This is a genomic window from uncultured Brachyspira sp. (assembly GCF_944393015.1).
Lineage (GTDB): Bacteria > Spirochaetota > Brachyspiria > Brachyspirales > Brachyspiraceae > Brachyspira.
Genome location: NZ_CALXYQ010000011.1, coordinates 1 through 57,671, shown reverse-complemented (window position 1 = coordinate 57,671; position 57,671 = coordinate 1). Strand labels below are relative to the sequence as shown.

General features: G+C 27.7%; 46 protein-coding genes (1 of these 46 running past the window's edge). 16 read left to right on the top strand and 30 right to left on the bottom strand.

Features of this window, described 5'->3' with window-relative positions; translation table 11 throughout:
- Together rpoD and dnaG are read right to left on the bottom strand one after the other, a co-directional pair.
- Positions 1-1,223, bottom strand: the 5' portion of a protein-coding gene (rpoD, locus tag Q0K19_RS05805; RefSeq protein WP_297246235.1) for an RNA polymerase sigma factor RpoD. The gene continues 541 nt to the left of window position 1, outside the view; only the first 1,223 of its 1,764 coding nucleotides appear in the window; it begins with the start codon at positions 1,221-1,223; the stop codon falls past the left edge of the window.
- Positions 1,220-3,022 carry a DNA primase gene (dnaG, locus tag Q0K19_RS05800; RefSeq protein ID WP_297246262.1) on the bottom strand — a complete coding sequence of 601 codons (1,803 nt, stop codon included), beginning with the start codon at positions 3,020-3,022 and terminating at the stop codon, positions 1,220-1,222. The genes rpoD and dnaG overlap by 4 nt, the downstream gene beginning before the upstream one ends.
- A gap of 240 nt (positions 3,023-3,262) precedes the next feature.
- On the opposite strand from dnaG, the gene Q0K19_RS05795 reads away from it, so the two are divergent.
- From Q0K19_RS05795 to lepB, 3 genes are read left to right on the top strand one after another with little or no spacing between them, the layout of a single operon-like run.
- Complete coding sequence (locus Q0K19_RS05795) at positions 3,263-4,309, top strand: hypothetical protein (protein WP_297246233.1); 1,047 nt, start codon at positions 3,263-3,265, stop codon at positions 4,307-4,309.
- Entirely contained in the window at positions 4,293-4,859 is a 567-nt protein-coding gene (locus tag Q0K19_RS05790) for an NUDIX domain-containing protein (RefSeq protein WP_297246231.1), read from the top strand. Before Q0K19_RS05795 ends, Q0K19_RS05790 begins: the two co-directional genes overlap by 17 nt.
- 36 nt (positions 4,860-4,895) lie before the next feature.
- Positions 4,896-5,426 (top strand): signal peptidase I, encoded by a 531-nt coding sequence (gene lepB, locus Q0K19_RS05785; RefSeq protein ID WP_297246229.1) that lies wholly within the window; start codon positions 4,896-4,898, stop codon positions 5,424-5,426.
- Between the two features lie 5 nt (positions 5,427-5,431).
- Here lepB and Q0K19_RS05780 read toward each other — a convergent pair whose 3' ends face one another.
- From Q0K19_RS05780 to Q0K19_RS05765, 4 genes are all read right to left on the bottom strand, one after another.
- Positions 5,432-5,761, bottom strand: a complete 330-nt coding sequence (locus tag Q0K19_RS05780; protein ID WP_297246226.1) for a branched-chain amino acid transporter permease — start codon at positions 5,759-5,761, stop codon at positions 5,432-5,434.
- Positions 5,754-6,467 carry an AzlC family ABC transporter permease gene (locus Q0K19_RS05775; RefSeq protein ID WP_297246224.1) on the bottom strand — a complete coding sequence of 238 codons (714 nt, stop codon included), beginning with the start codon at positions 6,465-6,467 and terminating at the stop codon, positions 5,754-5,756. The genes Q0K19_RS05780 and Q0K19_RS05775 overlap by 8 nt, the downstream gene beginning before the upstream one ends.
- Before the next feature lie 76 nt (positions 6,468-6,543).
- Positions 6,544-7,632 carry a patatin-like phospholipase family protein gene (locus tag Q0K19_RS05770; RefSeq protein ID WP_297246222.1) on the bottom strand — a complete coding sequence of 363 codons (1,089 nt, stop codon included), beginning with the start codon at positions 7,630-7,632 and terminating at the stop codon, positions 6,544-6,546.
- Positions 7,633-7,652: 20 nt separating this feature from the next.
- Positions 7,653-8,390, bottom strand: a complete 738-nt coding sequence (locus Q0K19_RS05765; RefSeq protein WP_297246220.1) for a copper homeostasis protein CutC — start codon at positions 8,388-8,390, stop codon at positions 7,653-7,655.
- A gap of 113 nt (positions 8,391-8,503) precedes the next feature.
- Here Q0K19_RS05765 and Q0K19_RS05760 point away from each other — a divergent pair, with 113 nt between their 5' ends.
- The 3 genes from Q0K19_RS05760 (at position 8,504) to Q0K19_RS05750 (ending at position 10,530) form a co-directional block, all read left to right on the top strand.
- On the top strand, positions 8,504-9,025 hold the full coding sequence (locus Q0K19_RS05760) for a hypothetical protein (RefSeq protein WP_297246219.1): 522 nt from the start codon (positions 8,504-8,506) through the stop codon (positions 9,023-9,025).
- Between the two features lie 62 nt (positions 9,026-9,087).
- Positions 9,088-9,594: a hypothetical protein gene (locus Q0K19_RS05755; RefSeq protein ID WP_297246218.1), complete on the top strand. Its 507-nt coding sequence runs from the start codon at positions 9,088-9,090 to the stop codon at positions 9,592-9,594.
- A gap of 69 nt (positions 9,595-9,663) precedes the next feature.
- Positions 9,664-10,530 carry an Rpn family recombination-promoting nuclease/putative transposase gene (locus Q0K19_RS05750; RefSeq protein WP_297246216.1) on the top strand — a complete coding sequence of 289 codons (867 nt, stop codon included), beginning with the start codon at positions 9,664-9,666 and terminating at the stop codon, positions 10,528-10,530.
- A gap of 232 nt (positions 10,531-10,762) precedes the next feature.
- Here Q0K19_RS05750 and Q0K19_RS05745 read toward each other — a convergent pair whose 3' ends face one another.
- The 4 genes from Q0K19_RS05745 to Q0K19_RS05730 form a co-directional block, all read right to left on the bottom strand.
- Positions 10,763-11,248, bottom strand: coding sequence for a glutathione peroxidase (locus tag Q0K19_RS05745; protein ID WP_083818252.1), 486 nt, complete (start codon positions 11,246-11,248; stop codon positions 10,763-10,765).
- Positions 11,249-11,354: 106 nt separating this feature from the next.
- Positions 11,355-11,852 (bottom strand): thiol peroxidase, encoded by a 498-nt coding sequence (gene tpx / locus Q0K19_RS05740; protein ID WP_048594926.1) that lies wholly within the window; start codon positions 11,850-11,852, stop codon positions 11,355-11,357.
- A 113-nt stretch (positions 11,853-11,965) separates the two neighbouring features.
- The gene (locus Q0K19_RS05735; RefSeq protein WP_297246213.1) at positions 11,966-12,619 is read right to left on the bottom strand and encodes an RluA family pseudouridine synthase; all 654 of its coding nucleotides are present in this window, start codon (positions 12,617-12,619) and stop codon (positions 11,966-11,968) included.
- A 29-nt stretch (positions 12,620-12,648) separates the two neighbouring features.
- Positions 12,649-14,376 (bottom strand): 6-hydroxymethylpterin diphosphokinase MptE-like protein, encoded by a 1,728-nt coding sequence (locus Q0K19_RS05730; RefSeq protein ID WP_297246211.1) that lies wholly within the window; start codon positions 14,374-14,376, stop codon positions 12,649-12,651.
- A 122-nt stretch (positions 14,377-14,498) separates the two neighbouring features.
- On the opposite strand from Q0K19_RS05730, the gene Q0K19_RS05725 reads away from it, so the two are divergent.
- The 3 genes from Q0K19_RS05725 to Q0K19_RS05715 all read left to right on the top strand — a co-directional run bounded on the left by Q0K19_RS05725 (position 14,499) and on the right by Q0K19_RS05715 (position 18,231).
- Complete coding sequence (locus tag Q0K19_RS05725) at positions 14,499-14,924, top strand: response regulator (RefSeq protein WP_297246209.1); 426 nt, start codon at positions 14,499-14,501, stop codon at positions 14,922-14,924.
- A 196-nt stretch (positions 14,925-15,120) separates the two neighbouring features.
- Entirely contained in the window at positions 15,121-17,625 is a 2,505-nt protein-coding gene (gyrA, locus tag Q0K19_RS05720) for a DNA gyrase subunit A (protein ID WP_297246207.1), read from the top strand.
- Between the two features lie 255 nt (positions 17,626-17,880).
- Positions 17,881-18,231, top strand: a complete 351-nt coding sequence (locus Q0K19_RS05715; RefSeq protein WP_297246206.1) for a PepSY-like domain-containing protein — start codon at positions 17,881-17,883, stop codon at positions 18,229-18,231.
- Between the two features lies 1 nt (position 18,232).
- Here Q0K19_RS05715 and Q0K19_RS05710 read toward each other — a convergent pair whose 3' ends face one another.
- The 3 genes from Q0K19_RS05710 to Q0K19_RS05700 all read right to left on the bottom strand — a co-directional run bounded on the left by Q0K19_RS05710 (position 18,233) and on the right by Q0K19_RS05700 (position 20,121).
- Positions 18,233-18,907 (bottom strand): ABC transporter ATP-binding protein, encoded by a 675-nt coding sequence (locus tag Q0K19_RS05710; RefSeq protein WP_014488466.1) that lies wholly within the window; start codon positions 18,905-18,907, stop codon positions 18,233-18,235.
- Positions 18,904-19,467 (bottom strand): hypothetical protein, encoded by a 564-nt coding sequence (locus Q0K19_RS05705; RefSeq protein ID WP_297246203.1) that lies wholly within the window; start codon positions 19,465-19,467, stop codon positions 18,904-18,906. The genes Q0K19_RS05710 and Q0K19_RS05705 overlap by 4 nt, the downstream gene beginning before the upstream one ends.
- Before the next feature lie 129 nt (positions 19,468-19,596).
- A complete protein-coding gene (locus tag Q0K19_RS05700; protein ID WP_297246201.1) occupies positions 19,597-20,121 on the bottom strand; it encodes a hypothetical protein in 525 nt (174 codons plus the stop codon).
- 174 nt (positions 20,122-20,295) lie between these two features.
- Here Q0K19_RS05700 and mfd point away from each other — a divergent pair, with 174 nt between their 5' ends.
- The 4 genes from mfd (at position 20,296) to Q0K19_RS05680 (ending at position 27,811) form a co-directional block, all read left to right on the top strand.
- Entirely contained in the window at positions 20,296-24,039 is a 3,744-nt protein-coding gene (gene mfd, locus Q0K19_RS05695; protein ID WP_297246199.1) for a transcription-repair coupling factor, read from the top strand.
- 179 nt (positions 24,040-24,218) lie between these two features.
- Positions 24,219-24,959 (top strand): DeoR/GlpR family DNA-binding transcription regulator, encoded by a 741-nt coding sequence (locus Q0K19_RS05690; protein ID WP_335868094.1) that lies wholly within the window; start codon positions 24,219-24,221, stop codon positions 24,957-24,959.
- 20 nt (positions 24,960-24,979) lie between these two features.
- The gene (pfkB, locus tag Q0K19_RS05685; RefSeq protein WP_297246194.1) at positions 24,980-25,897 is read left to right on the top strand and encodes a 1-phosphofructokinase; all 918 of its coding nucleotides are present in this window, start codon (positions 24,980-24,982) and stop codon (positions 25,895-25,897) included.
- A 33-nt stretch (positions 25,898-25,930) separates the two neighbouring features.
- Positions 25,931-27,811, top strand: a complete 1,881-nt coding sequence (locus Q0K19_RS05680; protein WP_297246192.1) for a fructose-specific PTS transporter subunit EIIC — start codon at positions 25,931-25,933, stop codon at positions 27,809-27,811.
- Between the two features lie 82 nt (positions 27,812-27,893).
- On the opposite strand, the gene Q0K19_RS05675 is transcribed toward Q0K19_RS05680, so the two are convergent.
- From Q0K19_RS05675 to Q0K19_RS05640, 9 genes are all read right to left on the bottom strand, one after another.
- On the bottom strand, positions 27,894-29,495 hold the full coding sequence (locus Q0K19_RS05675; RefSeq protein ID WP_297246190.1) for a peptide ABC transporter substrate-binding protein: 1,602 nt from the start codon (positions 29,493-29,495) through the stop codon (positions 27,894-27,896).
- 31 nt (positions 29,496-29,526) lie between these two features.
- Positions 29,527-31,155 (bottom strand): peptide ABC transporter substrate-binding protein, encoded by a 1,629-nt coding sequence (locus Q0K19_RS05670; RefSeq protein WP_297246188.1) that lies wholly within the window; start codon positions 31,153-31,155, stop codon positions 29,527-29,529.
- 66 nt (positions 31,156-31,221) lie between these two features.
- On the bottom strand, positions 31,222-32,484 hold the full coding sequence (locus Q0K19_RS05665; protein WP_297246186.1) for a chemotaxis protein: 1,263 nt from the start codon (positions 32,482-32,484) through the stop codon (positions 31,222-31,224).
- Between the two features lie 124 nt (positions 32,485-32,608).
- A complete protein-coding gene (locus tag Q0K19_RS05660; RefSeq protein ID WP_297246184.1) occupies positions 32,609-34,009 on the bottom strand; it encodes a methyl-accepting chemotaxis protein in 1,401 nt (466 codons plus the stop codon).
- A gap of 20 nt (positions 34,010-34,029) precedes the next feature.
- The gene (locus tag Q0K19_RS05655; protein ID WP_297246182.1) at positions 34,030-35,979 is read right to left on the bottom strand and encodes a methyl-accepting chemotaxis protein; all 1,950 of its coding nucleotides are present in this window, start codon (positions 35,977-35,979) and stop codon (positions 34,030-34,032) included.
- A 248-nt stretch (positions 35,980-36,227) separates the two neighbouring features.
- Positions 36,228-38,180 (bottom strand): methyl-accepting chemotaxis protein, encoded by a 1,953-nt coding sequence (locus Q0K19_RS05650; RefSeq protein WP_297246180.1) that lies wholly within the window; start codon positions 38,178-38,180, stop codon positions 36,228-36,230.
- 267 nt (positions 38,181-38,447) lie between these two features.
- Positions 38,448-39,926: a methyl-accepting chemotaxis protein gene (locus Q0K19_RS05645; protein WP_335845558.1), complete on the bottom strand. Its 1,479-nt coding sequence runs from the start codon at positions 39,924-39,926 to the stop codon at positions 38,448-38,450.
- Positions 39,927-39,997: 71 nt separating this feature from the next.
- Positions 39,998-40,390 (bottom strand): hypothetical protein, encoded by a 393-nt coding sequence (locus Q0K19_RS15405; RefSeq protein WP_367172139.1) that lies wholly within the window; start codon positions 40,388-40,390, stop codon positions 39,998-40,000.
- Between the two features lie 230 nt (positions 40,391-40,620).
- Positions 40,621-42,027 carry an MATE family efflux transporter gene (locus tag Q0K19_RS05640; RefSeq protein WP_297246179.1) on the bottom strand — a complete coding sequence of 469 codons (1,407 nt, stop codon included), beginning with the start codon at positions 42,025-42,027 and terminating at the stop codon, positions 40,621-40,623.
- A gap of 139 nt (positions 42,028-42,166) precedes the next feature.
- Here Q0K19_RS05640 and Q0K19_RS05635 point away from each other — a divergent pair, with 139 nt between their 5' ends.
- Positions 42,167-43,684 carry a bifunctional UDP-sugar hydrolase/5'-nucleotidase gene (locus tag Q0K19_RS05635; RefSeq protein ID WP_297246177.1) on the top strand — a complete coding sequence of 506 codons (1,518 nt, stop codon included), beginning with the start codon at positions 42,167-42,169 and terminating at the stop codon, positions 43,682-43,684.
- Between the two features lie 60 nt (positions 43,685-43,744).
- Here Q0K19_RS05635 and Q0K19_RS05630 read toward each other — a convergent pair whose 3' ends face one another.
- The 6 genes from Q0K19_RS05630 to Q0K19_RS05605 all read right to left on the bottom strand — a co-directional run bounded on the left by Q0K19_RS05630 (position 43,745) and on the right by Q0K19_RS05605 (position 52,813).
- Positions 43,745-44,176, bottom strand: coding sequence for a rhodanese-like domain-containing protein (locus Q0K19_RS05630; protein ID WP_297246175.1), 432 nt, complete (start codon positions 44,174-44,176; stop codon positions 43,745-43,747).
- Positions 44,177-44,354: 178 nt separating this feature from the next.
- Complete coding sequence (locus Q0K19_RS05625; protein WP_297246173.1) at positions 44,355-46,370, bottom strand: AAA family ATPase; 2,016 nt, start codon at positions 46,368-46,370, stop codon at positions 44,355-44,357.
- A gap of 21 nt (positions 46,371-46,391) precedes the next feature.
- Complete coding sequence (locus Q0K19_RS05620) at positions 46,392-46,895, bottom strand: hypothetical protein (RefSeq protein ID WP_297246171.1); 504 nt, start codon at positions 46,893-46,895, stop codon at positions 46,392-46,394.
- A gap of 260 nt (positions 46,896-47,155) precedes the next feature.
- Positions 47,156-51,460: an acyl-CoA dehydratase activase-related protein gene (locus Q0K19_RS05615; protein WP_297246169.1), complete on the bottom strand. Its 4,305-nt coding sequence runs from the start codon at positions 51,458-51,460 to the stop codon at positions 47,156-47,158.
- Between the two features lie 30 nt (positions 51,461-51,490).
- The gene (locus Q0K19_RS05610) at positions 51,491-51,841 is read right to left on the bottom strand and encodes an aspartate 1-decarboxylase (RefSeq protein ID WP_048594951.1); all 351 of its coding nucleotides are present in this window, start codon (positions 51,839-51,841) and stop codon (positions 51,491-51,493) included.
- Between the two features lie 147 nt (positions 51,842-51,988).
- Positions 51,989-52,813 (bottom strand): DUF2262 domain-containing protein, encoded by an 825-nt coding sequence (locus Q0K19_RS05605; protein WP_297246167.1) that lies wholly within the window; start codon positions 52,811-52,813, stop codon positions 51,989-51,991.
- Between the two features lie 139 nt (positions 52,814-52,952).
- On the opposite strand from Q0K19_RS05605, the gene yedE reads away from it, so the two are divergent.
- On the top strand, positions 52,953-54,038 hold the full coding sequence (gene yedE / locus Q0K19_RS05600; protein WP_297246165.1) for a YedE family putative selenium transporter: 1,086 nt from the start codon (positions 52,953-52,955) through the stop codon (positions 54,036-54,038).
- Between the two features lie 277 nt (positions 54,039-54,315).
- Positions 54,316-54,549: a sulfurtransferase TusA family protein gene (locus Q0K19_RS05595; protein WP_297246163.1), complete on the top strand. Its 234-nt coding sequence runs from the start codon at positions 54,316-54,318 to the stop codon at positions 54,547-54,549.
- A gap of 408 nt (positions 54,550-54,957) precedes the next feature.
- Here Q0K19_RS05595 and gatA read toward each other — a convergent pair whose 3' ends face one another.
- Together gatA and Q0K19_RS05585 are read right to left on the bottom strand one after the other, a co-directional pair.
- On the bottom strand, positions 54,958-56,406 hold the full coding sequence (gatA, locus tag Q0K19_RS05590; RefSeq protein WP_297246161.1) for an Asp-tRNA(Asn)/Glu-tRNA(Gln) amidotransferase subunit GatA: 1,449 nt from the start codon (positions 56,404-56,406) through the stop codon (positions 54,958-54,960).
- Between the two features lie 171 nt (positions 56,407-56,577).
- Complete coding sequence (locus Q0K19_RS05585; RefSeq protein WP_297246159.1) at positions 56,578-57,474, bottom strand: hypothetical protein; 897 nt, start codon at positions 57,472-57,474, stop codon at positions 56,578-56,580.
- Positions 57,475-57,671 lie beyond the last annotated feature (197 nt).

The window sequence follows — 57,671 nt, the reverse complement described above, 5'->3', positions numbered from 1 at the left end:
CACCAAGTAGCATAAGTAGAAAATTTATAACCTTTTTTGTATTCAAATTTATCTACAGCCTTGATAAGCCCTATATTTCCTTCTTGAACTAAATCGAAGAAATGAAGCCCTCTATTAACATACTTTTTAGCTATGGCAATAACAAGTCTTAAATTAGCCTTAACAATATGATCCTTGGCCTGAGCTATTTTTCTTCTTGATGAGTCTATTTTACGAACCCATTCTACTAAAGTTTCTTTATCAATGCGAACTTCATCATAAATATCAGCCATACGAACCTGTGCTTTATGGAAACTAGTTATAACAGCTTCTATAGCCTCAGGAGTGATATTAAATTCATCTACAAGTCTTATATATATATCCTTGTTTCCTGCTTCTATCTCTTTGTAATAATTCTCAAAATCTGATATTTCTTTATAGTATCTTTTTTTAAGCTTTTCAAAATACTCTTCTATCTGATTTATTCTATGCAAATAGAACTTTAACTTTTCAGCTATTCTGTCTATTTCCATTCTGTTTAATCTTACTTTTGTTAAAAGCTTTACTATATTTTCTTTAACTTCCTCTTGTTCTTTAGTAAGAGCTTTAATAGTTTTTTGTGTAGTAATCTTTTTTATTCTCTTATCTAAAGCTAAGTACTTCTCAGCTAATGCAACATACTCTTTTTCAAAGTTTTTATACTTTCTTTCTAATTTTCTTTTCTCCTGAGTAGAAACATTATATATCCTAGGAGGTTCTAATATTTCATGTATAGAAACTTTTCCTATCTGTACATTTTTGATAGTATTCAATACTTCTCCTACTACAAGATGAGTATTCAAGATTATATTTTCAATTTCAGATTCTCCAGATTCAATCTTTTTTGAATAATCAACCTCATCATCATGAGTAAGCAGACTCACCTTTCCAATTTCTTTAAGATAAAGCCTTATAGGATCATCATTGTTTCCAACCTTATCCTCAACATGTATGAATTTTGCAGCATCATCAATCTTATTTTGATTCTTAGAAAGGCTTTCAAACTCTCTTTTGTCTTCAACGATAACAATTTTTCTTGCAGCTAATAATTGAAAAAGTATATCCATCACATCGGTATCCATATTATCAATGGCACCGTTAATCTCTTTAAATGTAAGATATTTATTTGCATTCCCTTTTTCAAGTAATTTTCTAATCTTTTCATTATTTTTAATCAAAAGATCGCAATCTTCTTCTGTCATCATAAATCACTTCCTTGATGTAATTTTTCTTTTTGCTTATTAAGTAAACTTATTCTACGAGCTGCCTCATAAATATTATCTAAATTATCCAAATTTATATTATTTTGTAATTCTTTTTTTTCGGAGTCTATGCAGCCGCTTTTAATTTTAATAATAAGCTCCTCCAGTTTTTCATATATATTTTCACTATATAGTTTCTTCTTGCTTAAAATCTGATTGGCTATATGCTCATTTCCTAATATATTAAGAGCATCTTCAACACTTGCTTCTTTATTAAGAGTTAAGAGCCTTATATAAAATTCTCTTGTTATATCTTTCTTAATAAGATCAACACTAATTTCTCTTTCTGCCTCTTTAATCAAAGAAGGATTCAAAGCAAGCAAATATATTAAACTATTTTCATAGTAAAATTTGTTATCTGTATTATTTTTTACTTTTTTATCATATTTTATACCGGAAGCATACTGATTTGCATTATATGTGTTCAAATAGTCTTTGTTAAAAGCTTCTCTATCAACATTAAGTTTCGAAGCTACGTATGAAATTATCATCTGTTTCTCTGTTTCACTTTTCACAGCATCTAAATACTTATAAAAACTATTAATAACATTTAATTTTTCTGCTATAGATAAAGAAGAAATATCCTTTTTTATTTCACTATCTATAACAAAATCATACCAATTAAGTTTATTATTATACAATATATCAAACCGGTTTCTACCATAAACTGTAAAAAATTCATCTAAATCTTTAGTTTCTTGTATAGAAAGTATAGTCAACTTTAAGTCAAACTTCAAGAGTGTAATTATAGCAGATTTTGCCGCTTTTATACCAGCTTCATCGCTATCTAATGCTAATACTACATTTTTAGTGTATTTTTTTATTTCTCTTGCATGTTCTTCTGTAATTGCAGTCCCTAAAGTGCCTACAACATTCTTTATACCCATTTTATGGCATGCTATTGTATCCATATAGCCTTCAACAAGCATTATTTCATCTTGCTTCATTATATACGATTTAGCAATATTTATACCATATAATGAAGATTTCTTTTTAAATATGAGGCTTTCTTTAGAATTTAGATACTTAGGCTCCTTACCATCTATACTTCTGCCTCCAAAACCTACTATCTCTTCACGTTCATTTATTATAGGGAACATTATTCTATTAACAAATGTATCATAATAATGATTAGGATTATTCTTGCTTACGCTTACTAAACCTAATATATTCATATTATTTACTGTAATTTTATTCTCTGTTAATGCATTCATTAAAGCATTCCAACTAGGCGGAGCATAACCTATTCTAAATTCTTTTATAATTCTGAATGGTATTTTTCTTGATTTCAAGTATTTTTCAGCATCTTTATAGAAATAATCTCCATTTTTATCTTTTAAAAACAGGGTTTTTCCAAAAAAGTTGCATGCTATTCTGTTAATTCTTCTGCTTTCTAGATATATTTTATCTTTTTGAGTAGTTTTTGCAGAAAAAAATCCGCTGACATCAACCGAAAACCTATTTCCTAAATATTGTACAGCCTCTTTAAATGATTTATTCTCTTTTTCCTTAAGATATGTAATAACATTTCCTTTAGCACCGCAAGTAAAGCATTTATAAATACCCTTTGAATCATCAACAGACATAGAAGGATTTGTTTCCTGTCCGTCTTTATGAAAAGGGCATTGAACGGTGTATTGACTTCCGCCTCTATGTATTACTTTATATCTATCTCTTAATATATCAACAAGAGATACTCTAGACAATAGATTATTTAATTTTTCAATAAATAAATTATCCACAATAAATAAGCTCAAACTTTAATATCCGTATATTAATCGGATATTAAAATATTAAAAATTACAATTATCCCCATAAATAAATATCCATAAATATAAAAATATTTTAAAAAAAGTCAAGTATTTTTAATATTTTTTAATCAAAATAATATTAGTCAAAATCAATTTATTTTACATATTTATTACTTGACAAAATTCTGTTTTTTATTATTATAGTGTGAACATGTTTTGCGGAGACTTATTGTGTTTAGTTATTTTGAAAAAAGTCAGAGAAGAAGAAGGATCTTAAATAACATAAAATCAAGAAGGATTATAATAGATAAATTTAATATTCCATTAGGTATAGTACCTAGCGAATATGTATACCCAATAGAGGGTACAAAAATAGAATTAAAAAATACTGATAACGGAGATGTATATTCATATAAAATATCCGTTTCAGCAGAAAAAATATTTTCATTGTATATGAAATTATTAAAATTATTTCCATCTTATGGCACCATGATCATAGAAAGAATCAGCGAAGATGTTAACAGAGATTTCGATGTTCTTATGAGCGATCCTGATGTTTCATTAAATGAAATAAGAAAAGTATTTAGAAGATATAATGAGTTATGGGTTGAATGCGGCTTTGTAGGTTTTGGTGTTATAGATGAACTTACAGAGTTTGAAATTTTTATAAATTTAGATAAAGAAATAGAAATCAACACTTCATATAAAAATATGAAGCAAATTAATCGTATATTACGTTCATATAAACTTTTAAATGATGATGTTTCTTTTATAAGCGACTATGAACATATGCATTATTCTCTATCATCTATAGTTGCAGATGAAGGATGTTCTGAAGCTGATGAGTATGTTTTTGATTATTATGATATTATAAATAATCTTAAATCAACTTATGGATTCACCACTATCAATTTAAATGATGTTACTAACATTATAAAAGCTCCTAAATGGTGGAATGTTACAGTTAAGGGTTTGGGTAAATGTCAGAAACGAACTTTTATATCAACTTATTATATAGTGGCAAATACAATAGAAGAAATGGAAACATTAATAGATGAAAAAATGAAAGATATGAACGTTGATTATTATTATATATACGATTTTTATAATGTTGATCCTAATGACTATAATTATGAGAGCGTAAACGTTACTAATATTCAAAATGTATCTTTTGAAAAAGCACCTTTTGGTATATGGGGACAATCTGATGTATTTATATGCAAAGCTAAAAATATAGCTTCATATTATATTAATAAGAATTATGCAAGAACATACTAATGATAATTTTATAAATGCTTTAAAAATAAAAGAACATATTAAATATCAATTTAAATATTGTCCTTATTGCGGTGAAAAAGATTCTTTTATTTTTAATGATGTAAAAATCTTTAAATGCTCAAAATGTAAAAGAACATATTTTACTAATCCTGCATCCGCTGTAGGGGTTATTATAGAAACTCCAAATGGGATAGTATTCGTTGAAAGAAAATTTGAACCTAAAAAAGGTTATATAGATATGCCTGGAGGTTTTTGCGAGCCTTATGAAAGGGCTGAAGATACCGCTGTTAGGGAAATTCTTGAAGAAACAAATATAAAATTAAACAATATAAACTTTTTAATGAGCGGAGCTAATGAATATATATACGATGGCGTTATGTATATTACAACAGACATATTCTTTTATTCAAAATTGGATTATGTTCCAGATGCCGCTCCAAATGATGATGCTTCAAAAGTTATTTTCATAAAAAGAGAAGATATTGATTTTGAAAGAATAGCTTTTGAATCTGCAAAAGAGGCTTTTTCTTATTATATTAAAAATTTTTAATTTTTTATTAATTAACAATATTTAAATATTTCAATTATGGTGAATAAAAAACAAATTTTAGAAATAATATTGGCTTCTTTAAGTGCCATTTTTATAGCGGGATTTATTAGAATATTTTTCTTTGATACTTATATTGTTACTAATAAATCTATGGAGCCTACTTTTTTTGAAGGCGATCAGATACTTCTTTTAAAAAAGAATTTTGTATTTAATAGAATTAAAAACTTTGATGTTATAGTATTCAATCATAATGATACCAATCTTGTAAAAAGAGTTATAGGAACAGAGGGTGATAAAGTAGAAATAAAAGACGGCGGACTTTATCTAAACGATAAACTTATAGAACATGAATATTATATATTTTCAAATGAAGATAATGGACTTTATATTTTAGGTAATAATCAGTATTTTGTTTTGGGTGATAATATAAAGGTAAGCGAGGACAGCAGATATTTTGGGCTTATAGATGAAAAAGACATAAAAGGACAAGTTATACTAATATTCAGTCCCAAAAAAAGATTTCAGCTATTTAATAATATTTTTCATAATAATAATATTTCAGAATAGATTTATTATACAAATATCACTTGCACCAAAAACATATAAATCACAGTACCTGCACCTATACTTATAAGTACATTTCTTTTTATTATATGCAAAACCACTATAACAGCTATAGATATTAATTCAGGTATAGCATAAGGAAATTTTATAATATTAATATCTTTAAGACAATATACCACAAGAAGTGCTATCATAGAATAAGGCAATATTTTACCTAAAAACTGAACATATTTATTTTCAGATAATGATTTATTTATTATGAGAAAAGGCAGAAACCTAAGAAAAGCAGTTCCAATTACAATCATCAAAGCAGTTATTAATATTTCTGTATTATTCATATATTTTTCCGTTTTCATTATATTTATAAACTATACTTATTGATATAAAAATTAACACCATAGCAAGTATTATAAATATATTAGTTTTAAATATTAAAATAGGTATAGAACATAAAAGCCCAATCAAAGCACCTCTATGATCTTTACTTTCAAGCCATTGTTCTGTAAATATCACAACGAATAAAGCAGTTAAAACAAAATCAAGCCCTTTAGTATTGAAAGTGATAAAAGAACCTATTAAACAGCCTAATAAGGTACCTATATTCCAATACATATGATTTATAAAAGCCACAAATAAAAGAAATGCATTTTTATTAATATTTTCAGGTATATCGGCAGAGCATAGTATTGAAAAAGTTTCATCACTTAAAGTATATATTAAATAAGGCTTTATAATTCCTGTATTTTGAAATTTTGATACAAGAGATATTCCATAAAATCCTACTCTTGAATTAACTATCAATGTTAGTATGAAAGCATATAGAGGATTAAAAGGAGCTAAAAACAAATAATTAATAGCCGTATACTGCATGCTTCCGCAATAGGCAAATAAACTTAAAAAAACCGCGAGCCAAGTATCAAGCCCTTTAGCTTTCATAAGTACTCCATAAGCCATACCCAAAAATATATACCCTACAAGAACAGGTATAGTATAAGGAAATGCATATTTTAATGCTGAAATCAAATCATGTTTTTTAGTATTCATAATTATTCAAATAGTAAATATTTAATTTAAAAATCATTTATATACATCTATAACAATATACAAAAAATATTTATTTTTATATAAAATATCCATAATAATAACATTTAGCGGTTTCATATCCATGTCTTAATATCATATCAAAATCTTCTCTTTTAGGACTGAATAGAGTTGTTTTGTAATTTTTTACTTTTATGCAATTTTCTTTTGTATCACAGGAATTGATTATTTTTTCTTTTACTGCTTTATCAATTTTTGAATTCCTCAATATTTTTGAAGCATGATTGCCTATATTTAGATATAATCCATTTTTATTTCTATTAATAAAATCTATATAACTTCTCACCCTTAAAAAATGAACTTGACTCATAGCTATATCAAGCATTCTCTTCAATCCAAATTTATTTACTCTATAATTAAAATTAAAACTAAGAGCAGCATTAGCCGTTATTAAAAAATTCAAATCATCTTTACAATATCCGCCTTTATCCATTTTGTATATGGCTTCCAACCCCAAATTATCATAAATTCCTCCGTCCCATAAATGTATAGATTTTGGAATATTTTTTATTGGTCTATCCTCATGATCTACCCATTCCTTACATTTTATTTTAAAATATTGACTTCCTATTAAAATAGGAAAAGCAGCAGACATAGCAACAGCCATAGATATATCATAATTTAAATCTTTTATATAGCCTAATTTATAATCGCCTATATGTTTTTGAGAGAAAGAAAATCTTTTTCCTGTTTCTATTGTAGTTGCATTTATAGACCATCTAGGTATTTTATCCAAATCTGAAAATTTTCCTGTTATATTCCAATATTTTTTCATTATATCTGATAAAATTTTAGGCTTATTAAAAAAATTATGAATCTGGCTTGATAATGCATTGGATATAAGTTTTTTTTGTATATCATTTTTTAAAACAACTTCTTTAATTTTTTCTAACACCAAATTATATTCCTTACTGCTTGGAAATTTATTATTATTAAAAGAATATAATAAAGCAATACATATACTAGCACCTGATACAGTTGATATATGTTCTATATTTTCCAAAGCATTTTCTTCTGCAAGCCATTTTAATACACCAAAATGAAATATTGCTGCTCTTATTCCGCCTCCTGATAAGGCAATACCTATCTTTTTATCATTCAAAGACATAAAAAATTACCCTACAATTATTATATTTTAGATTTTATATTCTTAACTTTATTTTCATCGGTATATTTAACGCTGAACTCCGGAGGTCTTAAAGCTGCCCCCATAAATACATTTTCATTTCTGTATTCCATTAAACTATTAACTGTTTTGTTTGCTGTCATATGATATTCATTAGCTTTTACAGTGTCTTTTATATATTCAATATTTCTTTCATTTATTCCGCTTCCAGGCATTATTATTATTTTATCATTATATTTTTCAACCAATTCTTTTAATTTTATTATGCCGCTCATAACATTAGCCTCACCGCCTGAAGTTAGTATTCTTTCAAAACCTAATGATATTATGTCTTCACATGCTTTATTTAAATCAGAACTTACATCTATTGCCCTATGAAAAGTAGCTTTACTGCTTCCCCATAAATCTAATAATTCAGAGCATCTCTCTTTATCAACTCTGCCCTCTTTTGTAAGTATGCCGAATACTATTCCGTCAATTTTTAATTCTTTCATGAGTTTTATTTCTTTTTTCATTATTTCAAACTCAATATCATCATAGCAGAAATCTCCGCCTCTAGGACGAACCATTGCATATATTGCAGCATTTACCTTTTCTCTTGCCAATTCTAAAACACCGTAACTAGGAGTAGTGCCTCCTTCAAACATATTTCCGCAAAGCTCAAGTCTGTCAGCTCCTCCTTTTTCAGCACTTATGCAGGACTGAACAGAATCAACACATATTTCTATTTTTGTATTCATAATAATGCCTTTTATAAATTAATTAAAACACATCAATTATACTAGAAAATTGCCAATTGTCAAAATATATTATATAATCCATCTGCATCTATTTTATAATAAGGATTAGGTTTATGAAAAAATTATTTATAATGTTACTGCTCAATATAATTTACATATCTGCTTTTGCTGACAATACCAATATAACAAAGCATTTATTTTTTACTCTTGAAGGAAGAATTGATAAATACCCTATTACAATAAATATACATATTGAAAATCCTGATAGTATTACAGAAAATAAAAAGTCTAATATAGACGGATATTATAAATACAATAATGTTAATACTCCAATACCTATAAACGGAGAAATGGATAAAAATAGTATTAAATTGACTGCCTTTGATTATGATAATTCTAATAAAAAAGAAGAATTCAGCTTTAAAATAAATAATAGTCAGTTCAATAATATTATTAATTTAGTAAACGGCAAAAAGAATATTGATTTAAAAGGAAGATGGAAAAATAATAATAAAAAATTAAGCTGTAATATAGATACTGTAAAACCTTTAGGGGATAAAATACATACTGTTTATGATATATCTGTTTCTAAAGAATATAAAGATAATACTTATGGTTTATCGCACTTTATATAGAAAATTTAAAATCATCTATATATAAAGGTGAAATCATAAATAAAATAAACAATACCAATGAGATGATTAAAAAGATTAATGATGATATTGCTAAAGTAAATTTTAATGAAGAAGAAATTTTTCACGAAGTTAATTTTTATAATTTTTATAACAAATTTTTTAATGATAATATTTTATGTTTGACAAGCAGTACAGAATACTATTATGGAGGTGCATATCCTGATACTGCAATATCACATTTTACATTAGATATTAATAAATTAGAAATAAAAGTATTAACTTTATCAGATTTCGTAAATGACAGCGATAAATTTAGAAAAACTTTGCAAAGCGAAATTGATAAATATTATAAAGAAATTGGAGAAGATGATTTTACTATTGATGTAATAAATAAATCTGATAGTTATTATGCTGAAACTTTAATGTCAAGAAATGTTGCAATTAACAGATATTATGACGGAATTAGTTTGCATATAAGGTTTGAACTTCCTCATGTTGTTAGAGCACTTGATGATTTTGAAATATCTATTGAAAAATTAAAGCCTTATTTAAAAAAGAATATTTATTGATTATTTTGCCGCTTTAATAATAAATAATCAAAACTTTACTTTTATAGTTATTTTTTGTATAATGATATTATGAGTAGAGATATTAATGTTTTAAATGATTATTTTGTGAGATATTTATTCTCATCACCTGACAGTAATTTAATACTGCTTGATTTTATCAATTCAATAATGCTCGACTCTAATATGAAAACTTTTAGATCCGTAGAAATACTTACACCTTTTAACTATAAAGAAAATTATCAAGATAAAGAAACAATAGCAGATGTAAAGTGTATAACTCAAAATGGGACTGTTGTAATTATAGAAATACAGTTGCAAGGTAATTCTAGATTTCCAGAACGCATACTTTATTATTGGTCAGCTAATTATAGTAAGCTATTAAAGCATGGAGAAAAATATGATGCTTTAACTCCAGTAATTAGTATCAACTTACTTAATTTTAATTTAGATGATAATGATTCTATACATTCATGTTATATGATTTATGATACTAACAGCAAAAGACTGTTAACAGATCATTTACAAATTCATATAATTGAACTCAAAAAATTCAAATATAATTTATTACAGCCAGATTTAAACTGCTGGCTTAAATTTTTCACAATGAAAGAAAAAGATAATAAGGAGGTTGTTATGTCAGAATTAGTAAAAGAAAAACCTATAATGGAAGAAGTGCAAAAAAGATATAATAACTTTATAAAAGACAGACTAATGATGAATGAATATGATAAAAGACAAGCTTATTTGTATGGTAATCAAATAATGCTTGATGAGGAGAGAAGATTAGGTATTGAAGAAGGAATTAAGAAAGGTATAGAACAAGGTAAGAAGGAACAGCAAATATCTATAGCTAGAAGTTTAAAAAATGCAGGCATAGATATAAAAATCATAAGTGAAAACACAGGATTAAGTATAGAAGAAATAAAAAACTTGTGAGCATCTAGTAAATTTATTTACTAGATATTAATAGCGAGCAAGTTTTTTATGTATAAATAAAGAAATAAAAAAATTATGAGCATATAACAAATTTATTTGTTATATATTTTAAGCGAATAATTTTTTTATGAATAAATTAAAGAAATAAAAAAATTATAATAGATATAGATTTGAATTTATTTTTAAAATAAAAAGAGCTTCTATATAACAATATATAAAAGCTCTTAATTTTTTATTCTTTTTTTAATAATTCGGCTACTATCTCATCAAGTTCTTCAGGCTTTACTCTAGGATCATAGCGTCCAACTATATTTCCTTGCCTATCTATTAAAAACTTACCGAAATTCCATCTTATTTTATCAACGCCTTCTTCAGTAGGCTTTTCAGTTCTTAAATAAGTAAATAAAGGATCAGCATTCTTACTATTAACTTTAACTTTGTCAAATAGCTTGAAAGTAATACCGTATTTCTCCTTTCTAAACTCAGCAATTTCTTCAATAGGTTCTTTAGCCTGTCCGCCGAATTGATTACAAGGAAAGTCTAATATTTCAAAACCATCCTTTTTGTATTTTTTGTATAAATCCTGCAACGCAGAATATTGTTTCGTAAATCCTCATTTAGTGGCGGTATTAATTATAAGTAATACCTTTCCCTCATACTTTTTTAATTTTACATCTTTACCTTCAGCATCTTTAACTGTGTAGTCATATATACTCATCTTATCCTCCGCTTATATAATATTTTACTAAAATAAAAAGGCATAGTACATTAATTAAATATTAATTACCATGCCTTATATATTTCAATTATAATTCAATCAAAAATTATAAAAGAGCTTTAGCAGCATTTAAAGCAGCATCATAATCTGGTTCATTAGTGATTTCTGGAACGTACTGAACATATTTAACAACATTGTCTTTGTCTAATACAAATACAGCACGAGTAAGAAGTTGTAATTCTTTTAATAAAGTACCGAATTTTCTTCCGAAATCTTTTTGATTGTAGTCAGAAGCTACGATATGAGAAGCAGCATTAGCAGCAGCACACCATCTAGCTTGAGCAAATGGTAAGTCAACTGATACTGTTACAACTGTTACTCCTTTAAGAGAAGCAGCTTCTTTATTGAATCTTTTAGTTTGTATATCGCATACAGGTGTATCCAAAGATGGTACAGAAGAAATGATTTTTACTGTATCACCAGCATCTTTTAAAGACCATGGGCTTAAATCTGTTTTTAATACTGTGAAATCTAAAGCTTTAGCTCCAACTGTTAATTGAGCACCTTCTAAATTTTGTGTTGCACCTTGAAATGTAACTGTCATATTTTTAACTCCTTAAACAATTATTTTTATTAAAAATGAAAATAATTATTAATTTAATTATTTAAAGAAAATATATAATTATTAAAAAAAAAGTCAATAAAAAAATATTACAATTATATTCTTTTTCTAGATTCCAGCAATTTTAATCTTATTAAAAACTCCTTATTATATTTTATATCTATATCAACATCTTTTTTTGTGAAAGGATGAACAAAATGAATCTCTTTGGCAATTAAAGCAAAACCTTTCATTTTGTAAATACCAGCATTTTTTGAGTATATTTTATCGCCTATTATAGGATGTCCAATATATGAAAGATGTACCCTTATTTGATGAGTTCTTCCTGTCAAAGGTTTTAATTCAAGCAAAGTATGTTCATTCAATCTTTTTAAAACTTTGTAATGAGTTATTGCTGATTCTCCGCCTTCTTTTACTGATAATGGAATTCTTCTATTAGGATTTTTTTTGTCAATGCCTATAGATATATCTATTGTACCTTTTTCCTTTTCTACTTTTCCCTGAACTATAGCATGATACACTTTATTAATTGTTTTATCTTTAAAAGATTCTTCAAAATATTTTTTAGTTGCTTCATCTCTTGCAAGTATTACTATTCCTGAAGTAAATTTATCTATTCTATGAACTAAATATAAATTATCAATATGAGTATATTCTTTTTTTATTATATCTATTAAATTATTATCAACTTCAATTCCAGCTTCTTTATCAATAGCAATAAAATAATCATCTTCATAAATAATTTTCATTTCATATTCACTTTATAATTTTTATAATTTCATAATCTTTCTATAATCAAAGATATTCTAGTAAAAAAGTAATTCACATTCCTCAAACTTTCAGCTATAAGAAATATTAACTTTTCTCTGGTTTCTCTTTCTCCCCTTTCGCACATAAGTATAGTTGTAGAAAGAATAGTTTGAAGTATGCTTGCTTTTTTTTGATATTCTTTTACAAGATTCATAGTTTCATTATATAATTCATCTATATTATTCAAATTATTATTTATATTATTATATGTTTTTGATAAAATATTTCTAAACTCTTCTAATATATTTTTTAATTCTATATATGCTTTTTTTATATCAGCATCATTATCTTTTTTATATATACTATTAGCAATATTCAATGCCTTCTCTCTTATATTAACAACAGAAAAATTTTCAATACTTCCCTCTTCTATAGAATCTATCTTTACAGCTTCTTTAGTAATTCTCTTTATCTTCATATTTGAATATCTATCTCTGAATTGATTAAAATATTCCATCTGACTTTCAAATACAAATTCTGTAGGAGGATAATTATCTATATTAGTATTATTTTTTATAGCATTGAAATAGTATGATTCATAAGTTTTTAATTTATTAGTTTTATTCACCATATATTCATAAGAAAGTGCATGCTTAATATGTCTTTCATAAAAAGGATAGCTATTATCAAAACCTATCAATAATACTTCATCTAAACCAATATAATTAGCAAAATCTATCATAGCAGTTGCTACTGTGCTTGAAGTTGTAAGGCATGATAATTCAGTGAATTTTTGAATATATTTTATTATTCCTAAATTTTCAGAAGAAGTAAATCTTATAATATCAGCATTTATATTTCTAGGTATTATTTTATTTGCTGCTATATCCATAACTAAATACGGAAATGCTCTATTCTCATAAACAAAGTCCAAAGAATTAAAAAATCCTCCGTCTACAGTAATTATAAAATCAGGAATTATACCATGTTTACATAATACACTGTAACTAGTATCCACACATATAATAAAAAAATTCTCTCTTTCTTTTTTTATATATTCTATGCTATGCTTTAATGTAGGACCAGGGCATATAAGTAATGCCTTGAATCCTTTAAATGCATTTTTAAAATGAATTATATCTGATGATTTATTTATGTACTCACTATTAAATATTATATTTTTAGTCCATATATTTTCAAAATACATATTAGTAAATATATTAGATATTTCTTTCTCCATTATATTTAATATCTGAGTATAAAATATATTTGCATTATCCTTTTCTTCTTTGGTAAGCGATGGAAGAAGAACTAAATTAATACCGTTGATACTTTTATAATCAATGATATTGTTCACATAACTAATACTATCATCTTTATATATAAAAAATATATTATTATTATCAGTGTTATATATATTGTAATACGAATATTTAAAAACCGCAGCATCCTCTATAACAACTATTATTTTTAGAGTTTTTATGATTTCTTTATTAAAATATTCATCAATATTTTCAAGAAGATATTTTAAAGTATATCCTAATCCATATCCGTATATTATGAGAAGGTTTTTATTTTTATTTATATTTTCTAATGCTCTTTTGCATTCATTGTTTATATTATATTTACTATGTAAAGCTCTTCCATTTTTAGAGATTATTATAATATTATCTTTATTTTTTTCTATTTTGTATGAAGCGTCTAGTTCGCTCTGTTCTTCTTTTAATAAATTATGCAGTTTTACAGATATATTCATCTAATTATAATAACAAAAAAAATATAAAAATCAAATATATAGCAAAATATATAATAAAAAATAATTGACAATATTGATAATTATTATAAATTATAGTGGTATAACATTTATGAGGTATTTTTATGTCAACTTCACCATTAGGATATAATACTAAAACAGGAAAACCATATAAAGTAATGGTTATAGATGATTCTAGTACTATAAGAATAGCTGAAAGAAAGATATTGTTATCAGAAAACTTTGAGGTAATATTGGAAGCTGACGGTGCTATGGATGCTTTAACAAAACTTAGAGAAGCAGTAGATAAGCCGGATATAATAATGATGGATTTTGAAATGCCGCAGATGAACGGAATTGATTTGTTGAAAAGAATAAGAGCATTAAATATAGACGCCAAGATAATAGTTGTTACTTCTTATGCCAATAAAGGAGTATTGATGGAGTTCTTGAAATTAAAAGTAGACGGATATGTTGTAAAGCCGGTTCAGCGTCAAACTGTAATGTATAATTTAGCTAAGGTAATAGGAAGAGAAGATTATTTAAGATAGAATTATTCTATTAAATCTATAATTTATTTTTTATATAATTAAGAACTGAAAGCCAATTTTCAGAAATAAAAAGATATTGATGCAATAGTATAGTGTAAATTATATATTTTCTTCTTTATTATAGTATAATTTATATATTGATAATTTTAAGATAAAATGTTATAATTGTATGAATATTTTTTAAGGATATAGATATATGGCAGTAAAAAAGAATAAAGAAGATAATTCGGAAGAAAGACAATATTCCACACTGACAAAAGATATCTTGAAAAGAGTAGATCATATTTCAATAGAAAATGAATTAAGAGAATCTTATCTAACTTATGCTATGAGCGTTATCGTATCTAGGGCATTACCTGATGTTAGAGACGGTTTAAAACCTGTTCATAGAAGAATACTATATGCAATGTATGATGCTAATCTTACTCATGATAAGCCTTATAAGAAATCGGCGGCTACAGTAGGAGAAGTTTTAGCACGTTATCACCCACATGGAGACTCTGCTGTTTATGGTACTATGGTAAGAATGGCACAGGATTTCTCTATGCGTTATTTACTTGTAGACGGACAGGGAAACTTCGGTTCTATAGATGATGACCCGCCTGCAGCAATGCGTTATACTGAAGCTAGAATGACGCGTTTTGCTGAAGAGATGCTTAATGATATAGATAAAAAAACTGTAAAATTCGTACCGAACTTCGATGATTCCAGAACTGAACCTTCTGTGCTTCCTGCAACAGTGCCTCAGCTTTTAGTTAATGGAAGTATGGGTATTGCTATCGGTATGGCTACTAATATGCCTCCTCATAACTTGAAAGAGGTTGTAAATGCTATAGTTTATTATATAGATCATCAGGATGCTGAAATTAAGGACTTGATGCGTTATATACAAGGCCCTGACTTCCCTACTGCTGGAATTATATACGGTAAAGAAGGAATAAAAGAGGCTTATACTACAGGAAAAGGCAGAATTAAATTAAGAGCCAAACTCGAAATAGAAGAAACTAAGAGAGATAGAGAAGCTATAGTAGTAAAAGAACTTCCTTACGGTGTTGTAAAAACTACTTTGCATGAAAAAATAGCCGAATTAGTTAAACAAGGCAAAATTGAAGGCGTAGCAGATATAAGAGATGAATCAAGCAACAGAGCAGGTATTCGTCTTATAATAGAGCTTAAAAAAGGTGTTGCTACACAGATAGTTCTTAACCAATTATGGAAGCATACCGATTTAGAAACAACTTTCGGTATAATAAACCTTGCTTTGGTTAATGGAGAGCCTAAAGTATTAAATTTAAAAGAGCTTATCAAATATTTCGTTGATCATAGAGTTGAAGTAATAACAAAAAGAACAGAATATGATTTGGAGCAGGCTAAAGCTAAGGCTCATATATTAGAAGGCTTATTGATAGCACAGGCTAATATAGAAGAAGTTATAAGAATAATAAGAGAAAGCGAAAATACTGATGCTGCTAGAAATACTCTTATGAATAGATTTAAACTTTCTGAAAAACAGGCTCAGGCTATACTTGATATGCCTCTCAAACGCTTAACTGCTTTAGAAAAATTAAAAATAGAACAGGAATTACAGCAATTAAGAGAATTTATAGCTTATTGTGAAGATTTGCTTGCTCACCCAGAAAAAATACTAGCTGTTATTAAAGATGAACTTAAAAATATATCTGAAAAATACGGCGATGACAGAAGAAGTGAAATAATCGGAAAAACAAATGATACTGAAATAGATGAAGAAGATTTGATACATGATGAAGATGTGGCAGTATCTATAACTACTCAAGGATTCATTAAAAGAGTACCTGCTTCAAGCTATCGTACTCAAGGCAGAGGCGGCGTAGGTGTTCAAGGAGGAAAATCTCAAGGCGAGCATTATATAGAACATTTATTCGTTGCTTCTACTAAAGACTATTTATTCATATTTACAGACAGAGGTAAAGCTTTCTGGATGAAAGTGCATGAAATTCCTGCTTTAACTAAGATATCTCAGGGTAAAAGTATTAAATTTATACTTAACTTAGCTCCTGAAGAAAAGATTACAAGCTACTTTACAGTATCCGAATTTGATCCTAAACAATCTATAATTATGGTTACTAAAATGGGTACTATAAAGAAAATGGAATTAAAACATCTTGAAAATGCTAAAAAGAGAGGAATACTTGCTTTAACATTAGAAAATAATGATGAATTAGTTGCAGTTTCAGCTGTACAGACTGGAGATGATTTCATTATGACTACTGCTGCAGGACTTGCTTTAAGAATTACTGAAGAGAAAATCAGAAAAATGGGAAGAGCTGCTGCCGGAGTTAAAGGAATATCTTTAGATGATGATGATGTTTGTGTATCAGGAAATGCTATACATAAAGGCGAATCATTAATAGTTATTACAGAAAACGGAATAGGAAAAAGACTTTCTTCAAAACAATTCAATGTTAAAGGAAGAGGCGGCAAAGGACAGATTTATATCAAGCCGGATAATAAAACAGGAAATGTTGTCAGCGTAAAAACTGTAGGAGATAAAGATGAGATAATGGTTGTTACTACTGATGACATGACAATAAAAATCAAAGCTGATTCTATACCAGAACTTGGAAGAAATGCTAAGGGTGTAAAAATCGTTAATATTTCTGATGGTGCTAGGGTTAGTGATTTAGCTGTTGTACCTGCTGATAATGAAGAAAAGAAATAATAAATAGTTTTATTAACATATATTTTAAGCCTATATATTTTTATATAGGCTTAATTTTTTTAAAAGTTTGTAATTTTCTAAATTTTTGTTATATTAATAATATAAGGGAATACGTATTCAGAAATATTTGAAATGAAAGCTATTTTATTTCTTTAATTTTAATTAATTACAATTTTTTCTATTAAAGAAAAAAATTACTTATTAAATATATAAAAATATAGATAATATTAATATGTTGTTTTTTGGGGTTAAATTATGGATACTATATCAAAACTTCCTTATGAAGCTGAAATATTTATAAAGAGTAAATTTCTTAAAGCACAAATAGTAGAAATTGAAAAAAGCGAAAATATCTTCAAAGTAGAACTCGATAATGAAGTATTTATCACATTTGATGAAGACGGCAACTGGATTTCTATTAATAGCCAAAAAAGACTTCCGGAAGCTGTTATACCTGATGTAGTTCAAAACAAAATAAGTAAATTAAAAAGATTTGAAACAAAATATAAATACGAAAATTTAGATATTAATGAGATAAGAAGAATCATCAATTCGTATAGGGTAATATTAGATCATTATTTAGAAATGCATATATACAGCAATTAAATCATTTCAAACAGCGAACTATTTTACCGTTAGACATTTCATAAACATTATTAGCATAGGCTGCTATATTATGAGCATGTGTAACCATAATTATAGTAGTTCCTTGTTTATTTAAGGTTGTAAGTATTTCCATCAAAGTTTTTGTAGTTGCAGGATCGAGATCACTTGTAGGCTCATCAGCTATTAAGCATTTACAGCCATAAGCTAATGCTCTTAATATAGCAACCTTTTTCATTTCTCCACCTGATAGATTAGAGGCTTTAGAATATGTTTTATCTTTAAGAGCAAATAATTCTATATTTTCTTTAGTTTGATTTATTTTCTCTTCTGTAATTTTATGTTTGAAAGCTAAAGGCATTAATATATTATCTATAACGCTTATAGTAGGTATAATCACAGGATATTGAAATATATAAGAAAAATATTCTCTTCTAAAACTTGCAAGAACATCTTCATTAGCCCCATTCAATTTGAAAGAGTCATAATATATAGTACCGCCTGTAGGTTTAAGTATACCGCCTATTATACTAAGCAATGTACTTTTACCGCTTCCAGTATGTCCAACAAAACTTATAAAATCACCCTGATTAATATCTAAACTAATATCCTCACAGGCATTGAATTGATTAACTCCCAAAGGGAAAACCTTTGATACATTTATTATTTTTATATTCATAGTGTTCCCCTCAAATCATCATAAGGATCTTTGTGTAAAAGTATAGAGTTAGAAATAAAAGCTCCTATCATAAAGCCTACTATTAACACAGCATTAGCCAATAATACAACATAAGCACCATTTATTACATCAGAGAATTCTATCAAAGTTAATATATATGAACTGTATCTCAAATATAATATTAGCATTTCTATTATACAAATTACAAATGATACTAAAGGATATAAAAGACTTATTAATATCGCTAATTTTCTTATAGCTAATTTAGTAGCTCCGAATATACGCAAAGTAGAAAACATTCTGCTGTTTTTTGAAAATATGTATGAACTAGATATTGCAGAATATAATATTCCTATTATAAATATTCCTATAAATAAAGCGTATATAGAGAACTCTCTGAAGAAAGGTATATTTTCATTTAATAATATTTCATATTTCCATACCAAACTGAATATAGAAGTTACAGCCATAAGCTGTGATAATGAAATAAATATTATTATTGAAAAAACAATACTTCCTTTAATAAGTTTTGAAGCATATCCTATAGTTGAATTATACACAATAAAAACCTTTTATTTTTTTAACCTATTAGTAATATCTTTGTAAAATATAATACAGGTACTTCTAAATTCAATATCGATATTATTTATAATTACTTAAGCAAATTATTTTTACTATATAAAATGTAATTATCTTAATCTTCCGAATTCTATTGTATTAAATTTATCTACTTCTTCTATTAAAGGTATAGGATATTCAGACATATCTTTACCTTCTCTTAAGGTATTGTATATAGTTAAATTACTTTTCTTCCAATCGGATAATCTTTTTTTGTATTCTTTTGTATATCCTGAAGTCATCTCTAATTTGCCATTATTCAATATAAAACCTACAAACATATCTACTTTATCATTAGGTATAGAATCTCTTACATCATAAGCAACATAACTTAACGGCATTTTTTCATAATAATAAGCATTAGTGGCACTTTCTGCATACAAAAATATTCCTGTACCTCTTTTCATACCATTTACTTTATATTCAACATTTCCATTTTCTTTAAATGTATATAAATATCCATTAGGGGCTAGTACGCTTTTTCCTTTAACCACTTTTATCCACACACTATTGTATTTACTTTGAGAAACTTTAACATTAGATGCACAAGATGTTATAGTAAATAACAATATCACTATAGTATACAATTTCAACATAAGAATCCTTAACAAAATATTTTCTATATTCTCGGCATCAAAATTAATTATTATATAAAATTATATTTATATGTATTTTTCATAGTCTTTTCATTATAAACTATTGCTATTTAATAAAATAATATTTATTATATATGGATATTTTTAATACCTTATATAAACGGTAAAAGTAATATGCATAATAATGAATCAATATATACTGAATTAATAGAAAGATTTTCAAAAAGCAAAGAATTTTTAAATTTTGATATAAAAACTGCCAAAAGTTTAACAGGACTCAAAGGCGGAAGCGATTCTTTATTTTTTGCATCTCTTTTTAATAATAATGAAGAAAGTATTTTAATAATCAAAGAAAATGAAAGCGATGCTATGCTTTTAAGCCAATCTTTAAATTTTTATAATATACCTAATTATTATTTTCCTGATTATTATACTGTTCCTTTTACCAAAATGTCCCCTGTTACAGATATAGCACAGGATAGAATAAATATTTTATATAAATTAATAAATAAAGAAAAATGTATAATAATAACAACTGTAAATGCTGTAACTAGAAAATTACCTAATAGAAATGATTTGAAAAAACTGCCTATATATTTAAATGTAGGCGATAAATTGGATTTGGATAATTTAAGATTAACATTATATGATTTAGGATATGTTATAGAGAGAGAAGTTGCTGAAAAAGGCACTGCTTCTGTGAGAGGAAGTATAGTAGATGTATTTTCTGTAGAATATAATAATCCTATTAGAATAGAATTATTTGATGAGGAAATAGAAAGTATAAGACTATTCAATGTAGAAGATGGAAGATCTTTCAAAAGTGTAGAAAATATAATTATTTACCCTGTAAGAGAAGCTATTTACAGTGATTCGGCGGTAAGCGAATTTTTAAATAATAATGAAATTGAAGATGAACTAAAAGACAATATAACAAAAAGAAAGTATTTCGCCGGAAGTGAAAATTTACTGCCTATTTTTTATAACGAACTACAAACTATATTTGATTATTTTGATTATGGTTATATATTCATTGATGATGCTTTAAAATTAAAAAATAAGCTCATAACTATTATAGATACTATAAAAGAAAATTTTAATGATATAGATAATATGTTTACTATAATAGAAGATATTTATAAACTTTATATTGATAATAATTATTTTTCTGAAATAGTAAAAAAATCAATAAATATATCACCTTTCATAACGGACATAGATATATATAAATTTCATTTTGAAGAAGGCGTTTCTTTTAAATCGAGATTAACAGATTTTCTTGATTATGTTAAAGAATATAGAGAGAAAGATTATTTAATTATACTATCTACAGGACATCATGATCAGGCATTGAGATTCTATAAGATAATGCAGGATTTATCGCCTACTATCATAACTGAAAATGGAATAGAAAATAATAATGAAGAAAAAGATCATCAAGATAAAGAAATCACTGACAATAAAGAAATAAACAATGATAATAATTTAGAAAATTCTGAAATTAATAATGAAGACAATAAAGAAATAATTCTTGAAGATACTAATAAAAAAGAAGAAATAAAAAAAGATTATTCAAAAAATGAAAATAATTTTTATATAATAACAACACAAGCATCATCAGGATTCATAAAAGATGATATAAAAACAATATTCATAGCGGACTGGGAAGTATTCGGAAGAAAAAGAAAAAAAGTAAGAAAGATACCTAAAGTTAATAAAAACTTAATAGAAACATTTGTAGATTTGAATGTTGGAGATTATGCTGTTCATGTTAATTATGGTATAGGAAAGTATTTGGGACTAACAAGAAAAATGTCCAATGGTAAAGAAAAAGATTATATCACATTGGAATATGCTAAGGGAGATAAACTTTATATACCTGTAGAGCAGATGAACTTCGTACAGAAATATATATCCGGTCATGGAGAAGCCCCAAAATTAACACAGTTAGGCGGAAGTGCTTGGGATAAAATAAAGAGCAAGGCAAGAGAAGATGCATTAGCTACTGCAAGGGAATTAATAAAACTTTATGCTATAAGATCCAATATCAGAGGAAATGTTTATGGACCTGATACTCAATGGCAGGACGATTTTGAAGCTTCATTTCGTTATGAGGAAACAGTTGATCAGTTGAGGGCTATTAATGATATAAAAGACGATATGGAAAGCGGCAAGATGATGGATAGGCTTGTATGCGGCGATGTTGGATTTGGAAAAACAGAAGTGGCATTTAGAGCGGTATTTAAAGCTATAATGGCAGGAAAACAATGTGCTATACTCTGCCCTACTACGATATTATCTCAGCAGCATTATAATAATGCTAAAAAAAGATTTGAAGACTTCCCTATTAGAATAGAAGTTTTAAATAGATTCGTTACAAGCAAACAAGCTAAAAAGAATAAAGAATTATTAAAAGAAGGTTCATGCGATTTGATAGTCGGTACTCATATGCTCTTATCAAAAGACGTGGAGTTTAAAAATCTAGGACTTATAGTTATAGATGAAGAGCAGAGATTCGGAGTTAAACATAAAGAAGCATTAAAAAAATTAAGATTAGAAACTGATGTTCTTACACTTTCAGCTACTCCTATACCTAGAACTTTAAATATGGCTTTAACAGGAATAAGAGATATAAGCATAATAGAAACTCCTCCATTAAACAGAATACCTGTAAAAACTTTTGTTACAGAGTTCACAGAAGATGCTGTTGTAAATGCCATAGAAAGAGAATTAAAAAGAGACGGACAAGTATTCTATCTTTATAACAGAATAGATACTATAGAATCATTCGCACTTATGATAAAAAAACTTTGTCCTAAAGCAAGAATATGCGTTGCCCATGGAAGAATGACAGGACATCAGCTTGAAAAAATTATGGGCGACTTTATTAATCATAAATATGATATATTAGTTTCTACTACAATAATAGAAAACGGAATAGATATACCAAATGCCAATACTATACTAATAGATAATGCAAATAAATTAGGATTATCCGAGCTTTATCAATTAAGAGGAAGAGTTGGAAGAAGCGACAGAGAGGCTTATGCTTATATGTTCTATCCTAGCGATTTAGCATTAACAGAAGTTGCATATAAAAGACTTGAAGCTATATCCGAGCATACTGATTTAGGTGCGGGTTTTAAAATAGCTATGCGTGATTTAGAAATTAGAGGTGCAGGAAATATTTTAGGTAAAGAACAATCCGGTATGATATATCAGGTTGGTTATGAATTATATACTCAAATGCTAGAAGAAGCTGCAAATGAATATAAAGGCGAAATAAAAGAAGTAACATTCGATACTGTTATAGACTTAAAGCATAATTTATTTATTCCTGATTCTTATATAGCCGATTCAAAAGAAAAAATATCCGCTTATAAATTAATAATGCGTTCTCAAAGTGATGAAGATATTGAATATGCTAAAGAGTTTATGATAGATAAATATGGAAAACTTCCGAAAGAATTAGAAGATATTTTCGATATTGCCAAATTAAAAATTATATTAAAAAGAATGAGAATATTATCTGTTATAGAAGGACAGTATAATATATATCTTAAACTTGATAAACTCTCAAAAATAGATACTGACAAACTTATAAAATTAATCAATACAAAAAATTCAGGAGTTTATTTTGATAAAGATAATCTTAATCAATTAATAATACCAGTTATACATGAAAAAGAAAATGATATAGAATGGAAATTAGAAAAAATAAAAAATGTCATCCTAGAAATAGAAGGCGAAAATTATACAGCAGATACTAATTCAAAAAATGATAAGAATATAAATGATAATCAAGAAGAGCATTCTAAAATGAGCATTGCAGAAGCTAATATAAAAAATAACAAAAACAATAGAAAAAGAACCGTATCAAGAAAATCTCCTAAATTAATAAAAGTAAATAAAAAATAATTATAATATTTGATTCATTAAACTATATTAAGTATGATAATATGCTACAAATTATACTTAATATAGTTTTTTTATATATTTTTTGATTGAAATTGATTATTTTTGATTGATTTTGATTGATTTTTATAGTTTTTTTGATATAATTATTAATATAAAGATTAGAAAAAGGAATGATAAAGGTGCTGAAAGTAAGCAGATATGAATTGATTTTTGAAGTTATAAAAGAGAAAAAGAATATCAAAATTGAAGAATTGATTGAAAGGCTTAACGTTTCAGAGGCAACAATTAGAAGAGATTTAACTTTTCTTGAAAAAGCAGGAAAGATAAGAAGAGTTCATGGCGGTGCTATATTAGTTGATACTCAGGAAGAAAGTTTAATATACAAAAAAGAAATATACTCAGAAGAAAAAGAAAAAATAGGAAAGCTTGCTGCTTCATTAGTTGAAAGCGGTAATACAATATATTTAGATGCAGGCACTAGTATTTTTGCTATGATTAAATATTTAGCCGGAATAGAAAACATAAAAGTAGTAACTAACGGATTAAGTCATGTAGAAGAGCTTTATAACAAAAAAATAGAAACATACTTAATAGGCGGAAAGATGAAAATGCTTACAGGTGCTTTAGTTGGAGCTAGTGCCGTTTTATCAATAAAGAATTTTAATTTTGATTTGGCATTTATGGGAGCAAATGGAATAGATATTGACGGATACTCTACTCCTGACAGTGAAGAAGCTTTGATAAAAAGTGAAGCTGCTTCAAAAGCAAATAAAACTTATTTTCTATGCGATGAATCAAAATTAAAAAAGAAAAGTTTGATTAATTTTTATAACTTGGAAGATTCTTATTTGATAACAAATGCAAAAGAAATAGATGATAATATAAAAAATAAATTAAAAGATTTATACATTGTCAATTAATAAAAAGTGAGGGATTATTTATGATATATACTTTAACATTAAATCCGGCTGTAGACTATTATATAGACATGAATAACTTTGAAGAGGGAGATTTAAACAAAGTTAATAATGCCTATACATTAGCCGGAGGAAAAGGAATTAATGTTTCCAAAGTTTTAAAAAATTTCAATATTGATTCTATTGCTTTGGGATTCTCTGGAGGATTTACAGGAGATTATATAAAAAAGCATCTTAAAGGATACGGCATAAAAGAAAATTTTATTGATTTAGAAGAAGATACAAGAATCAATATAAAATTAAAAACAAATAAAACAGAAAGCGAAATAGCAGGAAAATCTCCTAATATTTCAAAAGAAAAAGTTAATGAACTATTAAACTATATAAAAAACAATATAAAAGAAAATGATATATTGGTTTTATCTGGAAGCGTTCCTAATTCTATTGAAAGTTCTATATACAAAGATATTATATCAAATGCAAATAAAAATATAAAAGTAATATTAGATGCAAGAGATGAAGCATTCAAATTCGGATTAAAAGAAAAAGTATTTCTCACAAAACCTAATAAAAAAGAATTAAGCGAATACTTTAATAAAAATATAGAATCAGCAGATGACATCATAAAATATGCAAGAGAATTAATAAAAGAAGGAAGCGAAAATGTAATAGTTTCTTTAGGAAAAGATGGTTCTATACTTGTAACAAAAGATGAGGCATATATAGGAAATGCTCCTGATGGAAAATTGATTAGTTCTGTAGGTTCTGGAGATTCAATGGTAGCTGGTATAGTTTACGGAATAAGCAATAATTTAAATATAATTGATTCTTATAAATATGCTATAGCAAGCGGAAGTTCTACAGCATGTTCTGAAGGATTAACTACATTTGAAAATATGAATAAATTTCTAGAAAAAGTAGAAATAAAAAAAATTAATTAAAGTTTATAAAGTTAATATAAATGGAGGCTAAAAATGCTAAAAGATGTTATAACTTTAGATTGTATTAATACAGATCTAAAGGGAACAACTAAATCAGAAATTATAGATGAAATGGTAGATATTCTCTATAATAACGGTAAATTAAATGACAGAGAAGAGTATAAACAAGAAATACTAAAAAGAGAAGCACAAAGCTCAACAGGTATGGAAGAAGGAATAGCAATACCTCATGGTAAAACTAAAGCCGTAAAAATTCCTACTGTTGCAATAGGTATTTCAAAGAAAGGTGTTGATTATGAATCATTAGACGGAGAGCCTTCTCATTTATTTTTTATGATAGCAGCTCCTGAAAACCCAAATGATTCTCATATAGAATTATTATCAAAAATCACTACCCTTCTTCTTGAAGATGATATAAGAGAAGCACTTTTAAATGCAAAAAGCAAAGAAGAAGTTTTAGATATATTAATAAAAAATGCTGAAAAAGATAATGAAAACTCATCATTAAATCAGGAAACTAATAACAGCAATGATTCATATCAAGTATTAGCAGTAACAGCCTGCCCTACTGGAATAGCACATACTTATATGGCTGCCGATGCCTTGCTTAAAAAAGGTAAAGAACTTGGAATCACTATCAAAGTAGAAACTAATGGTTCAAGCGGTGTAAAAAATGAACTTACAAAAGATGAAATAAAAAATGCCAAAGGTATAATAGTAGCTGCTGATAAAAATGTTGCTATGGAAAGATTTGCAGGAAAGAATGTTGATATAGTTGGAGTAAAAGAGGCAATAAAAAATCCTGAACAATTAATAAAAAATGCTATGAATCAAACAGCTCCTATATATCATAGCAATGAAGATAATACTCAAACTTCAAATAAATTTGCTAAGAAGCCAAAAACAGGCGTATATAAACATTTGATGTCAGGCGTATCAAATATGCTTCCATTCGTTGTAGGCGGAGGTATATTAATAGCATTTTCATTTATGTTCGGTATTAATGCCAGCAATCCGAATGATCCTTCATACAATTACTTTGCTAAACTTTTAAATGATATAGGAGGAGGAAATGCATTCTTCCTAATGGTTCCTGTAATGGCAGCATTCATTGGTATGAGTATCGCTGACAGATCTGGATTTGCTCCTGCTATGGTTGGAGGATTAATATCATTAAACAGCGGCGGAGGATTTTTAGGCGGTTTGATAGGAGGATTTTTAGGCGGATACATCACTCTTTTATTAAAAAAAGTATTTAATAAATTGCCTGAAAGTTTGGACGGAATTAAACCTGTTTTACTATATCCTTTATTTGGTATATTCATTACAGGTGCTATAATGTATTTATTCATTGTTAATCCAATAGCTGCAATCAATACAGGAATTTCAAATTTCTTAAAAAACTTAGGAACAGGAAACTTAATATTATTAGGTGCTTTACTCGGTGCTATGATGTCCACTGATATGGGAGGACCTATAAATAAAGCTGCTTTCACTTTCGGTATAGCTATGATAGCTTCAGGACAGTACGCTCCTCATGCCGCAGTTATGGCTGGCGGAATGGTACCTCCTTTGGGAATAGCTTTGGCTACTACAATATTCAGAAATAAATTCTCTGCTGATGAAAGAGATGCCGGAAAAACATGCTATGTTATGGGACTTTCATTCATTACTGAAGGTGCTATACCATTTGCCGCATCAGACCCTATAAGAGTAATTCCTTCCTGTATGATAGGTGCTGCAATTTCTGGTGCTTTGACTATGGCTTTTCATATAGAACTTAGAGCCCCTCATGGCGGAATATTCGTTTTGCCTATAGTTAATAATCCTATAATGTATTTACTTGCTATAGTAGTTGGTTCTGTAATAACTGCTATTATACTTGGATTTATTAAGAAACCTGCGGAAAATTAACATATATCTTCTTACAAAAAAGGCTGTATCCTAAAATAAAGATACAGCCTAACTTTTTACTTCATCATAAAACTATACAAAACTATTCTAAATAACAATGATGGAATCTATGAAATCCTAGAGGATCATAATAAACACCTTTTAATTTAGGAGATACAAGCAAAGGTTCTGTATAATAATATATAGGTATTATAGCTTCTTCTCTCATTAGCATTTCTTCTGCCTTATGCATAGTCTGCATTCTAAACTTTTGATCTCCTGAAAGCATAACTTGATTTATTATATCATCATAAGCCTTATTACTATAAACACTATAATTATTAGGAGAATAACTTAAACATAAAGTCATAAAGTTTATAGGATCATCAAAATCTCCGTTCCATGCTCCTCTTGCCATAGTAATGTTTCTGTCGTATCTTGTTTGCAAAAATACTGCCCATTCTTCCTGAGTCAAAGTTACATCAATACCAAGATTTTCTTTCCACATCTGCTGAACTGCTTCAAATATTTTTACATGCAGTCCCGGATCTGTTTTAAACTCCATAACAGGAAAACCTTCTCCATTAGGATATCCTGCCTCAGCCATTAATTTTTTAGCTTCCTCAACATTTTTAGTATATCCGTCTTTAGTTATATCTATATATTCCCCGCCGTTTTTTCTGAAATCTCCTTCATAGTCAGATATTCCAAAAGGAACTAAAGCACCTGCAGGTCTCTCGCCTCCTCTTGTAATTTGCTCTACTATATAATTTCTGTCAATGGCAAGAGATAATGCTCTTCTTACTCTTACATCTTTTAATATTTCATTAGTTAAATTCAAGCAGTAATAATATGAAGATATTCTAGGTTCTATCACTATAAGTCCTTCATCTTGAAGTGTCTTTATATCTTGTCTTGGGAAAGATCTTGCAAAATGCAAAGAACCTGCTTTAACTCCTGCAACAGAAGCAGTTTCATTTTCCATAAGAACAAATGTAATCTTATCAGGCACTATATCTTCTACATTCCAATAATTAGTATTTTTTACCATTACAAGGCTTTCATCTCTGTTTCTTTCTATAAGTTTAAAAGCTCCGTTTCCTATATAAGTATCAGCATTTAAAGTCCATTCATCTCCGTACTGTTCTATAATATCTTTTCTAAGCGGATAAAATGTAGGGAAACTTAAAAGCTCTAAAAAATATGCTGTAGGAGCTTCAAGCTGAACTTCTAAAGTATAATCATCTATTGCTTTTATACCTAAACTTTCTTTAGGCATAGTACCTGCTGTTATTGCTTTAGCATTTTTTACAGGTTCATGCTGATATCCATATTGACTTCCTGTAGCAGGATCAACAACCCTTTGCCAAGAATATACAAAATCATCAGCAACAACTGATTTTCCATCTGTCCATTTTGAATTTGTTCTAAGTTTGAATGTATAAATAAGTCCGTCCTCACTTATCTCCCAGCTTTCAGCCACACCCGGAATCAATTTTCCTTCAGAATCTTTTTCTATCAATCCTTCAAATGTATGCATCAAATAAAATACTGCATCTGAAGTTACATTTATACTAGGATCTATAGTATTTGGTTCTGGACCTGTATTAATAAATATAGATATGCCGTCTTCTGATTTATTATTATTTGAACATGATATTATGAATGATATAAAAATCATAAATAAAATAAATATTTTTTTCATTTATAATTAACTCCTAACATTATATATAAAATTAATCTTCTAAATATGCTTTCATAAAACTATGCTGTCCCATAGAATCATATAAAACACCTTTCAATTTAGGTGATACTAATATAGGCTCGCTTGAGAAATATATAGGTATCATTGCCATATCAGCTATTAATAATTCTTCAGCTTTATGCATGGTCATCATTCTATGAGATGAATCTGTAATTAATGTAGCTGTTTTTATCAAATCATCATATCTTTTATTAGTATAAAGACTATTATTATTTGGAGATGTGCTTAAAAATACTGAAAGAAAATTAATAGGGTCATTAAAATCTCCATTCCATCCGCCGCTTGCCATTTCAAAATTTTTATCAAATCTTTGAGTGAATAAATCTGATGATTCTAATTCTTCTATATTTACATCAATACCTAAATTATCTTTCCACATCTTTTGTATAGCTTCAAATATTTTTCTATGCATTCCGTAAGTAGTTTTTAAAGTCAATACAGGAAAACCATTTCCATTAGGATAGCCCGCAAGAATCATAAGTCTTTTTGCTTCTCTAATATTATTTTCATAATTTTTTTTATCTATATCTATATAATCACCGCCATTTTCTCTGAAATCTCCAAAGAAACAAGGTATGCCATAAGGTACAAAAGCTGTAGCAGGTCTTTCTCCGTTTTTTGTAACACTTTCAACTATATAGTTTCTGTCAATTGCAAGAGATAATGCCTTTCTTACATTTATATCACATAATGTTTTATTAGTAGTGTTTAAAAAATAAAAATATGTTGATATTCTAGGTACATTATGTATATATCCGCCTCTTTGCAATAAAGCTATATGCTCTAATGGAAAATGTCTTGAGAAATGAAGCTGTCCGCTTTTCAAAGCACTTAAAGAATATTGATTATCATTTTTCATTACAAACTCTAATCTGCTTGGTATAACTTCTTTATTATTCCAATAGAATTCATTTTTCTCCATAATAAGAACATCATCTATTTTTCTCTCTACAACTTTAAAAGGTCCGTTACCAATAAAAGTTTCTGCTTTTTCTGTCCAATTAGTCTCATATAGTCTTATAATATCTTCTCTCAAAGGATAAAATGTAGGATAGGATAAAATTTCAAGAAAATAAGTTAATGGTCTATCCAAAACAATTTCTAATGTATAATCATCTATAGCTTCTACACCTAAATATTTTGTTTCAATTTCTCCATCAAGAATATTTTTAGAATTATTTATAACATCATATTGATATGCAAATTTACTTTTAGTATTAGGATCAAATAATCTCCTAAAAGAATAAACAAAATCTTTAGCTAAAACAGGATTACCATCAGACCAATAAGCATCTTGTCTTAAATTAAATGTATATACAAGTCCGTCAGCACTTATAGCCCAGCTTTTAGCAGCGGCAGGTATTATTTTACCGTCTTTATCTTTACCTACTAAACCTTCAAATATATGATTTAAATATATTAAACTATCTCCTGTTACATTGATACTAGGATCCATAGTATGCGGTTCCTGACCTATATTTATGACTAATGAGAAATATTTACCTTGAGGAGGTGTATGAGTAATAGTTTCCTCTATTTTTGTGCATGATATAGTTAAAGACATTAAAATAATTATGAAAATATAAAATTTTTTAAACATTTTATTATCCAAATGATATTTAGTTAAATTAAGTATATATTTTATAACATATAATGTCAAATAATATTATTTTATTAGTTTAAAATATTCTATTATATTCTTTAATTCTTCAGATTCTTCATTAATAGATTTAGAGTTTTCAGAAGCCCCTTTCACAAATTTAGAATCATTATTTGACTTATGATCATTTGATTTTTTTGACATAGAATCATCAGATACTTTGTAAGTTTTACCTTTTAAAGCATTAATAACAGAATTCAAATATTTTATAGTATTATCCTGATTGACATCCGTATCTATAATAACATCATCTGATTTTATATTATCTATATTATCCGATTTTGTTTTAGATTTGTTTTTATTAAAGAAATTTATTACTGGTATTACCTTCTTGTTTATAATATTAGGTACTATTATAATAATTAAAATAATTATGATAGAAATCATGATACCAATCATTACGGAAATTTTATAATTATTTTTTAATACCATAATTGACGGTATAGCAACTTCAATTCCCCAATATACATCATCAAATAGATTTATAGGCTTTACAATATAAAAATACCTATTAGATTTTTTTACATTATATTTTTCTACTATTAAACTTTCATTAGAGTTTATCATATTTAGTATATTATGATTATCATAAGGATGATATAAATTAGTAAAATTTTCACCTATAATTTCACTATCTGTATTGCAGTAAATGATATTTCCATTTTCATCGAATAAAGTGGCAGATATATCCTTTCCATCATCAAAATTCATACTATCAGAACTCACATCTAAACCAATTACACCTATAATTTCATCATTATTGGAATATATAGGCATTAAACATGTTTGTACTTGCTTATACCTATTTTGCATCTGAACACTATATATAGGAGTTATGTACATATTATTTTTTTCTATTGTATCTTCAATAAATGATAACTTTAATTGCAAATTTTCAGTACCAAGTCTTGATATATTGCCGTCTTTATCTTTACCCATATATATACCAAATCGTCCGTTTATATTTTTATACCAACTATCATTCTTATATGCATTATCATTATCAATTGCATTTGGAAGAAAAAGCAAAAAAACCGCTTCAGCATTTTCACTTATTTTCTTTGAAAATTTACACATAACATTTTCATATATTTTTCTATCTCTTATATTACTGCAGTATAATTCTTCAGAAACAAATTTTATACCTTTCATGAAATTTAATTCATTATTGATTAAATCTCTCATATTTAATAATTGAACTTCAGATATTTGATCGATTGTTACTAAAGACATATCTCTGGAAATATTATAGGTATGCAAAATAGTCAAAATACCTGCTGACATTATTATAATTATTATAGGTATAATAATAAATAAACTTACTTTTATATTTAAACAATTTCTACAACTCATAATCTTATAATATTTAAGTTAAATAATAATTTTTATACTTCTATTCTTTTAGTTTAAAATATTTTATTATTTTTTGCAATTCCCTTGACTCTTCTAATAGAGATTTTAAATTTTTATTTACATTATTTACAAGATTGGAATTCTTATTTTGATCCATTTCATTATTATTGCAGCAGTCATTTATTTTATCTACAATCTCATATATATTATTTGAGTCTTCAGAAATTTTATTGGCAGTTCCTTTTACAGAATTAATTAAATCATTCAAATATACAACTGTATCATTAATTTCTCTGCTCATATCTCCAATTTCATCATTCATCTTTAAATAGTTTGCAGAAACCCTCCAAGATATATCGCCTTCCTTTATTTTTGTAATATTATCATTTAAATTATTCATTACAGATAATAGTTTTTTATTAATGATAAATGGAACAATAATAAATATAGAAATAATTATCACTGCTATAATAATCCACATCATTATCATAATTTGATAATTATTAAAAAACTCTGCTTTACTATCAACAGCTAATTCTATTCCCCAATATACATCATCAAAAACATGCAAAGGTGTAAAAAGATTATAATATTTACTCGAAGTTTTTTTATTATATGATTCTTTCCAAACAGTATTGTTAGAATATATGGTATTTTCTAAATCACTGCTTTCATATACATCTGATAAATTAGTAATATTTTCTCCTATGCTGTATATATCTGTTGTACAGTACATTATATTACCATTTTCATTAAATAAAGATATTGTAAATCCATTTGTATCTTCATAAAATATAATATTATCTAAAGATAAATTCAAAGAAGACACCCCAATCATTTCATTATCCTTAGAAAATATTGGTATTGAATATGTATACATAGGTTTATATTTTCCTTGTACAGGATAATAATTTAAAGTTGTAATATAAGGTTTTCTGCTTGTTATAGTTGTATTCAAATAAGTATATTCTAAATCAGATGCCCTTAAACTAATTCTAGATATATTACTTTCACCATCTTTAACTAAAGATATTCCTAATCGTCCATTAATATCATGATAAAGAGGATTATTAATATACATACTGTCATTATCAATAACATTAGTAAAAAATATTAAAGATACTGATGCTGCATTAGTACTCATTTCATGAGCAAACCTATTCATTAAATCTTCATACGATTCTCTTTTTCTAACATCATAGCTATATAAATTTTCTACAGAATATTTTATATTATTTAGGTAATTTAATTCAACATCAATTATATTTTCTATTTCATATATCTCTTTTTCAGCCATTTGAGATATTATAAATAGCGTCATTTCCTTTGTCATTTTATATGTATATATTGTATTGATAATCCCAAATAGTAATATTATTGCTACAATAGGCATTAAAATTAATAAACTTATTTTAATATTTATACTTACTTTATTGTTCATTATATCCGCAGTCTTTCCTCTTATTGTAATTTAAAATATCCTATAACATCTATAAGTTCATTAGCTTCATTAAGCAGAGCCTGAGAAGCAGCTGTAGCCTCTTCTACTAAAGCGGCATTTTTTTGTACTGAAGAATCCATATTTGTAATGGCAGAATCTACCTGCTCTATTCCTTTCTGCTGTTCCTGAGAAGCTACATTAATTCTATCCATTATATTAGAAGCACTATCCATCTTTACAGATATATCTTCAAATATTTCTTTAGATTCTCTTACACTCTCAGAAGCCAAATTTGTTTTTTCATTACTATCAGCTATTAAAGCAGTGATACTTTTTACAGATTCCTGAGTATTTTGAGCAAGGTTTCTTACTTCACTAGCTACTACAGCAAATCCGCGTCCTTGTTCGCCTGCTCTAGCTGCCTCTACTGAAGCATTTAAAGCCAATATATTAGTTTGAAAAGCTATTCCCTCTATAAGTTTAGTAATATCCATTATTTTGGTACTAGCTTCATATACATCATTCATCTTATTTACACTATCTTCTACTATAGCACCAGCCTTATTCAAAGATTCCTTAGCATCTGATACCATAGAAGTGCTTTGTGCAACACTTTCTGCTGATTCTTTTATAGCACTAGCCATCTCATTCATAGATGCTGCTGTTTCTTCCAAGCTAGAAGCCTGCGACTCAGTTCTTTGTGCTAAGTCATTATTACCTTCCAAAACTTGGTTTGCTTCTATAGAAACTCTTTCGGCAGCATTTTTTACTGTCTTTACAACTTTATTTAAATTATTAATTATACTATCTAAACTATTAGCTATATCTCCCCACTCATCATTCATATTAAGAAATTGTTTAGATATTTTAAAAGATATATCTCCTTTAGCAATTTTCTGCATATCTTTAGATAAAGAGATTATTACATTCACAACTTTACTTTTAATTATAATAGGAATCATTATAAATGCTATTATGATAATAATTAAAGATATAATTATCATAACAATACGTATAACATCACTCTCTTTGAAAATATCTTTATTTGAAGCCATTATCTCAAGTATCCAATATTGTCCTGCTGATACCTCTAAAGGAACAAAATAATATGTAGCATCTCCTTTATAATAAGCTGTATAATTTTCAAATGATACTGTGCCGCCGCTTGATACTTTCTCAAATACACTATAATCTTTGTAATGAGCATATAAATCATACATATTTTTACCTAAATTTTCTGTTTCTCCGGCATCATAAAGTACATTGCCGTAATGATCATATAACAATCCTTCTGAATTTGCAAAAGGCTGTATATTTTTCATAGTAGGATTTAATGTTTCTATTTTTATATCAGTAGTTATAACACCTATAGGCTTATTTTGATACATTATAGGTATTGCCCAAGTATACATTTTTACTACATCATTATTTCCAAGATCAAAGTCATATATACCAGATAAATACTCTCTAGCTTTTGATATAGGCTCTTTATAATAATCAGCATTTATATCAGCAGCAGATAAAGCCCGTTCCTCAATATTATTTCCAGATGTTCTTGATATATAATAAGTTTGCTGTCCTTTTGTTAAAGGATAAACATTACTATATGCCACATCATTACCAACTATATTAGGCTCAAAAGCCAACATAACTCCAACTACTGTATCAGGAAGAACTCTAAAAAAATTTCTAGCTACAGCTTCATAAGCATTTCTATCTGTAACTCCTGAATTATACATATTTTCTACTATATATTTCAGACCAGTTATTTGATAAAGATCTTCTTTAACTACAGCCGTTAATTTATTTCCTTCTCCTTTGGCTACTTCCTCCAATATTTGATACGACAATTTACTGCTGGCATTTTGTACATAAATAATGTTCACTATATTCGATATTGCTAGCATTATTAGTAATGGTATTAATATGATTAAACTAATTTTTACTTGAAGACTTACTCTTTTAAACATAAATAAAACCTCTATATAAAATTAATCTTTTACATTTATAATGTCTAAAACTATAATAAAAACTAGGAATTTATAAGAATTCGATTATATGATTCAACAATAATAGTATCAATGTATATTTCAATCAGATAAGCTCTCAACATAAAAAACCCTAATATTTTTATGCAAATATTATACATAATTTACATATATATTGCAATTATAAAAAACAATTTAAATAATTTTTTATAAGCAAAATATTATGCAAATTAAGACTTTAATTTAAAATATTCTATAGCCTTAATTAAATCTTTAGCCTCACTGAGAAGAGATTCGGAAGCAGAAGTAGCTTCAGATACTAAAGCAGCATTTTTTTGTACAGAAGAATCCATATTATCAATGGCTGTATTAACTTGATCAATACCTCTTTCCTGTTCTTGTGAAGCTGTATTAATCTTGTCCATTATACTAGAAACATTATCCATCTTTTCTAATATTTCATTGAATATAGTTTGTGATTCTTGTACGCTGTTTGCTGCTAATTTTATCTTATTATTACTGTCTGTTATTAAAGAAGTAATATTTTTTACTGATTCCTGAGTATTTTGAGCAAGGTTTCTTACTTCACTGGCTACCACTGCAAATCCGCGTCCCTGATCCCCTGCTCTAGCCGCCTCTACCGAAGCATTTAAAGCCAATATATTAGTTTGAAAAGCTATTCCCTCTATAAGTTTAGTAATATCCATTATTTTAGAACTAGACTCATAAACTGCATCCATTTTATTTACACTATCTTCTATTATTACTCCAGCTTTATTTACGCATTCTTTTACATCCATTACCATAGATGTACTTTGTGATACTCCTTCAGCTGATTCTTTTATAGCACTAGCCATCTCATTCATAGATGCTGCTGTCTCTTCCAAACTAGATGCCTGTGTTTCTGTTCTTTGAGATAAGTCATTATTTCCTACTAAAACCTCATTTGCTGCTGTAGAAACCTGCTCTGCTGATTTTTTTACAGTAGAAACTACATTTCCTAAATTTTTTAAAGTATTTTCTAATCCTCTTGCAATATCTCCCCATTCATCATTCAATTTTAAAAAGTCATTTGAAATATGAAAAGATATATCTCCATTAGATATTCTTGTAATATCTCTTGCTGTATATCCTATTAATTTTGTTACTTTTCTCTTTATTATTAAAGGAACTATTATAGCACTTATGACAACTATTAATGCTGATATTATAAACATTATATTTCTTATAATATTAGAATCTTTTAATATAACATCATTAGGGGCAGTAATTTTCAATCCCCAATATTTTCCTTTTGATATTTCTACAGGAGTAAATGAATATGTATAAAATTTTTTTAATGTTCCGCTAAAATTTTCAAATAATAAATTTTCTCCTCGTATTATTTTATTAAATACATCATGCTCCTTGTAATATGGATATATTTCATCAAGTGTCTTAGATATATAAATTGCCTTATCACTATCATAAGCTATAGTTCCAGCATTATCAAACAATGTGATTGTTGATCCCTCAAATGGATTTATTTTAGATAATGATTCACTAATAGAATTTACATTCACTTCCAAACATATTACGCCTATAACTCTATTTGATGTTTTTATTGGTACAGCCCAGGTATAAAATAAATCCTTATCATTGACAGGTGATTTATATACATCAGATATATATGTTTCTCCTGTGCTTAAAGTTTTTTTATATGTGTCATTTTGAAAAATTTTTGTATCAAAATATGAGGTTTGAATTTTAGAGCTATCATCTCTTGATAAATAATAATTAAAACGTCCATTTGCAGGACCATATTTTTCTGAATTTGTATAATCTGAATCATTGCCTATTGTATTAGGTTCAAATATTATAAGCAAACTATTAACTTTTTTAGGAAGTTCATCAAAAAAACTATATAAAAGTCTTTCATAAAATGCTCTGCTTAAAGTACTGTCATTGTATAATCCTCTTATAACTCTTTCTAATCCAACAAGAGAATATAAATCTTCTTCCATATATGATAATAATTTAGCGGCTTCTCCTTTTGAACTTTCCTCTAATACTCTGTAAGATAATTTTTTACTAGCTGATTTTACATAAGCGATATTTACCGCATTTGAAATAATAATCATAATCAATAATGGTATCAATATAGCTAAACTAATTTTTATTTGAAGACTAAATTTCTTAACCATAAATTACACCTATAAATTTTTTTTACAAAATATATTATACATTTTTTATTTGCAATTTCAATAATAAAAAAAATTATTTATTATTGTTCAAATTAAAAATATAGTTTAGTGTATTTTCAGTTAAAATATTAAAATATTAAAATATTTTATACTATTAATTTAATTATAAAAAATTTATTTATAAACAAAATATAGAAATATGATTTTATCTTAATTTCAGTTCATTATTTATATAAAATTAATAATGAACTGAAAATGATATTTTAATTAATCTTTTAAATTGAAATATGATATAGCTTTTAATAAATCATTGGCTTCACTTAATAAAGACTCTGATGCTGAAGTAGCTTCCGATACCAAAGCAGCATTTTTCTGTACGGAAGCATCCATATTACTGATTGCAATATTAACCTGATCTATTCCCTTCTCCTGTTCCTGAGCGGCAATATTGATTCTATCCATTATAGAAGAAGCTCTATCCATTTTTTCTAATATTTCATTAAAAATAGTTTGAGATTCCTGAACACTTGCAGCAGCTAATTTTATTTTATCATTACTATCCGTAATCAATGAAGTAATACTCTTTACAGACTCCTGAGTATTCTGAGCAAGATTTCTTACTTCACTAGCTACTACAGCAAATCCTCGTCCTTGTTCGCCTGCACGTGCCGCCTCTACTGAAGCATTTAAAGCTAATATATTAGTTTGAAAAGCTATTCCCTCTATAAGTTTAGTAATATCCATTATTTTAGAACTAGATTCATAAACATCATTCATTTTGTTTACACTATCTTCTATTATCGTTCCGGCTTTATTCAAAGATTCCTTAGCATCCGATACCATAGAAGTACTTTGGGCAACGCTCTCAGCTGATTCTTTTATAGCACTAGCCATCTCATTCATAGATGCTGCTGTCTCTTCCAAACTAGATGCTTGTGTTTCTGTTCTTTGAGATAAATCATTGTTTCCTATCAAAACTTCATTTGCCGCTGTAGAAACCTGCTCTGCTGAATGTTTTACTGTGTTTATTACATTATTAAAATTACTCATGGCTTTATCCCAGCCTCTTGCTATATCTCCCCATTCATCAGTTCTTTTCTCGAATCCTTTAGGTATTTCAACAGTTAAATCGCCTGTAGAATCTTTAGCTAAAACTATTATTATATTTGATACTTTTTTCTTAATTATGATAGGAGTAATAATTAAAGAAACAATTAATATAAATACTAATATTAATATCATTGTATTTCTAATATACATTGTTTCTGCCTGTATAACTCTGCTTGGAGTAAGAATTTCTATTCCCCAATTATGTCCTTCAAGCATAGGTATAGGAGATACAACATAAGTTCCAACTTCATTAAATACTGTTGTGAAATGCTCAAAATCTAAAGACTGTCCTGCCTGTACTTTTTCTATTATTCCTAAAGTCTTATACCATTCATAAACATCATAACCATTCTTTCCTATGCCATCTGAATTTCCTGCATTATATACTAAATTACCAGCACTATCGAAAAGTATTACTTTACTTTCAGGATAAGGTTTTATTTTTTCTATAGATTTACTTATACTTTGCGGTGTTACATCAGCAATAACTACACCTATATTTTTACCGCTATTATCAAAAACGGGTATTGACCAAGTATATATTAGAATATTATTACCAGCTACATTATATGAATATAGAGGTGTTATATATGATTTTAATGTATTTTTTGAAATAACAAAATAATCAGCATTCAAATCAGAGGCTAAAATTTTCTGCTGTATTACATTACCGTTATTTTTAGAAAGATATACTCCGAATTGTCCTTTTATATCCCTATAAAATCATTATTAGTATAATCAGCATCATTATCTATAAGATCTTTATTCAATAAAAATCCCATAGCAATTGTACTGGCCTCATCTTTTCTTACATAATTGCTTACTACATTAATATAAGTATTTCTATCCCTTATACCTATATTATATAAATCTTCCAGTGAATAAGCTAATTCATTCAAATAATTAAATTCTATTTTTAATATATTCTGACCTCTGTAAGATTCCGCCTCTACAGTTTTTTTAAGATAACTTAAAGATTTTGCTCTGTTGGCATTATTAACTAGAATTATATTTACAAGACTAGAAACTATAATCATAGCGAAAAAAATTGAAAGTATAAGTAAGCTAATTCTAAATTGCAAACCAAATTTCTTAAACATAAAAATCTCCTAACAATTATTTAATATGTTTATATCAATTGAAATAATGATTACTGCATAATTATAATACTTTAATTGTATTAAATATATTAACCCTAATTTTTTAAAAGGCTACCATGAAAACGAAAAAAGTCAATACAATTAATTTGATTTATCATAATAAAAAATAGCGTAAAATAATTATTATTTTTTAAAGTGATAAATGAAAAGCTGATAACTTTAGTTGTCATCTACTTTGCAGCGAGTTTATCATTAGCATTAATACTCATTAATTTTTTAAATGAAATAGTGAATAATGTTACTGTTGTACAAACAGCCAAAAAATCGGCTATAGGCTCTGCTAAAAGTACTGCCATTACTTTATTCTCCATAAATATAGGCAATATAAATATAAGCGGTATCAATAATATTACCTTTCTTAATATAGCAAGGAATGCAGATATTTTAGCATTTCCTAAAGCGACAAATGTTTGCTGACATGCAGTTTGTGCCCCAAATATTAATGAAGCAGCCATATATATTTTTAAAGCCCAAATAGCATAATTTATTAATTCTTCATCGCTTGTAAATATTCTAACAAAAACATAAGGAAAGAATTCTGATATAAACCACATTAAAAAAGAAAAAGAAAGACAGCTTATTAAAAGTATCTTAAAAGCAGATTTTACTCTATTTAAATTATTTGCTCCATAATTATAACTTATAATAGGCTGAGCTCCTTGTGTAAGTCCCATTATAGGAAGAAAAGAAAACTGCATAATACTGCTTAATATTGTCATAGCACCAACAGCCAAATCACCGCCGTATTTCAAAAGCGAAGTATTGAAAGATACAAATAAAATACTTTCTGTAAACTGCATTATAAATGGAGAAAATCCTAAAGCTAAACATGGAAGTATTATATTAGGAGATATTTTTAAATTTTTTAATTTTAATTTTAATACAGTCCTTTTTGACGTCATAAAAGATAGTATCCATAAGCATGATATAGCCTGAGATATGATGGTGGCAAGTGCTGCACCTCTAACATCCATATTAAATACAAATATAAATATAGGGTCTAGTATTATATTTGTAACTGCCCCTATTAAAACAGTAAACATACTTGTTTTTGCCTTTCCCTGAGCCGTAATAAAAGCATTGAGTCCTAAAGCTAATTGAACAAATATAGTACCTATAGAATATATTCTTAAATATCTTAATGCATATATGATAGTATTTTCACTTGCTCCGAAAACCATAAGAAGAGGCTTTGAAAATAATAATAATATTATAGTTAAAGTTATTGAAATAATTATTAATGTCATAGCACAGTTGCCTACTATTTCTTCTGCTTTATTATAATCCTGCTTTCCCATCATGATAGAAGCACGAGGAGAACCTCCCATACTGATAAGATATGCAAATGCAGATACAGCCATTATAACAGGCATTGTAACACCTACTCCTGTTAAAGCCTTTGCACCAATATCAGGAATATGCCCTATATACATTCTGTCTACAACATTATAGAGTACATTTATTATTTGTGCCGCTATTGCAGGAAGTGCTAATTGAAAAAGCAATTTTCCTACAGGCTTATTTCCAAGCTCATTTGATTTTAAATCATTATTATCTAATACTGCTTCATTACTCATAATTATCTCATCTATTATTTTTTAATATAGTTTACATTTTATATATCATAAACCTATTTATATTTTAGTCAAACTTTAAATTATTGACTTTAAAAGTTAATGTTATATCATTAAATTATTATATGTTAGGATGTCAAAAATGAAAAACTTATATATATTAATACTTTCTATTTTAATTTTATCATGCTCTAATAAAGCTAATGATCAAAAAGTATTTACAATAGTTCATATGAATGATACGCATTCAAAAGATAAAGAATTTATTAGTGTTTCAAAAGAAGATGGAACTACAAACAGATACGGCGGTGCTGCCAGAAGAAAAACCTTTATTGATAATGTAAGAAAAGAAAATGAAAATGTTATAGTAATGCATGCAGGAGATACTATCACAGGAAGCGTATTTTCTATTGTTTATCAAGGTATGGATGAAACAGAACTTATGAATGATATGGGTATTGATGTATCAACCCTTGGCAATCATGAATTTGATTTTGGAATAGAGCAATTAAATAATATTATAAGCAATAGAAATTTCCCTACAATAGCATGCAATGTTAAAGTAAAAGCCACAGGTGAAAATTATATTCCTCCATATATAATAACAAATATCAAAGGAGTACATGTTGCTATAATAGGAGTTTTGCAAAGTGAAAAAATGAATATAATTCAGGGTCTTGATTATATAGATATAGAAGAAGAGGTATCATCTTTAAAAAATCTTTTAAAAGAAATACCATTAAATACCACAAATGATATAACAATTTTACTAAGTCATGCCGGATTCGATACTGACAAAAGAATAGCACAGGAAATACCAAATACTTTTAATATTATAATAGGAGGACATACCCATACTTTATTAAAGAATCCTGTTATTATAGGAAAAACAACAATAGTTCAGGCAGGACAATACGGAGAGTATATAGGTACTATTGATGTAATATTCAAAAATGGTAAATATGCTTATCCTGAATATACACTCACTAGATTAGATGAAAATATAAAAGAAGATGAAACTATATTGGCAAAAATAGAAGAAATGCAGCTTGAAGTAGATAAAGAATTTAATGTTGAAATAGCAAAACTTCCTTATGAATTAACTGATGAAAATGTTAGAAGTAAATCTACTGCTTTAGGAAATTTCGTTTCTGATATAGTAGCTTCATCTCAGGACGGCATTGATATAGCATTAATAAATTCAGGTTCTTTAAGAGGCAAACTTCCGAGCGGAAAAGTAACATTAGGAAATATGTATGAGTTTTTCCCATTCGATAATTTAATAATACTTACAACTTTAAAAGGAAAAGATTTAAAAACTATATTGGAGTTATCAGCTTCAAGAAAAGGAGAAGGTGCATTTTTACAAGTTTCAAAAGACTGCATTATTAATTTCGACAGTAAAGGAAAACTTTTAGAATCATATATCAAAGGAAGAACTATAAATGACAATGACAAATATGTAGTTGCTGTTGCTGACTATATATTTAATGGAGGCGAAAAATATATTGATGAAAGCGGAAAGCCTTTATTTCAGTATGGAGAAAATATTATACATACAGGACTTGATATAAGAGATTTAATAATAACAACTTTGAAAGAATATAAAAATGTACCTGAAAATGCTATTGACAATACAGAGCGTATAATATTTAAATGATTTTTTATATAAAAAAGGGGCTGTAATAAACAGTCCCTCTTTTTTAGTTTTAATTAATAATTACTTTTTTAAAGCAGCATTTAATTCAGTATATCCTGCATCTTTAAGATAATTTACATTTTTAAATCCGTTATCAAGCAAATACTGAACTGTTTTTCCTGAACGTCCGCCGCTCTTACAATAGAAGAAATATTTTTTAGTTTTATCTAATGATAATATTTTTTTGCTGTAGCCTTTAGCTCTATAATCAATATTCATAGCACCTTTTACAGTTCCTGTTTCTTTAATTTCTTGAGGTGTTCTGACATCAACTAATATTATATTAGGATCAGCTTTCCATGATGATATAAAGTCATTAAGAGCTAGGCCGTTTTTATTAACAACTTTTACATTGTCAAGTTCGTATACAGCTTCATTAGTTTTTGCTGTTTGTGCATTACATACAATTGTTGTTAATAATAATGCGATAATAATAAAAAGATTTCTTTTCATAAGTCTTACCCCTGTATAGTATTACTATATTAGACGAATACAACATATAAAAGTTCCTTAAAATATAATTTTTTAAGGAAAAATTTAATATTTTTTGTATTTTTCATAGTTATTCAATGATTTAATAATAAAAAAGGGGCTGTAATGAACAGTTTCTTTATTATAGCATCTTTTTCTATTAATCTATTTCTCTAATAACCTTGAAGAAATTATCAATAGTAGTTTGAGATATCAGATTTTTTTCATAATAGTCTATTATATTATTTTTGAACAAAGCAGAATCTAGAGCATCTTTATTCTTTTTATCTATTTTATGAATTTGTCTATCATTATCATCGAATAAATCTTCTATTGTAACAAAATTAGAACTTATATCTTCAAGCTGAGTTATTCTTAAATTTGTTCCTTCTGCTAACTCTGTAAATTGATCTGCTGAAATATCGCTGTCAATTAATAGTATAGGCTTATCAGAAAGTTTACATAATGAATCTATTATATCATTTTTCTTTCTTTCATCATTAGGTCTTCCCACTCCATTAATAGGCATGAATGCTGTATTTATTTCTCTATTTTCTATATGCTCCATTAATAATTTAAAAGCTGTAAGATAATTATAATCTGTAATACCTTCAACATATACTATTTTGGTATCTCTCATAATATCTATATGCTTAACGCCAAATGCATTTATAATTTTTTCTAATGTATCCACTTTACCATAAGTAGCAGAGAAGTCATTTTCTATTTTTACTCCTATACCATCTTGTTTTGGCTCTACTATTTTTAATTCATCTAAATAATGAATATCTGCAAAATAAGGAATTTGAGTAGACGTGATTATAGTAACACCATTATCTTTAGCAAACTCTTTTAAAAATTTTCTTAATTCTTTTATTAAAGGAACTGATAAATGCTGTTCAGGCTCATCAATTATTATTATATCTCCTTTCTTTAATTCATTAGGATTTATTGTATTAAAGAATAAACTGAAAAACCAATTAAAGCCTTCAGATTCATTTTCTAAATTTGTAATACCATTTCTAGTTTCAAAATATATTTTTATAAAGTATTCATCTAATGCTATTTTAAATTTATATTCATTATTTGATTTATATAATTCATTGAATTTTTTTGATACAGTGTTGTCGAAAAGTTTATTTATTTCATTCTCTGTCTGTTTTGCAAAAGCAACATCGGATAATATATTAGTATAGTTTTTTATTAAATTATTATACATCTCCATATTATCTGCAGCTTTGAATAATGAACGTAGAAAATGTGATTGAGTTATAATATTTCTAGTTTTATCATGATAATGTCCATTACTAGCATAACATCCTACAGTAAGTTCGCTGTTTTTTATATTTTCTCTATGAACATATATATTTATATTTACAGATTCAATTTCTGCTAAAATTTCTAATAGGTATTTTACATCATTTTTATTAATCTGATTTTCATCAATATTGAATTCACGATATCCGGTATTTTTATTTTGTTCATAAGATTCATCATCAAGCAAACTTATTAATAATTTTAATTTATCTATATTTTCATTTTCTTTATATTTAGAAATTATTTCCATTATTTTTAATACGGTATAATTTAATATATCTTCATAAGTATATTCTGTTTTTGATTTATTATCATATTTATAATTATATTCATAAACAAAGTATATACTGCTGCCGTATTTTGAAGTAACATTATTTGTAGCATTATATATATAATCCATTATTTTCAATAAATAATTTTTACTCAAAATAATATCTGCATTGATTTTATTTTCTTCTAATTCCCATACAAGTTTATCTTTATATTCATCTTTTTCAGCATATCCATTTTTTTTTGTTCTAATAGTTTTGCATTTCCCTTTATATACGAGTCCGCTGTCTGCTTCAATAAATATTTCTAAATCTGGTTTGCATCCTATAAAACCATCTATTTTAGGATTATCTTTTCTGCCGTTTATACCGCCTTTGAATGATTTCTCTATTGCTGATAATATATTGCTTTTACCAGTGCCGTTTGCTCCTATTATGCTTATTAATGCCCCTTGCTCTATATCACCATTAAGATATAATCTGCCGTATTTTACTTCATCTTCTTTTCTTTCTGAATTATATTCTGCATCCTTGCTTACAACTACAGGATTAATATTTCTGAAGTTTTTAATTGTTAAATATCTTTTCATAAGTTTTTCCCTAAAATTTTATTACCTATCTTTATTTGATAATCTCATTCTAAAACCTTGAGATTTATATAAACTCATAAGAGGAGATATAAACTCATAATCTTCTTCAGATAATTTTTTGTCCGGATCAGTAGAAAGTTTTTTACATTTCATCAAATAATCTAATATAGGATCAAAAAAATTATCCTCTGTAAGCATATATATAAAATCCTCTTTTGTTTTATTTTCTGTTTTTAATAATGATTTTATTTTCATCCTTTTATCCTCCTCTGTATTATTTGTATTGCTATTCTCAACGATATTATTCATTATATAATAAATAACATTATTACTTCCTATGTTTTTACTATTTTGTATATAATCAAATAGATTTAATATTTTTGTATCTATTGTACTTCTGTTGCCTTCTTCGTACATATCTATATATTTATATAAAGTAGGTCTTGATATTTTAAGATATTCTGCAAGATCAGATATTCTCAAATCTAAATCTCTTATTTTTTCTCTTAATAATTTGTTTTCCATTTTTATTTTTCTCTTTTATTAAATTAAAAATTAATATTCCATAGACATAATACAATTTTTCTAATAACTAAAATATAGTGTTCTTATAAAATACCTAATACATCTATAATATAAACTATTTACATAAAATGTCAATTATTAATTTACAAATAATGTAAAATAATAATTTACAAAAAGTGTAAATAATAAAAAGGTTCGCAAGAAGCATAAAACTAATTGCAAACCTTTTATATTTATTATTTTTTATTAATCACTAAAAATTATTTAGCATATTCTCCGATAGACTCTTTAACATAATTGATATTTGCTGCAGTATTCATACTGTCTTTAGCAGAACGAACGAAGAACTCTAAACGATTTACAGTATTAACTTCGCTTGCTCCTGCATCCATATCTAAATAAAGAAGATTCAAATCAGGATATCTAGTTTTAAGTCTAGTTTCAATACCTCTAGCTATGATATGGTTAGCAATACAACCGAAAGGCTGAAGACAAAGTACATTGTTTACGCCCTCTTCAGCGAAAGTTGCTATTTCACCAGGTAAAAGCCAAGCCTCTCCAAACTGATTAGTCATAGCAGTAACTTTAGCAGCATTTTCAGCTATTTGTCTTATATGATGTGCTGGTCTGAAGCCTTTGAATTTAGACATCATCTGATTTATAGAATCTATTCTCATATCAATAACTTTTTCAGATATTTTAGAACCGTAATATCCTAAGAATGATACATCTCTAGCATTAGTTTCTTTATTAACCTGTTCGCTTATAACTTTCTGTACAAAGAAGTCAAATACAGGAGGAACTATAACCTCAACGCCTTTAGCCATAAGCCAATCGCAAACATCGCCATTAGCAAAGTTATTATATTTTACATAAATCTCACCTACTAATCCAGCTTTAGGAAGCATTAAATTATCATTAGTTTCAATGGCATTAAATTCTGCTATAGCCTGTTTTAATAATTTATCAGTAGGTTTAAGAGCGAAATCTTTAGGGTGTAATGCTATATATTTATTAGCAAGTGCCAAAGACTCACCTTTTTTAACTTCTCTAGCAGCACAGTAATAATACATTGTAGATATAGCATCAGCATAAGGCATAGCTATAATACCCTCTTTCATCAAATCCATTTTTGAAAGCTCGAATCCAGGCTGATCATTTATAACTGTTAATCCAACTGTAACAACAGGAACATCAGGATAACCTGCATTTATTAATCCTCTCTTTATAAGAGAAGCATAATTACTAGCCCTGCATTGTCCGCCTGTTTGAGTAATGCCCGCAGCTATATTTTTAGGATCATATTTTCCGCTTTGAACAGCTCTTATAATATCACCTATTACTATTGTTGCAGGATAACATATATCTTGGTTAGCATATCTTAAACCTAATTCCACAGATTCAACATCAGGTTCTGGAAGAGGTATTGTATCATATCCGCTTCTTTCTAATAAAGTTAAAATCATAGGATCATAGAAATGTCCGAATTTAGGTACAAGTATTGCACGTCTGTCATTTTTCTCATATCTTTTAATAATAGTTCTATTAGACTCTTCACTTGGTGTAAAGTCGCCTTTCATCTTCATACTTTCTATCATAGAACGTATTCTTAACCTTATACTTCCTGGACTTGATATCTCATCTACTTTTACTAAAGTAGGACTCTTACCATAAGCATTAAGTATAGATTTTATTTCATCTGAAGTAGTAGCATCAGGACCGCATCCAAAACTATTAATCTGAACTACTTCAAGCTTCATATCTTTTTGTTTGCAAGCCCATAAAGCAGCTTTAAACATTTTATTAGGGTAAGACCACTGAGTTAATACTTGAACATCAGCAAGAGATTCATCTATATCCAAACCATCTTCAGTAATAACATTAATACCAAATGAAGCAATAGTTTCAGGTATCTTATGATTGATTAATGGGTCAATATGATAAGGTCTGCTTACTATAAGTATAGTAGGAGTTTGAGTTTCTTTGGCATGTTCTATTATTTTTTTGCCTTCAGCTCTCAATTCCTCTTTAATTCTTACCTGCTCTTTTAAAGCCATTTTGAAAGCTCTGTCAAAATCTTTTTTATTTATTCCAAGAACTTTAACGAAATAAGCCTTACAGCCTTTATATAATAAATCTTCATTCAAGAAAGAAATTGTCGGAGCATCGAAAGGAATTCCGTATTTAGTTAATGGACTTATAGAACTGTCTATTACATCAGGATATCCTGTAACAACCGGACAGTTATAACTATTAACGCTTCCGTCATCTTCAGCTTTTTCTAATACTACAGATGGATAGAATATTCTGTCAACTTTAGACTCTATCAAATCATATATATGTCCGTTAGCTATTTTAGCAGGGAAACATATATTATCGCTCATAACAGTACCAGAACCTTTTTCAGCTATAGCCATGCTTGATGGTGAAGATAATTGTACTCTGTATCCGCATTCAACAAGTATAGTAGCCCAGAATGGGAAGTTTTGATACATATTAAGCACGCGAGGTATACCGATAGTACCTTTTATTTCATCTGAAGCAGGTGCTAAAGGTCTGTCGAACAATAGAGAAAGTTTTTTCTGAGTGATATCCATTCCGTAATTTCTTTCTTTATTTCCTTTATTAGTGAATATTCTTTCACATTTATTGCCTGTATAGAATGATTTATTATCTTTGAATTTTAATCTAGTAACAGTACAAAGGTTTTCGCATCCTTTACAAGTAAGCTGTTTTCTTTCATAATCATTAGCTTCCTGTAAATTATCCAAACCTATAAATGTTGTATCTTCTTCTTTAGTATTGTATGTATCTAAAGCAAGCAATGCACAACCATAAGCTCCCATAAGTTCAGATATATCAGGACGAATAACTTTTTTATCTAAAAACTTTTCTACAGAACGCAACACTGCAGCATTTTTGAAAGTACCGCCCTGAACAACTATATGATCGCCCAAAATAGAAGTATCAGTAATTTTCAATACTTTAGTGAAACAGTTTAAAGTAACACTCTTAGCAAGTCCTGCAGAAATATCAGCAACTGAAGAACCTTCTCTCAAAGACTGTTTTACTTTACTATTCATAAACACTGTACAGCGGCTTCCCAAATCGCAAGGTCTTGCAGATTCGCATGCAATATTAGCAAAGTCAGCAACTTTATAACCCATACCGCGTGCAAATGTTTCTATGAATGAACCGCATCCTGAAGAACAAGCTTCATTAATTTCAATATTTTCTATAATACCGTCTTTAATGAATATAGCTTTCATATCCTGTCCGCCTATATCAAGTATAAAGCTAACATCTTTATCGAAAGCCTTAGCACCTCTGTAATGTGCCATAGTTTCAACGATACCCTCGTCCATATTGAAAGCAGCTTTTATTAAATCCTCCCCGTAACCTGTAACGGCAGTTCTTGCTATATTAATTTTTATATTTTTCTCATCTAATTCTTTTTTAATCTCTGTAAGTCCTTCAGTAACAGCACCAACAGGATTACCATTATTGTTTCTATAATGTCTTAATACTACTTGTCCGTCCTCATCAATAATAACGATTTTTGTAGTAGTAGAACCGGAGTCTATACCTAAGAATGTATTTTTACCATTAACAGTTGATACATCAGCAGATCTTACTTTATCTTTGCTATGCTCTTCTGTCCATTCTTTATATTCTTCCTGACTTGTAAATAAAGCTTCTCTTGTTTTTGAATTAGTGATTTTTACTTCTGCTGAAATATTTTCTACTAATTTATATAATTCAGAAACTTTTATTGTAGTTTGTTCCTCTTTTTCACCGAAAGCTGCACCTATTGCTGCAGTTAATTCAGGGTGATCAACTGTATACATATCGTCTTCTGAAGCATTAAGAAGAGCCAAGAATGTTTTTCTTAATTCAGGAAGGAATGTTAAAGGTCCGCCTGTAAATAATATTTTAGGCTTAATTTCAAAACCCTTAGCCAAAGTATTAACTGTTTGAACAGCAACAGCTTGAAATATACTTTTAGCAATATCAGCTTTAGGTATATCACGGCTTATAAGAGTTTGAACATCTGTTTTAGCGAATACTCCACATCTGCTTGCCATAGGATATATAGAAGTAGATTTTTCAGCTAATACAGAAAGTTCTGAAGGCTGAACATTAAGAAGCGTAGCCATTTGATCTATAAATGCTCCTGTACCGCCTGCACAGTTACCATTCATTCTTATATCCGCTTTGAAATTATCATCAAATACTATGATTTTAGCATCTTCTCCTCCTATATCTATCAAAGTTCTTCCATAAGGATAAATCTTTCTGATAGCTGTTGAAGAAGCGATTACCTCTTGAATAAAACTAATGCCTGTTTTTTCACAGACACCCATTCCTGCTGTACCTGTCATAGCAAGAGAAAGTTTTAAATCTCCATGCATAGCTTGTAAATTATCAAGTATAGACAATAATGTATCCTTTACATCAGCATTATGTCTGACATAAGTTTTGAATATCATATTGTCATTATCATATACAACCATCTTTGCGGTAGTTGAACCAATGTCAATACCTGCTTTGAAAATTTTTTCCATAATATCTCTCCTAAAAGTAAAACTATTTATTTATTCCAGTATCATATTGTACATATTAACAAATATTATTTTAGTTTTATGATTCTTTATATTTTCCTCCGGTATATGTCCGTAGGAAAGAACTATTATAGTATCATCTTTTTTAGCGTAGTGAACATTGTCGCCATTGATGCCTATAATACCAGTACCCCTTATTCCTTTAACAACTTCAGTTTCAAAGCGAATATCATTACTCAAATTAATAACAGATACCCTCTCCCCGTCCATTATATCCGATTTATCGAGCAAGGCTTCATCTATTGTTATTGAATCTCTAAAATTTAAATCCGTCCTTGTAACTGTAAGTCTATTTATCTTGGATTTTATGACACTTCTCATCATATATTAAAATCCATATAGTCTATTTTTTTACAAATATTTTACTTATTATATTAGAAAATGTCAATATTACAAATTTAAATATTTATTAATAATGGTTATTATATACTAGGCAAATTTTAATTATAATCACACATATTATACGTATAATCAAAAAGGACTTATAAAAGCATTAAATAAATTTCCATTCAAATTTCCTTCTACAATTATATCCATTTTGAAAACATTTTTATTTCCTAATCTATAATTAACATAATCATCTTTTTCATGAACTATAATTTCTACAAAATCCATCTTACCCATAAACTGTTTAATAAATACTTCTTCATCAATAATATTTCCTCCGCTCTTAGAAGAAATATTATTACCCTCTCTTATAATTTTTCTTGCAGAATAATCTTTTACTTTTTTATCAAATTCTTCTTTGTTTAAAAATACATCTCTTAAAAATGAAACAGCCTTATTTTTATCGCTTTCATTAGAATCATCAAAAGCAGCAAGAATTTTTTTATTATTAACCCATTCAATCTCTTTATCAAAAGAACCTACCATTCTATTATATAAGAAGCTTCCAAGAACTTCATCATTATAATAAATAGGAGTTAAATATTCTTTAAGCATTTTATTTAAATCTTCATCTTTGTAATTATTATCTATAATATCTGCAAGCAAAAACTCGGCAAGCTCTTCTCCCTGCTCTTTTTCGTATCTGACTTTTAATTTGACAATAGATTCTCTTTTTATTATCTTCTTATAATAATCTAATTCCTTTTCATAGATTTTCATTCTTACAACTATTTTTTTATTCTTTTCTATGTATCCTGTTTCAATATCCTTATATGCAATGCACATAATAAGCACATTAATTTTATCATCATCTTCAGTTTTTGCCCCAAAAAAATCAGGAGAACCTATTATAAAAGCAACATCTTTATATTCTTCTGAAAACTCACTTTCTTTTTGCAAATAAAACATAATTAAAATCCATAATTGTATTATAAAATAATGATTTATTTTAAAACAAATAACAATTATTGTCAAAAAAAATATACTATATTGATAATAAATATTTTTTATTATAAAATTACGCAAAAATATATTAAAGGAGTTGAAAATGAAGAAAGACATTTTCACAAGCTCTATAGGAGTTATAATAGCCGGTGCTATTATAGGTGCTATAGCTGCTTGGCTCTCTGTAATGGGCAATCCTGCTAATATGGGTATATGTATTGCATGCTTTACCCGAGATTTAGCCGGAGCTGTCGGATTGCATAGAGCAGCTGCTGTACAATATATAAGACCTGAATTAATAGGACTTGTTATAGGTGCATCAGTTTCGGCAATACTCTCTAAAGAATTCGTTCCTAAGGGAGGAAGCTCGCCTATTATAAGATTCTGTTTAGGCTTCTTTGCTATGATCGGTGCTTTAGTTTTTCTAGGATGTCCTTGGAGAACTTTGCTTAGAGTAGCAGGAGGAGATATTAACGGAATATTTGGTTTAATAGGCATTATTATAGGCGGAGGAATAGGAGTTTTCTTCTGGAAACAAAATTTCTCTTTAGGTCAGCCAAAAGCTTATAAAAATAAGTTAGTAGGTTTATTGCCTCTAGTTGTATCAATAATACTTTTAATTTTATTATTGAAACAAACAAAATTTTCTGAAGGAGGTCCAATATTCTTTTCTGAATCCGGTCCGGGAAGTATGAGAGCCCCTATCATTATAGCTTTAATAGCTTCAATAGTTATAGGATTCATAGCTCAAAAATCAAGATTCTGTACTGTAGGCGGACTTAGAGACGGAATATTTATGAAAGATTTCCATATGACTAAAGGTGTTATAGCTTTTATTGCTGCTGCTTTTATAGTAAACATAATAACTAACAGATTTAGTTTTTCTATGGAAAATCAGCCAATAGCCCATACAAATATTTTATGGAATACTGTATCAATGATTCTTACAGGTTTAGCATTTACTTTAGGTACAGGATGCCCTGGAAGACAAGTGATACAATCTGCGGAAGGTAATATGGACAGTTTTATATTCGTTATAGGTATGTTAGTTGGTGCTGGATTTGCTCATAACTTTAATTTAGCAAGTTCAACTTCAGGCCCTACTACTTATGGAATGGGAGCTGTTATTTTAGGTTTGGTATTTTGTATAATAATTGGTTTTACAATGAAAGAAAATACCGCTAATTGATATATTTCTTGTACAGCCGTGTGCTGCCGTAATATAAAGGGAAATATACCGCAACAAATTTTTGGAAGTAATATAATGAACTTTGCCTCTGCTTTGTATTCTTAAAACTTAATAAAGTTATGATAATACAAGGCAGAGGCAGAGATCATAAAAAAAGATTTAGATAAAAAATATAATGCTTATTATAATAATAAGAATTTTTCTAAATAAAACTTCCACAATTTTCAAAAAAACACTACAAATTACTCATTTTTTAATTAATCAAAAGGAAATTGCTATGCCGGATACTATAAAAGTAGATACTAGAGGAATGTCATGTTCTCAAGCCTCTTTTCAGGCTAAATGTGCCGCTATTAATAATACAGAATTAAATACTATTATAGAAGTTTTGGTAAGCGGACATTCAAGCTGTGAAAGTGTTATAAGAGGATGCAAAAAATACGGTTATGAAGGTACTTTCAAAAATACAGAAAATGAAGATATACTTGTAACCTTAACAAAAGTAAAGTGATATTTTAATTATAAATTATATATACCTAAACAACTATATTTTATCAAAATAATTTTTTTAATTTAAAATATTTGCAGGGCTTTGCCCCGCACCCCAGTTCTTTTATTGGTATAAAAGAACCAAAAGAACTGCATTTTTAGGATAAATTTAGGTTTATTTTACATTAAATAAATATTTTTAAAATATAAAGTTATAGCAATTGTGTTTTCGCGAAGCGTACCTACGGCAGGCGTGCGGCGGGAAAAAGTTGAATAAAAAATTGACAAAGTGAAAAATTTTAGTATATACCAAAAAATAGAATTTAAATAAATAAAAATATAATTATAATACTATTTTATAATAAAATAATCGTATTAAATAAAAAAGGAGGCATAAAGCCCCCCCTTTATATTCAAAATGAAAATTCAATTATTTACTAGCTAATTCATGAGCATAAGCCATTCTAAACATATCAACTTCATTAAATTGTTTAGTAATGAATTGAATACCTATAGGCATATTGTTTTTATCTGCTCCGCAAGGTACGCTCATAGCAGGAAGTCCTACCAAGTTAATATTAGAAACATAACTATCAGCCAAGAAACTTAAAGCACTGTCAGTTTGATCTCTTGTACCTAAAAGTCCTGCAGTCACAGGAGAAGTAGGAGAAACAATAACATCAACATTTTTGAATGCATTATCAAAATCCATTTGCATTAACTTTCTTACTTTTAATGCATGCTGATAATGGCTGTAGAAGAATCTTTTACCAGTCATTAAAGTACCGAATAATATTCTAGCTCTAGTTTCAAAAGCAAGTCCTACACTTCTTGAAGTATAGTAATATTCATCTAAATTGAAATCGCCTTTAGGGTGATATCCGTATCTTATACCGTCATATCTTCCCATATTAGAAGCTACTTCAACATCCATAACTGCTGTATAAACTCTTGAGCCATATTTTGCATTAGGTAAGCTAATCTCAACAATTTCAGCACCTTGATCTTTTAATTTACCTATAGCATCCATAACATTTTCTTTAACATCATGAGATATTAAATCTGTGTCATAATACTCTTTAGCAAGTCCTATTTTCATTCCTTTAATATTACCATCTAAAGCAGCAACATAATCAGGAACCGGTATATTTAAAGTAGTGGATTCTTTAGGATCGAAACCAGCTATAATTTTAGTCATCAAAGCAGCATCTTTAACATCTTTAGTTAAAGGTCCAACTTGGTCTAAACTGCTAGCCATAGCAATACATCCTAATCTAGGAACTCTGCCATAAGTAGGCTTAACACCAACTATACCGCAAAAAGAAGCCGGCTGTCTTATAGAACCGCCTGTATCACTTCCTAAAGCACCGAAAGCAAAATTAGCAGCAACTGCAGCAGCAGAACCGCCTGAAGAACCGCCAGGTACATGAGCTCTGTTTTTAGGGTTTCTAGTAACTCCATAGTTAGAAGTCTCTGTAGTACCTCCCATAGCAAACTCGTCCATATTAGTTCTGCCTATTATAATAGCACCATTATCTATTAATCTCTGAACTGTTGGAGCTGTATAAGGAGCTTTATAGCCTTCAAGCATTTTTGAAGAAGCTGTCATCAAATGATCTTTATAACATAAATTATCTTTAATAGCCAAAGGAACACCAAGCAAAGGCAAATCTTCACCATTATTGATTCTCTCTTGTGCTTTTTTAGCCTGTTCTAATGCTTCTTCTTTAAAAATTTCAAGATATGCATATATTTTATCATCTCTTTTATTGTCTTCTTCTATTTTTTTAATAATAGAATCAACTAATGTAGGAGCATCTATTTCTTTATTTTTTAATTTTTCTCTTATTTGAATTATAGTCAATTCATTTAACTCCATAGTAAAAAACCTCTCATATTAAATAGAAATATAATAAAAGTTATTAATTTGAAAGATTATATCATAAATATATGTTTTTTGCAAAAAATAAATATATTTTTTAAAGCATAATACAAAAAAATAGAGAGCCTGAATATTACAGACTCTCTATTTATTAAAAATCAATTACAATTACTGAGCATTATCAGTAGCTTGAGTATTATTCTCATCTGCATTTTCATCTTTAGGAGGATTAATTTCAGGTGGTATTCCTACAGGAACATCAGCAAAATCGAAATAATTTTCATAATAAGATTTTTGGAATCTGTTAGCTATAGGCTGCATTCTGAAATTATCTACATAAGAAGCTACAAAGTTAATGTTTTTACCGCCATAAGTAGCATAATAAACAGCTAAAGAAGTATTAGCAGCTTTATTCATATAATTACCATATCTCATAGAAGTAAAATCATCAAAAGTAGAATATCTGCTGTTATGGAATCCGCCGTATTTAGTATGGAATCCGCCTAAAGTTCTGCTGAATAAACCTCTAGACATTACATAACCAGGATGAGCATATTCTTTACCTTCATTTCTTGATTTGTATTGTTCTAAAGTGTAATCACCTTCATAAACAGCACTTACAGCAAATAATTTATCTTCATGGAAGAAGAATTTATAAGCCCATTTAGTCTGTTTTCCTGCCAAAGTAGCATCATCATTAATATTGTCAGCTCTAACTGTCATACATTTAAATTCATTAGTAACTATAAAGTTAAAGTATAAAATACCTGAATCTCTTGTGAAAAGCTCAGAAACATCATTAGTAGTGAATTTAACATTTATCCAATTCATTGTATGAGGATTGTACCATACTAAATCAGGATCTGGATACTTACTAACATAAAATGTACCGCTTATAGGCTCAGCAGCAGCTGAAGAGAAATTAGAAGCCATTAATATCTCATTAACTTCATCTGGAGTAATTCCATAAGGAACCATATTGTGGAACATGTATGGAACTGTTTCATAAGCAAAAGCAGAGATACTTACAGCTACAAACAAAAACATAACTAGTAATTTTTTCATTTTGTTCTCCAAGATTTTTATTATTCATTATTATACATTATTGAATAATAAAATCAAATGCATTATGTTTACTTGCAGATATTTTTTTATGCTTTTAATAAACATAACTTAATAATAGAGTTATTGCATGGGTGCCATACATATTGCATTTAAGTATTCCTTATCTTTTTGAAGTATAACATAGGTGTATCATAATT

Coding starts and splice junctions, on each gene's coding strand:
- Q0K19_RS05790 (WP_297246231.1), top strand. CDS start 4,293: ATGCAAGAACATACTAATGATAATTTTATAAATGCTTTAAAAATAAAA.
- lepB (WP_297246229.1), top strand. CDS start 4,896: ATGGTGAATAAAAAACAAATTTTAGAAATAATATTGGCTTCTTTAAGT.
- Q0K19_RS05780 (WP_297246226.1), bottom strand. CDS start 5,761: ATGAATAATACAGAAATATTAATAACTGCTTTGATGATTGTAATTGGA.
- Q0K19_RS05775 (WP_297246224.1), bottom strand. CDS start 6,467: ATGAATACTAAAAAACATGATTTGATTTCAGCATTAAAATATGCATTT.
- Q0K19_RS05770 (WP_297246222.1), bottom strand. CDS start 7,632: ATGTCTTTGAATGATAAAAAGATAGGTATTGCCTTATCAGGAGGCGGA.
- Q0K19_RS05765 (WP_297246220.1), bottom strand. CDS start 8,390: ATGAATACAAAAATAGAAATATGTGTTGATTCTGTTCAGTCCTGCATA.
- Q0K19_RS05760 (WP_297246219.1), top strand. CDS start 8,504: ATGAAAAAATTATTTATAATGTTACTGCTCAATATAATTTACATATCT.
- Q0K19_RS05755 (WP_297246218.1), top strand. CDS start 9,088: ATGATTAAAAAGATTAATGATGATATTGCTAAAGTAAATTTTAATGAA.
- Q0K19_RS05750 (WP_297246216.1), top strand. CDS start 9,664: ATGAGTAGAGATATTAATGTTTTAAATGATTATTTTGTGAGATATTTA.
- tpx (WP_048594926.1), bottom strand. CDS start 11,852: ATGACAGTTACATTTCAAGGTGCAACACAAAATTTAGAAGGTGCTCAA.
- Q0K19_RS05735 (WP_297246213.1), bottom strand. CDS start 12,619: ATGAAAATTATTTATGAAGATGATTATTTTATTGCTATTGATAAAGAA.
- Q0K19_RS05730 (WP_297246211.1), bottom strand. CDS start 14,376: ATGAATATATCTGTAAAACTGCATAATTTATTAAAAGAAGAACAGAGC.
- Q0K19_RS05725 (WP_297246209.1), top strand. CDS start 14,499: ATGTCAACTTCACCATTAGGATATAATACTAAAACAGGAAAACCATAT.
- gyrA (WP_297246207.1), top strand. CDS start 15,121: ATGGCAGTAAAAAAGAATAAAGAAGATAATTCGGAAGAAAGACAATAT.
- Q0K19_RS05715 (WP_297246206.1), top strand. CDS start 17,881: ATGGATACTATATCAAAACTTCCTTATGAAGCTGAAATATTTATAAAG.
- Q0K19_RS05710 (WP_014488466.1), bottom strand. CDS start 18,907: ATGAATATAAAAATAATAAATGTATCAAAGGTTTTCCCTTTGGGAGTT.
- Q0K19_RS05700 (WP_297246201.1), bottom strand. CDS start 20,121: ATGTTGAAATTGTATACTATAGTGATATTGTTATTTACTATAACATCT.
- mfd (WP_297246199.1), top strand. CDS start 20,296: ATGCATAATAATGAATCAATATATACTGAATTAATAGAAAGATTTTCA.
- pfkB (WP_297246194.1), top strand. CDS start 24,980: ATGATATATACTTTAACATTAAATCCGGCTGTAGACTATTATATAGAC.
- Q0K19_RS05680 (WP_297246192.1), top strand. CDS start 25,931: ATGCTAAAAGATGTTATAACTTTAGATTGTATTAATACAGATCTAAAG.
- Q0K19_RS05675 (WP_297246190.1), bottom strand. CDS start 29,495: ATGAAAAAAATATTTATTTTATTTATGATTTTTATATCATTCATAATA.
- Q0K19_RS05670 (WP_297246188.1), bottom strand. CDS start 31,155: ATGTTTAAAAAATTTTATATTTTCATAATTATTTTAATGTCTTTAACT.
- Q0K19_RS05660 (WP_297246184.1), bottom strand. CDS start 34,009: ATGAACAATAAAGTAAGTATAAATATTAAAATAAGTTTATTAATTTTA.
- Q0K19_RS05655 (WP_297246182.1), bottom strand. CDS start 35,979: ATGTTTAAAAGAGTAAGTCTTCAAGTAAAAATTAGTTTAATCATATTA.
- Q0K19_RS05650 (WP_297246180.1), bottom strand. CDS start 38,180: ATGGTTAAGAAATTTAGTCTTCAAATAAAAATTAGTTTAGCTATATTG.
- Q0K19_RS15405 (WP_367172139.1), bottom strand. CDS start 40,390: ATGTTTAAGAAATTTGGTTTGCAATTTAGAATTAGCTTACTTATACTT.
- Q0K19_RS05640 (WP_297246179.1), bottom strand. CDS start 42,027: ATGAGTAATGAAGCAGTATTAGATAATAATGATTTAAAATCAAATGAG.
- Q0K19_RS05635 (WP_297246177.1), top strand. CDS start 42,167: ATGAAAAACTTATATATATTAATACTTTCTATTTTAATTTTATCATGC.
- Q0K19_RS05630 (WP_297246175.1), bottom strand. CDS start 44,176: ATGAAAAGAAATCTTTTTATTATTATCGCATTATTATTAACAACAATT.
- Q0K19_RS05625 (WP_297246173.1), bottom strand. CDS start 46,370: ATGAAAAGATATTTAACAATTAAAAACTTCAGAAATATTAATCCTGTA.
- Q0K19_RS05620 (WP_297246171.1), bottom strand. CDS start 46,895: ATGGAAAACAAATTATTAAGAGAAAAAATAAGAGATTTAGATTTGAGA.
- Q0K19_RS05615 (WP_297246169.1), bottom strand. CDS start 51,460: ATGGAAAAAATTTTCAAAGCAGGTATTGACATTGGTTCAACTACCGCA.
- Q0K19_RS05610 (WP_048594951.1), bottom strand. CDS start 51,841: ATGATGAGAAGTGTCATAAAATCCAAGATAAATAGACTTACAGTTACA.
- Q0K19_RS05605 (WP_297246167.1), bottom strand. CDS start 52,813: ATGTTTTATTTGCAAAAAGAAAGTGAGTTTTCAGAAGAATATAAAGAT.
- yedE (WP_297246165.1), top strand. CDS start 52,953: ATGAAGAAAGACATTTTCACAAGCTCTATAGGAGTTATAATAGCCGGT.
- Q0K19_RS05595 (WP_297246163.1), top strand. CDS start 54,316: ATGCCGGATACTATAAAAGTAGATACTAGAGGAATGTCATGTTCTCAA.
- gatA (WP_297246161.1), bottom strand. CDS start 56,406: ATGGAGTTAAATGAATTGACTATAATTCAAATAAGAGAAAAATTAAAA.
- Q0K19_RS05585 (WP_297246159.1), bottom strand. CDS start 57,474: ATGAAAAAATTACTAGTTATGTTTTTGTTTGTAGCTGTAAGTATCTCT.